This window comes from Flavobacteriales bacterium (genome assembly GCA_016779995.1).
Lineage (GTDB): Bacteria > Bacteroidota > Bacteroidia > Flavobacteriales > UBA7312 > UBA8444.
Genome location: JADHMO010000008.1, coordinates 1 through 57671, shown reverse-complemented (window position 1 = coordinate 57671; position 57671 = coordinate 1). Strand labels below are relative to the sequence as shown.

Annotated in this window: 53 protein-coding genes and 3 tRNA genes (1 of these 56 running past the window's edge); 29 read left to right on the top strand and 27 right to left on the bottom strand. The window is 35.2% G+C overall.

Annotated features, from left to right (window positions below; genetic code table 11):
* The 3 genes in view from ISP71_06420 to ISP71_06410 are tightly spaced (each overlapping or abutting the next) and all read left to right on the top strand, a layout consistent with a single transcriptional unit that may run on beyond the window.
* Positions 1-984 carry the 3' portion of a hypothetical protein gene (locus ISP71_06420; GenBank protein ID MBL6663722.1) on the top strand. It extends 231 nt beyond the left edge of the window, so 984 of the gene's 1215 nt are visible here — the last part of the coding sequence; its start codon lies beyond the left edge, outside the window; the stop codon is at positions 982-984.
* Positions 984-1814 carry a hypothetical protein gene (locus ISP71_06415; protein ID MBL6663721.1) on the top strand — a complete coding sequence of 277 codons (831 nt, stop codon included), beginning with the start codon at positions 984-986 and terminating at the stop codon, positions 1812-1814. The genes ISP71_06420 and ISP71_06415 overlap by 1 nt, the downstream gene beginning before the upstream one ends.
* Positions 1811-3031, top strand: coding sequence for a discoidin domain-containing protein (locus ISP71_06410; GenBank protein ID MBL6663720.1), 1221 nt, complete (start codon positions 1811-1813; stop codon positions 3029-3031). Before ISP71_06415 ends, ISP71_06410 begins: the two co-directional genes overlap by 4 nt.
* A 66-nt stretch (positions 3032-3097) precedes the next feature.
* Here the strand turns inward: ISP71_06410 and purE are convergent, their stop codons facing one another.
* Positions 3098-3610, bottom strand: a complete 513-nt coding sequence (purE, locus tag ISP71_06405) for a 5-(carboxyamino)imidazole ribonucleotide mutase (protein MBL6663719.1) — start codon at positions 3608-3610, stop codon at positions 3098-3100.
* A 133-nt stretch (positions 3611-3743) separates the two neighbouring features.
* Between purE and ISP71_06400 the strand changes: the two genes are divergently transcribed.
* From ISP71_06400 to ISP71_06345, 12 genes are all read left to right on the top strand, one after another.
* A complete protein-coding gene (locus ISP71_06400; GenBank protein ID MBL6663718.1) occupies positions 3744-5348 on the top strand; it encodes a hypothetical protein in 1605 nt (534 codons plus the stop codon).
* 29 nt (positions 5349-5377) lie between these two features.
* Complete coding sequence (locus tag ISP71_06395) at positions 5378-6160, top strand: hypothetical protein (protein MBL6663717.1); 783 nt, start codon at positions 5378-5380, stop codon at positions 6158-6160.
* Positions 6161-6166: 6 nt separating this feature from the next.
* Positions 6167-7405: a discoidin domain-containing protein gene (locus ISP71_06390; protein ID MBL6663716.1), complete on the top strand. Its 1239-nt coding sequence runs from the start codon at positions 6167-6169 to the stop codon at positions 7403-7405.
* Between the two features lie 101 nt (positions 7406-7506).
* On the top strand, positions 7507-8037 hold the full coding sequence (locus tag ISP71_06385) for a hypoxanthine phosphoribosyltransferase (GenBank protein ID MBL6663715.1): 531 nt from the start codon (positions 7507-7509) through the stop codon (positions 8035-8037).
* A 1-nt stretch (position 8038) separates the two neighbouring features.
* Positions 8039-8611, top strand: coding sequence for an adenylate kinase (locus ISP71_06380; protein MBL6663714.1), 573 nt, complete (start codon positions 8039-8041; stop codon positions 8609-8611).
* Complete coding sequence (gene obgE / locus ISP71_06375; protein ID MBL6663713.1) at positions 8611-9609, top strand: GTPase ObgE; 999 nt, start codon at positions 8611-8613, stop codon at positions 9607-9609. The genes ISP71_06380 and obgE overlap by 1 nt, the downstream gene beginning before the upstream one ends.
* Positions 9609-10148: a phosphatase PAP2 family protein gene (locus ISP71_06370; GenBank protein ID MBL6663712.1), complete on the top strand. Its 540-nt coding sequence runs from the start codon at positions 9609-9611 to the stop codon at positions 10146-10148. Before obgE ends, ISP71_06370 begins: the two co-directional genes overlap by 1 nt.
* Positions 10145-10297, top strand: a complete 153-nt coding sequence (locus ISP71_06365) for a hypothetical protein (protein MBL6663711.1) — start codon at positions 10145-10147, stop codon at positions 10295-10297. The genes ISP71_06370 and ISP71_06365 overlap by 4 nt, the downstream gene beginning before the upstream one ends.
* On the top strand, positions 10294-11847 hold the full coding sequence (locus ISP71_06360) for an alkaline phosphatase family protein (GenBank protein MBL6663710.1): 1554 nt from the start codon (positions 10294-10296) through the stop codon (positions 11845-11847). The genes ISP71_06365 and ISP71_06360 overlap by 4 nt, the downstream gene beginning before the upstream one ends.
* Positions 11844-12854 (top strand): 3-dehydroquinate synthase, encoded by a 1011-nt coding sequence (gene aroB / locus ISP71_06355; protein ID MBL6663709.1) that lies wholly within the window; start codon positions 11844-11846, stop codon positions 12852-12854. Before ISP71_06360 ends, aroB begins: the two co-directional genes overlap by 4 nt.
* Positions 12855-12881: 27 nt before the next feature.
* Complete coding sequence (locus tag ISP71_06350; GenBank protein MBL6663708.1) at positions 12882-13646, top strand: hypothetical protein; 765 nt, start codon at positions 12882-12884, stop codon at positions 13644-13646.
* A gap of 5 nt (positions 13647-13651) precedes the next feature.
* A complete protein-coding gene (locus ISP71_06345) occupies positions 13652-14887 on the top strand; it encodes a 3-phosphoshikimate 1-carboxyvinyltransferase (protein MBL6663707.1) in 1236 nt (411 codons plus the stop codon).
* Here the strand turns inward: ISP71_06345 and ISP71_06340 are convergent.
* Entirely contained in the window at positions 14853-15545 is a 693-nt protein-coding gene (locus tag ISP71_06340; protein ID MBL6663706.1) for a noncanonical pyrimidine nucleotidase, YjjG family, read from the bottom strand. The genes ISP71_06345 and ISP71_06340 overlap by 35 nt on opposite strands.
* A 1-nt stretch (position 15546) precedes the next feature.
* Positions 15547-15969, bottom strand: a complete 423-nt coding sequence (locus ISP71_06335; GenBank protein MBL6663705.1) for a hypothetical protein — start codon at positions 15967-15969, stop codon at positions 15547-15549.
* Positions 15970-16122: 153 nt separating this feature from the next.
* Between ISP71_06335 and ISP71_06330 the strand changes: the two genes are divergently transcribed.
* Positions 16123-16575 (top strand): YHS domain-containing protein, encoded by a 453-nt coding sequence (locus ISP71_06330; GenBank protein MBL6663704.1) that lies wholly within the window; start codon positions 16123-16125, stop codon positions 16573-16575.
* On the opposite strand, the gene ISP71_06325 is transcribed toward ISP71_06330, so the two are convergent.
* The 5 genes from ISP71_06325 to mnmD form a co-directional block, all read right to left on the bottom strand.
* Complete coding sequence (locus tag ISP71_06325; GenBank protein MBL6663703.1) at positions 16565-17464, bottom strand: hypothetical protein; 900 nt, start codon at positions 17462-17464, stop codon at positions 16565-16567. The two genes, ISP71_06330 and ISP71_06325, sit on opposite strands and share 11 nt — an antisense overlap.
* Entirely contained in the window at positions 17461-18759 is a 1299-nt protein-coding gene (locus tag ISP71_06320; protein MBL6663702.1) for a polysaccharide deacetylase family protein, read from the bottom strand. Before ISP71_06320 ends, ISP71_06325 begins: the two co-directional genes overlap by 4 nt.
* Positions 18760-19452 (bottom strand): DNA repair protein RadC, encoded by a 693-nt coding sequence (gene radC / locus ISP71_06315; GenBank protein ID MBL6663701.1) that lies wholly within the window; start codon positions 19450-19452, stop codon positions 18760-18762.
* Between the two features lie 65 nt (positions 19453-19517).
* A complete protein-coding gene (locus ISP71_06310) occupies positions 19518-19769 on the bottom strand; it encodes a 30S ribosomal protein S20 (protein MBL6663700.1) in 252 nt (83 codons plus the stop codon).
* A 95-nt stretch (positions 19770-19864) separates the two neighbouring features.
* Complete coding sequence (mnmD, locus tag ISP71_06305) at positions 19865-20530, bottom strand: tRNA (5-methylaminomethyl-2-thiouridine)(34)-methyltransferase MnmD (protein MBL6663699.1); 666 nt, start codon at positions 20528-20530, stop codon at positions 19865-19867.
* 53 nt (positions 20531-20583) lie between these two features.
* Between mnmD and ISP71_06300 the strand changes: the two genes are divergently transcribed.
* Positions 20584-21675, top strand: coding sequence for a M42 family metallopeptidase (locus ISP71_06300; GenBank protein MBL6663698.1), 1092 nt, complete (start codon positions 20584-20586; stop codon positions 21673-21675).
* Between the two features lie 14 nt (positions 21676-21689).
* Positions 21690-22736 carry a branched-chain amino acid aminotransferase gene (locus ISP71_06295; GenBank protein MBL6663697.1) on the top strand — a complete coding sequence of 349 codons (1047 nt, stop codon included), beginning with the start codon at positions 21690-21692 and terminating at the stop codon, positions 22734-22736.
* Here the strand turns inward: ISP71_06295 and ISP71_06290 are convergent.
* Both ISP71_06290 and ISP71_06285 read right to left on the bottom strand, forming a co-directional pair.
* Positions 22726-23151 (bottom strand): GNAT family N-acetyltransferase, encoded by a 426-nt coding sequence (locus ISP71_06290; GenBank protein ID MBL6663696.1) that lies wholly within the window; start codon positions 23149-23151, stop codon positions 22726-22728. The two genes, ISP71_06295 and ISP71_06290, sit on opposite strands and share 11 nt — an antisense overlap.
* Positions 23135-23536, bottom strand: a complete 402-nt coding sequence (locus ISP71_06285) for a nucleoside triphosphate pyrophosphohydrolase family protein (protein ID MBL6663695.1) — start codon at positions 23534-23536, stop codon at positions 23135-23137. Before ISP71_06285 ends, ISP71_06290 begins: the two co-directional genes overlap by 17 nt.
* A gap of 77 nt (positions 23537-23613) precedes the next feature.
* Here ISP71_06285 and ISP71_06280 point away from each other — a divergent pair, with 77 nt between their 5' ends.
* The 3 genes from ISP71_06280 (at position 23614) to ISP71_06270 (ending at position 26755) form a co-directional block, all read left to right on the top strand.
* Positions 23614-24207: a YceI family protein gene (locus tag ISP71_06280; protein ID MBL6663694.1), complete on the top strand. Its 594-nt coding sequence runs from the start codon at positions 23614-23616 to the stop codon at positions 24205-24207.
* A 231-nt stretch (positions 24208-24438) separates the two neighbouring features.
* Positions 24439-25446, top strand: coding sequence for an SRPBCC family protein (locus tag ISP71_06275; protein MBL6663693.1), 1008 nt, complete (start codon positions 24439-24441; stop codon positions 25444-25446).
* Positions 25447-25474: 28 nt separating this feature from the next.
* Positions 25475-26755 carry a hypothetical protein gene (locus ISP71_06270; GenBank protein MBL6663692.1) on the top strand — a complete coding sequence of 427 codons (1281 nt, stop codon included), beginning with the start codon at positions 25475-25477 and terminating at the stop codon, positions 26753-26755.
* Here the strand turns inward: ISP71_06270 and ISP71_06265 are convergent, their stop codons facing one another.
* On the bottom strand, positions 26756-30124 hold the full coding sequence (locus ISP71_06265; protein MBL6663691.1) for a methylmalonyl-CoA mutase family protein: 3369 nt from the start codon (positions 30122-30124) through the stop codon (positions 26756-26758).
* Between the two features lie 55 nt (positions 30125-30179).
* On the opposite strand from ISP71_06265, the gene hemG reads away from it, so the two are divergent.
* On the top strand, positions 30180-31508 hold the full coding sequence (hemG, locus tag ISP71_06260) for a protoporphyrinogen oxidase (protein MBL6663690.1): 1329 nt from the start codon (positions 30180-30182) through the stop codon (positions 31506-31508).
* Positions 31509-31523: 15 nt separating this feature from the next.
* On the top strand, positions 31524-34256 hold the full coding sequence (locus tag ISP71_06255; protein MBL6663689.1) for a T9SS type A sorting domain-containing protein: 2733 nt from the start codon (positions 31524-31526) through the stop codon (positions 34254-34256).
* Here the strand turns inward: ISP71_06255 and ISP71_06250 are convergent.
* Entirely contained in the window at positions 34253-36862 is a 2610-nt protein-coding gene (locus ISP71_06250) for a valine--tRNA ligase (GenBank protein MBL6663688.1), read from the bottom strand. The two genes, ISP71_06255 and ISP71_06250, sit on opposite strands and share 4 nt — an antisense overlap.
* 137 nt (positions 36863-36999) lie before the next feature.
* On the opposite strand from ISP71_06250, the gene ISP71_06245 reads away from it, so the two are divergent.
* The 3 genes from ISP71_06245 (at position 37000) to ISP71_06235 (ending at position 39205) form a co-directional block, all read left to right on the top strand.
* A complete protein-coding gene (locus tag ISP71_06245; GenBank protein ID MBL6663687.1) occupies positions 37000-37458 on the top strand; it encodes a DUF1573 domain-containing protein in 459 nt (152 codons plus the stop codon).
* 68 nt (positions 37459-37526) lie between these two features.
* On the top strand, positions 37527-38726 hold the full coding sequence (locus ISP71_06240) for a pyridoxal phosphate-dependent aminotransferase (GenBank protein MBL6663686.1): 1200 nt from the start codon (positions 37527-37529) through the stop codon (positions 38724-38726).
* A complete protein-coding gene (locus ISP71_06235) occupies positions 38726-39205 on the top strand; it encodes a YkgJ family cysteine cluster protein (protein ID MBL6663685.1) in 480 nt (159 codons plus the stop codon). The genes ISP71_06240 and ISP71_06235 overlap by 1 nt, the downstream gene beginning before the upstream one ends.
* Positions 39206-39208: 3 nt before the next feature.
* On the opposite strand, the gene ISP71_06230 is transcribed toward ISP71_06235, so the two are convergent.
* Together ISP71_06230 and ISP71_06225 are read right to left on the bottom strand one after the other, a co-directional pair.
* Complete coding sequence (locus ISP71_06230) at positions 39209-39865, bottom strand: phosphoadenylyl-sulfate reductase (GenBank protein ID MBL6663684.1); 657 nt, start codon at positions 39863-39865, stop codon at positions 39209-39211.
* 106 nt (positions 39866-39971) lie between these two features.
* A complete protein-coding gene (locus tag ISP71_06225; GenBank protein MBL6663683.1) occupies positions 39972-41120 on the bottom strand; it encodes a DUF1343 domain-containing protein in 1149 nt (382 codons plus the stop codon).
* Positions 41121-41125: 5 nt separating this feature from the next.
* On the opposite strand from ISP71_06225, the gene ISP71_06220 reads away from it, so the two are divergent.
* The 3 genes from ISP71_06220 to ISP71_06210 all read left to right on the top strand — a co-directional run bounded on the left by ISP71_06220 (position 41126) and on the right by ISP71_06210 (position 44519).
* Positions 41126-42343: an ABC transporter permease gene (locus ISP71_06220; protein MBL6663682.1), complete on the top strand. Its 1218-nt coding sequence runs from the start codon at positions 41126-41128 to the stop codon at positions 42341-42343.
* Positions 42344-42373: 30 nt separating this feature from the next.
* Positions 42374-43348: a cysteine synthase family protein gene (locus ISP71_06215; protein MBL6663681.1), complete on the top strand. Its 975-nt coding sequence runs from the start codon at positions 42374-42376 to the stop codon at positions 43346-43348.
* A gap of 91 nt (positions 43349-43439) precedes the next feature.
* Complete coding sequence (locus ISP71_06210; GenBank protein MBL6663680.1) at positions 43440-44519, top strand: acyl-CoA desaturase; 1080 nt, start codon at positions 43440-43442, stop codon at positions 44517-44519.
* A 56-nt stretch (positions 44520-44575) separates the two neighbouring features.
* Here the strand turns inward: ISP71_06210 and ISP71_06205 are convergent, their stop codons facing one another.
* From ISP71_06205 to ISP71_06145, 13 genes are all read right to left on the bottom strand, one after another.
* A complete protein-coding gene (locus ISP71_06205) occupies positions 44576-44884 on the bottom strand; it encodes a DUF3467 domain-containing protein (GenBank protein ID MBL6663679.1) in 309 nt (102 codons plus the stop codon).
* An 11-nt stretch (positions 44885-44895) separates the two neighbouring features.
* Positions 44896-49194, bottom strand: coding sequence for a DNA-directed RNA polymerase subunit beta' (gene rpoC / locus ISP71_06200; protein MBL6663678.1), 4299 nt, complete (start codon positions 49192-49194; stop codon positions 44896-44898).
* Between the two features lie 34 nt (positions 49195-49228).
* Positions 49229-53044: a DNA-directed RNA polymerase subunit beta gene (gene rpoB, locus ISP71_06195; protein ID MBL6663677.1), complete on the bottom strand. Its 3816-nt coding sequence runs from the start codon at positions 53042-53044 to the stop codon at positions 49229-49231.
* A 105-nt stretch (positions 53045-53149) separates the two neighbouring features.
* Positions 53150-53527 (bottom strand): 50S ribosomal protein L7/L12, encoded by a 378-nt coding sequence (rplL, locus tag ISP71_06190; protein MBL6663676.1) that lies wholly within the window; start codon positions 53525-53527, stop codon positions 53150-53152.
* A 79-nt stretch (positions 53528-53606) separates the two neighbouring features.
* Positions 53607-54128, bottom strand: a complete 522-nt coding sequence (locus ISP71_06185) for a 50S ribosomal protein L10 (GenBank protein ID MBL6663675.1) — start codon at positions 54126-54128, stop codon at positions 53607-53609.
* A 14-nt stretch (positions 54129-54142) separates the two neighbouring features.
* A complete protein-coding gene (locus tag ISP71_06180; protein MBL6663674.1) occupies positions 54143-54829 on the bottom strand; it encodes a 50S ribosomal protein L1 in 687 nt (228 codons plus the stop codon).
* A 4-nt stretch (positions 54830-54833) separates the two neighbouring features.
* Positions 54834-55280, bottom strand: a complete 447-nt coding sequence (rplK, locus tag ISP71_06175; protein ID MBL6663673.1) for a 50S ribosomal protein L11 — start codon at positions 55278-55280, stop codon at positions 54834-54836.
* Between the two features lie 82 nt (positions 55281-55362).
* A complete protein-coding gene (gene nusG, locus ISP71_06170) occupies positions 55363-55905 on the bottom strand; it encodes a transcription termination/antitermination factor NusG (protein MBL6663672.1) in 543 nt (180 codons plus the stop codon).
* An 8-nt stretch (positions 55906-55913) separates the two neighbouring features.
* On the bottom strand, positions 55914-56105 hold the full coding sequence (secE, locus tag ISP71_06165) for a preprotein translocase subunit SecE (protein ID MBL6663671.1): 192 nt from the start codon (positions 56103-56105) through the stop codon (positions 55914-55916).
* A 17-nt stretch (positions 56106-56122) separates the two neighbouring features.
* A tRNA-Trp gene (locus tag ISP71_06160) sits at positions 56123-56195 on the bottom strand.
* Positions 56196-56259: 64 nt separating this feature from the next.
* Entirely contained in the window at positions 56260-57447 is a 1188-nt protein-coding gene (gene tuf, locus ISP71_06155) for an elongation factor Tu (GenBank protein ID MBL6663670.1), read from the bottom strand.
* Between the two features lie 70 nt (positions 57448-57517).
* Positions 57518-57589 (bottom strand) — tRNA-Thr (locus ISP71_06150).
* Between the two features lie 10 nt (positions 57590-57599).
* Positions 57600-57671, bottom strand: a tRNA-Gly gene (locus ISP71_06145).

Genomic DNA, 57671 nt, shown 5'->3' with positions numbered 1-57671 from the left:
GTTGGCACCAACCAACCTAGTGGTAAGCTGCAAGTCAAAATGGAAACCTACCTACAAGACATGTCTTCAAACCCCACTAATGGAGTTACGGTGTCATTATTATCCTTAACCCCAGGTTTTTGGACTACCCCAATTAATTCAGAAAGCCGTGCCTTCGACAACAACCCAGAAACCTTTTTTGAGTACGGTTTAGGTGGACTTTCCTCTAATCAATATACATCACATGCTGCCATAATTTTAGACCTTAACACCTTAACTCCTCCAGTAATAGGGCGTTATGGGGTCTTGTGCCACACTAATTCCTTCCAAGGTTGGTATTCGTATCCGACTAGTAATGATTACTGGATGTGTCCTGTTCCAAGGCGTTTTCATTTACAAGGGTCACACGATGCTACCAACTGGGTGGACTTGTCACCAGAAGTGGAACGTTCGCCCTTTGATTATATAAACGAAAACCTACAAACCTTTGATATAGATAATGATGTTGCCTATCGCTACATAAGACTAAGAATAACCCGACATGTAGCTTATTTTGATGTTGGAGGAAGTATCGAGGGAACAAATAGAATTAGTGAGTTAAAGTTATATGCCAAAATTGAAGATAATGGATTTGTGGTCAAAAATTCGGGCAATACAGCCATTGGTACCCAAACTCCAACAGAACGTCTTCACGTAAATGGCAATATCATTGCTAATAGTGCACTAACACCAGACTATGTTTTTGAAAAGCACTATGAGGGAAAAAGCAAGAGCAATCCTGAGTATGAACTGATAAGTTTAGAAGATGTAGAAATATACGTTGAAGAGCATCATCATCTTCCTAATGTACCTTCAGCCCATGATGTAAAAAAGCAAGGAGGCATTATTTTAAATCAAGCTACAGAAAAAAACCTAGAAAAAATCGAGGAGCTATACCTACATTTTTTTGAAATGAAAAAAGAAATCAATCAACTTAAATCAGAAATTGAACAAATAAAAAAATAATGCATATACAATCTAAAAATATACTACTGAGTCTGTGTGTTATATTATTTTCTAGTGGAATAGTATGTTCGCAGACCAATAACCAACTCACACGAGCTAAAAATTTTGATGACAATAATACGCTAAACTCCATCAGTAATCCTAACGAGGGCGAAGTTGTTTTTGTAAGTTCTGAACGTACAATTTTTCACTATGACGGCACAAATTGGCAACCCAATGGCTATGGGTGGAAAATGGGCGGTAATGCCAATACAAACCCATCTGTCCATTTTTTAGGCACTACAGACAATGGAGATTTACAACTGCGTTCAAACAACGATTTAGGGATAATTGTTAAGAATAACGGAAGAATTGGGGTAAATATAGAAAACCCCCTTGGTCTTTTGCATATCAATAGCGACATTAATGATGTACAGGGAACAAATGCCATAGATGATTTCGCTATAATGGGTAGTCTTGTAGGCATAGGCACACACAATCCTAGCGAATTATTGCACGTCAATGGCAATATTATGGTTTCTAGTGCTTTCAACACTCCAGATTATGTCTTTGAAAAGTATTATACAAATAACATGAGTAGTCAACCAGAATACGAATTCATTGATTTAGAAAAGGTCAAAGAATTTACTAAACAAAACCTCCATTTGCCAAATGTTCCCTCAAGAGCAGATTTGCAAAAAAAAGGCGGCATGATATTAAACAAAGCCATAGAAATGAATCTTGAAAAAATAGAAGAATTGTTCCTTCATAGCTTTGAACTGAGCAGAAAAATAAAGGCTCTTAAAAGTGAGATTGAATTACTTAAAAATGAAAAACAACAAAGACCATGAAAATAACAGTTAAAATTTTTATTCTTCTACTAGTTTTACCTGCAGTATTATATGCTCAGTCAGACAGAATGAAGTTGTATAATGTTTCTACTTTTACAGACCTTTTGAACATACAAAATCCCCAAGCTGGTCAGATGACTTATCTAGCAGAAGATGAATTTATATATCAGTACACTGGCACACACTGGAGTAAATTGGGCAAGTCGTGGCAACTTGAAGGCAATCAGAATATTGGCGCACAAGATTTTGCAGGAAGCATAAATCCTATGCGATTTGATTTGGGCACCAACAATAAAAACCGTATCACCATAAATCCTAATGGCAATGTTGGCATTAATACAACACCTGAATATGCATTTCACATAAAAACTAATCAAATTATAGCTAACGAAAACCCCGTTAATGGTACTATAAGCTCTAACTCTAGCCAAGGTTCACAACCTCCCAACTTAGCAATAGACAATAACAATTGTACATTTTGGGCGAGTGCAGTAGAACCTACTGGAAATAACCCTATTTGGCTTAGAATGGATTATGGCTCATCGCCTCGTATTATTGTGGGCTATACTATTCAAGCAGGATTCACATCAAACGGTTTAAGTCATGGTCCTGAAGATTGGGTTTTTCAAGCCTCAAATGACGCCTCCGAATGGGTAACATTACACAACGCACAAAACATTAACGTCTATGGAAATATTGAATTCAATTTTGTCAATACAGATTCTTACAGGTATTATCAAGTTTTAATGTACAACAAAGCAAACCCAGCCTTAAATAATGTACGTATTCAAGAACTAAAACTATATGAGGGTCAGCTTTCCACAGATGAAGATTTTGATGCACTCATATTTACTGACGGAAAGCTAGGGCTAGGTATAGAACCAAGCGAAAAAGTCCACGTTAACGGAAATGTCTTTTGTATATCTGTTCAGACCCCAGACTACGTTTTTGAACAGTATTATGACAAAAACAATGAACAGACCAATAATTATGAATTCATGAGTTTGGAAGAGGTAGAAAGCTTTGTAAAAGAACACAAACACCTACCCAATATACCTTCGGCTCAAGAAGTCAAAGAAAAAGGGGGTATAGTAGTCAATCAATCTGCTGAAAAAAATCTTGAAAAAATAGAAGAACTATTTCTTCATATCATAGAAATGAATGAAGAAGTCAAAAAACTTGAAAGAGAACTAGAAGTATTAAAAAGAGAAAATTAAATTTTCATAAAAAAAAAGGCTCAAGAACTTAGTCTTGAACCCTTATAAAATTGTAAGCTAGTGCTACTACTGCACTCTGTAATCAAATTTTTCACTAGCCAAATCTTGATTGGCTTTAACAATTTTTTGTTTCATATTCATCTTAAACTCTACCATTCTTGCGTGAAGAGCATCATCAGAAGTTGACAAAATTTGTCCTGCTAAAATACCAGCATTGTAGGCTGCATCTAGTCCAACAGTTGCTACTGGAATACCCGGAGGCATTTGTAAGATAGATAATATGCTATCCCAACCGTCAATAGAAATCGATGAACGACAAGGAACACCAATAACTGGAACCGTAGCAAAGGCTGCTACTACGCCTGGCAAATGTGCTGCACCACCAGCACCTGCAATGATAACTTTTATACCACGTGCGTGAGCATTGGAAGCAAACTCCTCAACCTTTTCTGGCACACGGTGTGCTGACAAGGCATTTATCTCAAAAGGAATTTGCATACTATTTAAAAAATCTGCGGCTTTGCGCATTACAGGCATATCCGATGTACTACCCATTATTATACTTACTACTGCTTTCATTATATATTGTTACTAAATTAAAGCTGCGAATTTAAAAAAAAGTAGAGATAATATATGTCAATTAAATTTTTCATTTTAAATAAACTTAAATTTTGTAACTTGCGATTCCTTATAAACAACAACTTAAAGTTAAATGAAAAAACTAGCACCCTACTTTTTTTTAATTCTATCTTTTTCATCTTTTCATATCAGTGCTCAAAGCAGCAATGAATTTGTGCGTGTTACCACTGTTGAAAGTATTGCCGAATTAAATGCTATCACTTCTCCCTATGAGGGCAGTTTAGCCTTTGTCGAAAACCAAAATAACATTTACCAATTTGACGGTTTGAATTGGCAAACTTTAGGAAATAGCTGGTCATTAGATTTAAACAAAAACATTAGTCCTAACAACTTTTTAGGCACTTTAGACTCCAATACTATTGTCTTTAAATCCAATGATAGTACAAGGATGAGTATCAATGGTGAAGGACAAGTAATGATAGACAGTCGTTTTGATATAAGTGAAAATGCTGCCTTTCAAATTGGTTCAGGTGGGTCTTTACCAACAATGGCTTCTGACACTACGCCTTTCCCTTATAGAATAGAGGAAGGCCCTCTTAACAGAGCAATGCATTTCTATTACCCAGCTGAATACCCTAGTGGTGCTTGGTCTACCTATCCTTTATTCAGACAATTCCCTGACCATCCTCCTTTTCATGCATTCGACGATGACCCCAATACCTTTTGGAGATTTATGAGGTTTAGACCTCAACAGAATACGACACATTACAGTTCTTTCTACAGAGCTGGACTAGTTGTCGATTTTGGTGTTCCAACATACATAGCAGGAATAAAAATGACAATGGGTCCGAATCAGAACCGTGCGCCTGTACAAGTGAGGCTTCAGGGAACGAATGAAAATCCAGTGGTTTACGATGAAAAAAAATGGGAGAAAAAGTATAATCCTAGCACCTACGATTGGCATAGTTATGGCTCAAACTTTAAGTGGCAACTGCATTACCCGCCTTTTTATAGTACGTCTAATTATGCTGGTCCAGGTCCAAATCTTCGTTCAAGAAGCCCAGCATTTGTGACAAATTGGAATCATGCAGATTATGCCAATAACAGAGAGCATACCTTTTTGTACGAATCACCTCTTCCCCATAGGTATTGGTTAATAAGTTTTCAAGTTTATATTTTAAATACTTGGAATACTCTTTTAAATGATTATTATGTAGGTAATGAACCTACCTCTATGATATCAGTAATTAATGATACGGTACTTCAACACGAATATCCTCCGTATAACTATAATGTAAATTTACAGCAACGTACATACGAGATTAGTGAAATAGATTTTTTGATGCCCTCGTTTACCATTACTAAAGAAGGTTTAACAGGTATTTCCACCACAGATCCCAGTCATAAATTACACGTTCACGGTGATATTTTAGCTAGTGGGAGCATAACTCCTGACTATGTATTCGAAAAGGAATACGAAGGTAAAAGCGATAGAAAACCCGACTATGTGCTATTGTCATTAGAAGAAATAGAACGTTTTGTGAAAGAGCGAAAACACCTTCCCAATGTGCCTTCCGTCAGTGAAGTAAGCAATCAAGGTGGAGTAATCGTTAATCAGGCTGTTGAGAAAAACCTTGAAAAAATTGAAGAATTGTACTTGCATAGTTTTCGATTGCAAAAACAAATAGGAGAACTAAAAGCCCGTATCCAACGCATTAAAAAAGAACGTTTAGAATAGTCGCTTAAACATTGAAAAAAAATGATTTCATGAAAAAATACCTTTCCAACATCGGCACACTTTGCCTACTCTGTGTTTGCTTATTTGTAGATGCACAAGACCGAGAACAATTGTTAAATCTGCACAGTGTAAATAGCACTGAAATGAATAATGTCAGCGCACCTCAATCTGGTCAATTGATTTTTAATACCATTGATAGCCTAGTTTATCTATACGATGGAATAAGCTGGAAAGCTATAGAATTGGGGTGGTGTATAGACGGCAATTCGGCTATTGATGCCGAAGAAAACTTTTTTGGGAGTACCAACAATCAAGACGTTAAATTTGAAACAAATAACACCCAACGAATGGTTGTTAAAAACAATGGAAACATTGGAGTAAATACAACTAACCCACTAGGCTATTTTCACGTCAAACAAACTAAGGATTTTATAGTGACCAAAAAGGGCTTTGTAGGTATTGGTACATCAAACCCTACTGAAAAAGTACATGTCATTGGAAATGTGTTAGCATCTGGTAGCATAGAGTCTGGCATACCCGACTATGTGTTTGAACACTATTACGAAGGCTACAGCCCACTAAATCCAAACTACACCTTCCTTTCACTAGAGGAAGTCAAAGCCTTTGCTAAAGAACACAAACATTTGCCCAATGTACCAACTGCACAAGAAGTTCGAAAAAAAGGGGGAATTGTAGTCAATCAATGGACCAATCAAAATTTAGAAAAAATAGAAGAGTTATTCATTCACCTTATTGAAATGGACAAAAAGGTCAAAAAGATGACAGAACAAGTTGAACATTTAGAAAACTAATAAAAAATGAAAAAATTAAACATACTTTTTCTCAGCATATTCTTGAGTTTTCAACTTCAAGCTCAAGTACCCACTTCAGCACAATTGATAAAACTGCATAACGTAGCAAACTACACGGCACTAAACGCCATTGTAAACCCTTTGTCAGGTAGTTTAGCCTTTGTAAATGATGAAAGACTACTATATCAATTCAACGGCAATTTTTGGCTTCCTTTTGAATCATGGAACAAAACAGGAAATTCCATAAACAACACCAATAGTGTAGGCACATTCAATGCTATGGACTTTAAAATAAAGACCAATAATGCCGATAGAATAGTCATTAAAAACAATGGCAGAGTGGGAGTCAATACAGTCAATCCTAACTCCATTTTAAATATTAATACCCATGTAATTGAAGCTAGTTCTGATGCCGAACAATCAGGCTCATACTTCGCCAGTCATGTACTAAACAGTTCTACTGGTCCGGACAAAGCATTTGACAACAATACATGTACAAAATGGGCAGGTACAGGTACGCCAACACTAACTTCTCCGCAGTGGATAAAAATTGACTACGGCGCAGGACAAGAAAAAACAATCACTAATTATCGAGTAAAAACAGGCTTTAGTGCTAATGGTGTTAGTTATGGTCCAGGGGTATGGAGCTTACAAGGCAGTAACGACGATAGTGAATGGACCACCATACATGAACAAATCAACAGCAGTTATAACGACTTATCTTTAAGCTGTTCCAACCAAACGGCATTCCGATACTATCGACTCCTGATGCAATCCAAAGCTGACCCTAGCCGACCTCAAGTAGAAATTCAAGAGCTATACCTGTATGAGGGTCAACTTAGTGCTAGTACTTACCACCCAGCCTTTGTAATGGCAGATAATGGCAAAATCGGACTAGGAACGAATACCCCCACAGAAGATTTACACGTCATTGGAAATATATTTGCACACGGAAGTATTGTTCCCGATTATGTTTTTGAAACCTATTTTGATGGCGAAAGCCAACTCAACAAAAACTATAAAATGTTGAGCTTAAAAGAAACAGAAGATTTTGTTAAAAAACATAAACACCTTCCCAGAGTACCTTCTGCTAAAGAAGTTGAAGAACAAGGAGGAATAATTATAAATGAGGCTACTCTTACCAACCTAGAGAAAATAGAAGAGCTCTTTCTGCACATTATAGAAATGAATGAAGAAATAAAATCATTAGAGTCAGAGCTTCTAAGACTAACAACTGAAGAATAGCATCATTTCTAAAAAACTGAAGTAAGTCCTCACAAAATACTTTATCCTAACAGGCATTGCTCTATATCGTGCTATTTGTTGTAAATTCGCAAATATTTAGAATGGTACAACTACACGACAAAACCTTTGAACCTTACCTTTCGGAATTTGAAATTCAAGAAATCGTAAAGGAAATGGCGCATAAAATGGGAGTTTTGAAAGATGAAAAGCCCCTATTTATTATCATTTTGAAAGGTTCTTTTATTTTTGCATCTGATTTAGTGAAAGCCCTCGATTTCGATGTCGAGCTATGTTTTATGCAGCTCAATTCCTATGAAGGCATACAAAGTAGTGGTAAAATCAAAGACATTATGGGAATTCCCCAACAAATAAAAGGACGAACATTAGTAGTCGTAGAAGATATAATAGACACAGGAAATACATTAGAATACCTCAACCAACACTTATTGGCAGAACAACCACAAAAGATATACTATGCTAGTTTGTTACTGAAGCCTAGCGTCTATAAAAAAAACCTAGCTATTGACTTTGTAGGAAAAGAAATACCCAACGAATTTGTAGTTGGCTATGGCTTAGATTATGAAGAATTAGGAAGAACCTTAACACAAATTTATAAACTCAAAATCTCATAATATGCTCAATATCGTATTATTTGGACCCCCAGGTGCAGGAAAAGGCACACAATCGCAATTGCTAATCGACCAATATAGTTTGATACATCTCTCTACTGGCGATATTCTAAGAGGGGAAATTGCTCAAGGCACTGAGCTGGGCTTAAAAGCCAAAAGTATAATGGATAGAGGGGATCTCGTTCCTGACCAAGTAGTAATTGGTATGATACGTTCTATATTGGAAAAAAATCCGAATGCTCAAGGCTTCATCTTCGATGGCTTTCCTAGAACTACTGCTCAAGCCGAATCCTTGGATCAGATGTTAGACGAGCTCAATACCTCGATTTCTACTATGCTATCTTTAGACGTGGACGACGACGAGCTGACAAAAAGACTACTAGAACGTGGCAAAAGTAGTGGACGAGCAGACGATGCTAATGAATCTATTATTAGAAATCGTATTCAAGAATACAACAACAAAACAGCACCGCTAAAAGAGTTTTACTCACAACAAAATAAATTGCAATCCATTGAAGGTGTAGGAAGTATTGATGCTATTAATGCTAAACTTTGTGAAGCTATAGACCAACTCTAATGAAAGTTAAAAATTCCAACTTTGTCGATTATGTCAAAATATTTTGCCGTTCAGGCAAAGGTGGAGCGGGTTCTGCCCACTTTTTAAGAGATAGAAATACTGCTAAGGGTGGTCCTGATGGTGGTGACGGTGGTTGTGGAGGTCACATTATCATTCAAGGCAATGACCAAATGTGGACATTACTTCACCTCAAATACCAAAAACATCTTTTTGCTGAACACGGTGGCTCTGGAAGTGGTAACAAAAAAATTGGTAAAGACGGACAAAGTAAAACCATACAAGTCCCCCTAGGCACTGTGGCTAAAAATGCCGAAACAGGAGAAATCCTTTTCGAAATTACAGAACATCAGGAGGAACAAATTTTGCTAGAAGGTGGTAAAGGTGGAAGAGGAAATGTACACTTTAAATCCCCAACCAACCAAACACCCCGTTATGCTCAACCCGGAATGGATAGTCTTGAAGGTTGGTTTATTCTCGAATTGAAAATACTTGCCGATGTAGGTTTGGTCGGTTTTCCTAATGCTGGAAAATCTACACTTCTTTCCGTAGTATCTGCCGCTAAGCCAGAAATTGCCAACTACGCCTTTACAACACTTGTGCCTAATTTGGGTATTGTCTCCTATCGTGATGAACGTTCTTTTATTATGGCTGATATACCTGGTATCATAGAAGGTGCTGCTGAAGGCAAAGGATTAGGCTTACGTTTTTTAAGACACATAGAAAGAAACTCTACTTTATTATTTCTAGTTCCTGCTGATAGTGATGACATCCTAAAAGAATACCAAATTCTTCTGGGTGAATTAAAGAAGTATAATCCACAACTTTTAGATAAAAACAGAATATTGGCTATCAGTAAATCGGACATGCTAGACCAAGAACTAAAAAATGAAATAGCTCAAGATTTACCTCAAGATATGACATGCCTTTTTATCTCGTCTGTTGCTCAGCAAGGGCTAATGGAATTGAAAGATGCGATTTGGCAAAAATTGAATGAATAATGGAATGGCTCATTGAATTAGATAAAAATTGTTTTCATCTGATAAATCAGTCAGGCTCAACGACTTGGGATAGTCTTATGCTTTTTGCTAGTCATAAATTGTCGTGGATACCTTTGTACATTCTTTTAGTTTACCTCGTCATAAAGGAAAAGGGCAAAGAAAGTATTTGGATTTTAGCAAGTATAGGTTTAGTTATTGCTTGTTGCGATATGGGAAGTGTACATCTTTTTAAAAACACTTTTCAGCGTTTACGACCTTGTCATTTCTTCGATGAAGTACGACTAGTCTCAGAAAGATGTGGTGGACAATATGGCTTTATATCCTCTCACGCTTCTAATGTTTTTGGCTTAGCTGTAGTGGTAGGCAAACTAATGAATAAGAAGTTTTTATTTGCGGCCTTATTTATTTGGGCTGCAGGGGTGGCATACTCTAGAGTATATCTTGGCGTTCACTATCCATTGGATATTCTAGGTGGTATGTTATGGGGAACTTTTGTCGCTTTAATAATCGTTTCTCTTTACAAGAAATATAGAACATGAAACAGTTTAATTGGATATGGTTCGTTTGGCTACTTCTAGTCATCTTATGGAACTACATTTGGGTAGATGTACCTCCTCTAGCCGATGTACTTGTTGCTATTTTTCTTTCTATTTTAGCTTATCAATTTAATTTAAAACTCAAAAAGTGAAAAAAATCATATTAGTATTGTGTGTTATGCTTTGGGGCATTTCTCAAGCTCAAGAAAAACCCAAACTTGTAGTAGGTATAGTAGTCGACCAAATGCGCTATGATTACGTTTACCGTTTTTGGAATCAATTTGGAAATAATGGCTTTAAAAAATTGGTAAATGAAGGTTATTTCTTAAGAAATACTCACTACAATTATACCCCAACCTACACAGGTCCAGGACACGCTAGTATATTTACAGGCACTACTCCTTCTGTACATGGGATTATTGGAAATAATTGGTACAATAAAGCTGACGGTTTATCGGTATATTGTGCTGGAGATGGCAATTCAACTACTGTCTGCGATTGTGATAATCACATCGATGTAGAATCTACAGCGGGTAAAATGTCACCTCATCGTATGCTTACCACCACTTTTTCAGACGAATTAAAATTGTTTTCCCCACTATCCAAAGTATTCGGTATTTCGATAAAAGATAGAGGAGCAATACTACCCGCAGGACATAGTGCTAATGGTGCCTTTTGGATGGGTAAAAGTGGAGAATGGATATCTAGCTCTTACTATTATGAGCAACTTCCCGAATGGCTAATAGAATTTCAACAAAAGAAACCCGCTACTAGCTATTTTAAAGGGGCTTGGAAAGGTCGTGGGTTTGGCTACCCTATGGATAGCCTACTAGCAAGTAATGGTCCAGCATCTGTAAAAAGTACTCCTCAAGGCAATACCTACCTCAAAGACTTAGCTATTGAGTTAATTAAATCAGAAGAATTAGGAAAGGATAATATTACAGATGTATTGACGCTAAGCTTTTCATCGACTGATTACATTGGTCATCAATTTGGACCACATGCTCAAGAATTAGTCGACACATACATTCAACTAGACAAGGATATTGCAGAAATATTAAAACACATAAACTCTACAGTAGGGCAAGAAAATACTTTGATATTTCTAACCGCAGACCATGGCGTAGTTAGTGTACCTAATGAATTGAAAGCTAGAAAAATACCTGCTGGTTATTTTAATGCTTCAAACTTAACCACTGAACTGAATAACCATTTGTCAAAAAGATATGGAAACAATACGTGGGTTTTAAAATATTCTAATCAACAGTTTTTTCTAAATCGTAAGCTAATAGAAGAACAAAAACTTAGTCATCAAGAAGTACAACAACTAGCGGCTGATTATTTGATTGGTGTAGAGGGCGTACAGTACACCTTCACCGCACATCAACTGCATCACAACGAATATCAAAATAGCTTTTATTCACTTATTCAAAAAGGCTTTAACCAAAAGCGTTCTGGCGATGTCGTTATTGCTCTAAATTCAGGATGGATAGAATGGAATTCACCAACAGGAACAACACATGGCTCATGCTTCAGCTACGATACGCATGTTCCTTTGTTATTTTGGGGCAAAGGCATTCAACAGGGTGTTTCTGACGAATACATTTCTATCTGTGACATAGCACCTACTGTCAGTACTTTATTAGGAATTTCTTTCCCTAACGGTTGTACAGGTCAACCCATCAGAAGTATTACCGAATGAAAGTAGTTCATAGCTCAACATATAATATAACAATTGGCAAAGGTAGTCTACAAACTATCGAACACTCAAGGTATTCGGCTATTGCCATTTTAGTGGATGAACATACTAAAGCGCATTGCTTAGATATCTTTCTCGAAGAAAGTCAAATCAATCCTAAGCTAATTATTGAAATATCTTCAGGCGAAGAACACAAAAACATTTCTAGCTGCGAACACATTTGGCAACAACTGACCAAAGCTCAATTTGACAGAAAGTCACTTCTCATCAACTTAGGCGGTGGCGTCATAGGAGATATGGGTGGATTTGCTGCCTCTTGCTACAAAAGGGGTATAGATTTCATTCAGGTACCCACCACCCTACTAGCTATGGTAGATGCTTCAGTCGGTGGAAAGCTAGGTATAGATTTAGAAAATTTTAAAAATCAAATCGGATTATTTAAATCTCCAAAAGGAGTATATATTTTCCCAAAGTTTTTACACACACTAAGCCAAAGGCAAATTGTATCAGGATATGCTGAAATCGTAAAACATGCTCTAATTGCTGACAAAAACTATTGGCAATTGTTAATGAAAACAACAATTGAAAAGATAAATTGGGAGGAAAATATACATCATTCTATCACTTTAAAAAATGATATCGTTGAATCCGACCCATTTGAAGAAAACAAACGTAAAATTTTGAATTTTGGACATACCCTAGGACATGCTATAGAAAGTTATTACCTCAAGATAGAAAAGGATATTCTACATGGTGAGGCTATTGCTTTAGGCATGTATTTAGAAACTGAGCTATCACCACTCCATAGCGAGAGGAAAAAAGAAATTCAAGACTATTTGAAGTCCAACTTCAATTTAGTGGAATGTCCATCCTTAAACCAACTCCTACCCTTTCTCAAAAACGATAAAAAAAATGAACACGATAACATTAATTTCTCGCTGCTCGATGATATAGGTTCTTGTAGCTACAACAATGAATTTAGTATAGAGGAAATACAGGCTATTTTTTAATGTTATATTTGACATTCAATTGACACTATGCAATCTGCAAAAGAATATCTTATACAAGAAGGCTTAAACCAACACATTAACCTTGATGCAAATGCCGATTTTAAAGAAGGCGCATTTGATGCTGTTAGTGGTAAATTAAACATACCGTTTCCAGCCGTTGCTGAAGACCTAGCCCGTTTACACCAACTCATAAGAACAAGAAAAGCATTTACTGTATTGGAATTTGGCTCTGGACTATCTACCATAGTCATGGCTGATGCCTTGAGTAAAAACAAAACAGAATTTTTGGCTCTTGACGAAAAGCCAGAACTTAGAAACCGATTTATGTTTCAAATTTTTTCTGTTGAATCGGATAAACAATGGATAGAACATAGCCAATCAAACTTTCCGAAACACTTATTGGAACACGTTAATTTTCATTATTCAGAAGTTAAAATAGATACTTTCAATGGTAGGATATGTCACTTTTATGACAGTTTACCAGATATCGTACCAGACTTCATTTACCTTGACGGACCTAATCCAAAAGATGTAAAAGGAAACGTTAATGGTATGACATTTCAATGCGACGAGCGTACCGTTATGGCAGCAGACCTTTTACTAATGGAGTCCATATTATTGCCCGGCACATTTATACTTGTCGATGGTAGAACAAATAATGCTAGATTTCTAAAAAACAACTTCCAAAGAAACTTTGAAATGAGCTGGGACAAAGTTGGTGATGTAACCAGCTTTGAGCTACAAGAAGAAAGACTTGGCAAATACAATATTCTAGGCTCTGACTTTTATTGATAATTATGGATTTTTTGATTTCACATACTAGTAAATCGATTAATGCTGACCTTATCCTTCCTCCCTCTAAAAGCATAAGCAATAGAGCCCTCATTATACAGGCTTTATGCCAATCTAAACCCGCACTTTTTAACCTCTCACAATCTAGCGACACACAATCTCTAATTAAAGCATTACAAACGACCTCTAATACTATTGATGTTGGTGACTCAGGTACAAGTATGCGATTTCTCACGGCTTACCTTAGTCAGCAAAAAGGTAGTTATATTTTGACAGGTAGTGAACGAATGAAAGAACGTCCCATCGGCCATTTAGTGGAGGCCTTAAATAGTATTGGCGCTGATATAAATTACTTAGAAAAAGATGGCTTTCCTCCTTTAGCCATTAATGGAAAAACTTTAGAAGGAGGAAAAGTAGATATTTCTACATCTGTTAGCAGTCAGTTTGTTTCTGCTCTTTTATTAATTGCACCCACACTAAAAAAAGGACTTTCATTATCCTTAAAAGGTGAGCTACTGTCCAAGCCATATATTAAAATGACCTTAGACATTATGCGATATTTTGGTATTCAATCGACTTGGACAGATAATATCATTCAGATAAAAGCTCAAGACTATAAAAATAATGATTTGAGTATTGAAGCAGATTGGAGTGCCCTAGCTTTTGTCTTACAAAGCATATCCATTGCCAAATCAGCTCAAGTTAATATTTCTGGTCTCTCAAAAGATAGTTGGCAAGGCGATAGTTATGTTCTGAATTTATTTGAAAAATTTGGACTACAACACGAATTTAAAAACAATACACTTTATGTCAAGAAGTTTAATAAGGGTTTCAATGGCGATTACAATGTTAATCTAATAGATACCCCTGATTTAGCCCAAGCCTATTGTTGTGCTCTATCGGCACTATCAAAATCAGCAAAAATTAAGGGGTTAAACAACCTTAAACTAAAAGAAAGCCATCGCCTAAAAGCACTTCATATTGAATTGAATAAAATAGGTCAACTTAGTCGTTATTCCGAGGATACTATACAACTAGAGTCGTCTGTTTTGCATACTCCAACAGAAAGTTTTGATAGCCATAATGATCATAGAATGGCTATGTGCCTAGCCCCTTTTGCTTTACTTTTTGATATTAAAATAAAGAATATAGAGGTGGTCAATAAATCGTATCCTAGTTATTGGGAAGACCTAAAAAAGATGGGATTTATAATATCTCCTCTAACTCACTCAAACAGTTAATTTCGTAAGTAATCTCAGAATTAGAGTGTTCGATTTTTAAAGGATTAAAAAATACTTGTGCCATACCCATATCTTTAGCACCTAAAATATCGGCATGTAAATCGTCACCTATCATCAAACTATCAGATGGTTTAGCAAAAGCTTTAAGCAAAGAAAACTTGAAAATTTGTTGGCTAGGTTTTTTAAATCCTACTTGTTCTGAGGTAATAATCTGCTCAAAATAATCAATTAAATTGCTGTTTTCTAACTTCTGATATTGGACTTCTTCAAAACCGTTAGTAATAATGTGTAATATATACCTATCCTTAAGGTAGTTTAGAGTAGAGTGTACATAGGGGAATAAATTGGTCTTCTTAGGACAATTAGCAACATAGTCTTCACCTAAATTAGCAGCTAATTCTGGACTATTAACACCAAACTCATCTAAGGTAATTTTAAATCGCTCGTCTCTTAGCTTCTCCTTTTCAATTTTATTTTGTCGATATAAATCCCATAGTTTTTCATTATGGTGCTTATACCTTTCAATAAATACTTTGCTATCGACAATTCCCTTGGTCAGCAAGTCATAATGTTGATATAATTCTAGCAAAACTTCGTTAGAATTCTTTTCAAAATCCCACAGTGTTCTATCTAAATCAAAGAAAAGATGTTTGTACATATTAAACCCAAATAAGTGTCAATAGAAAAGACCACCCTAAAACCGATGCAAACAAAATAGGTAAAGTCTTTTTCTTGTTAGGAAAAAAGTGAAGTGCAATAAATGTACCAATGGGTATTGAAAAAAAGATTGGAGTTAAAAATGCAATGCCGAACAAACCATACTTTCTAGCTGCTTTTACAGCAATTATTTTTTTAAAATTTTTTTCCTTTTTTGCATTATAGTCAAATGGGAAAATACGATAGTAGATTTTTAGAACTACTTTTCTAAATTTTGAGAAAACAATAACTCCCATTACCCCACCTATACAACTGAAGATAAAGGTTTCCCAAAATGAAAAATTATACTGTACAGCCAAAGGTATGGCTAAGAAGAATTTAACACCTCCCAACAATAAAACTGAGATGAATTGAATGAATTGCATTTTGGATTGTCTAGGTTTTTATTTAATTATTAACACAAATTTCGTCAAATTATTGTAAAAAAATGATGACATCAATCATAAATTTATGTATTTGTTAGAGAATAGATATTTATTATTTTACTTTTGTTGGAAATTCATTAATATCATTTTATAATGAAAAAGCTATTCTTTTTTTTCTTCCTTTTTTTTAGTATTAGCACTTATTCTCAAAATGACAATCTCCATCTGAACCTAAATAAGAAAAACATAGCTATTGATGGTTACGATTTAGTTGCTTACTTTAAACTAAACGAATCAAAAACTGGTAAAAAAGAATTCAAATACACTTACCAAGGCGCACACTACTTTTTTTCTTCCGAAAGCCATATGCAAAGCTTTAAAATTAACCCTAAAAAGTACCTTCCAAAATTTGGAGGTTGGTGTGCTTTCAGCATGGCTATAGATGGGGAAAAAGAAAGAGTAGATCCTAAAAGTTTTTTAATTATAGATGGGGAATTATACCTGTTCTACGAATACTATTTCAACGATAAAAAAGAGAAGTGGCTAGAAAGTAATAGTGACTTAAAAAAACAAGCTGAACAGAATTGGAAAAAGATTACGAATTAACTCCTATAAAGTTTAGACATCTGCCCCACAAACTCTGATATATAGTAATATATGTAGTTGGTTTAGCACCGAAGCCTTTATTTCTCTGGGCTACACCATCTAAATTGGAGCCTTCAAAGTCAAAAACAAAACCTCTAAATTTTTCTAGTGAGAAGATATAATCTAAAAGGAAAAAATAAGCTAATTTATTTCTGCCTTCTTCATTAGAATATGAACTCAGCAAATACAATCTTTTGTTATCGTTTATGACAAAGACCGAACAGCAATTGCCTTGATTTCCCTTGACCGAAAAAATTTCTCCTTTAGCAAGTTCTAAAGATGTTTTTATGATTTTTAACTCTAAATCAAATTGCTTTGCATTCATAAAACCAGACGCTAAAAGACGCTTATTCTTTAAAAACTGTTCAGCACTATCTGGCACAGATGCAATAGAAAGATTATGCCTATTGGCACGTCTCAAATTTTTTAAATGACTTTTGGAATAATTAGCTCTTAATTCTTCTATATTTTTATCGAGTGGCAATAAATAGTTTACATTACTTTTTGACACACAAATTGTCGATGAATTATGAGTATTTAAATTGAAATTAAAATATAAAATTTCTTTAGGAATAGCTGATATAAAATCATCCACACAATAACTCTCTTGCTTATGAAATACTCCTAACTGCTGACACATAAATGGCTGATATATATATGTTATACCCCACTTTTTTCTTTTGGGTAAAGGCATCACAGCCTGGTAATCGTTGAGAACTAATGCGTCCCATTGCTCACAAACGATATCCAAATACCAAGACTTAGCATAAAAAGAACCATTGACAGACCCAATGATACAATTATCCCACTTTTCGTAATCAAGATTATTGTTTGCTATATATTGAATCACTTTTTGATGTATTGTAGCATTTGCTCATAAAGGTGAATCCAGCCTTTCCATTCTTTATAATCACTCCATGTCTCATTATGCCATAAGGAAATGAAATGCCCATTTACACTTTTTACTTCATCAATAATTAATTGAATTTTTCTTAGGGCTTCATTAGGTTGAGATTTTAAGTAATATTTAAGAGTAGCGTCCATTACTGAAAAAGGATGAACTTTAAGTTTGGTAGACGACTCCACCTCCAAGTCGTAAAAATAAAAAGGCGTACATATACTGGCTCTAAAACCTAAATGTGCAGCATAGCCCATAGTATAGTCATCACTTATAGACAATTCCAAAAGGTTTCTATATGTTTTGGGTATTTCCAACTTTAAAAAATGTTGTCTTGATAACTTTACTTCCTTTTTAAGAATATTTTCTAAACGCTTTTTTTCTATTGATAGTGTATCAAAACTTTTATTGGAAGCGAATGAGGGGTGTATTCCTACTTCAGCATAATCTGCTAAATGTTTAATTAACAATTGGAATTTTCTACTGTAAACCGAACAGTTTTTATCATTCAAAGCATAATCTGCCAACAAAACAAAATACACAACATCAATACCATACTTTTCATTCAACTTTAGCTGATATTCAAAAGTATCATAAGGGTCAGGCAATTTACCTAATAATACATCTTTGCGTTCCTTAATAGCATCTTTGTCTAGCTGTATTGCCGAACGTATAAAAGAGGCTGTTGTTCTAACAAAGCCTTTTTCTAAAAAACAATAAGCATTATCAACATCTATGGTGGATTGATAAGTAAATTGAGTTTTTGGAAACTCTAATGATGGAAATTTTCTTTCGAGAAGCTTTCTAAATTCCTTGAGCCATAAATTGATAAGAGGGCGGTGTAAAAAATCGTGCTTTAAAGCTAGACTTTCTTTGGCCGTAAAACGCTCATAGTGGTCTTTTATGTGTGGCAAGTATTCTTCGTATCGAGATACTAAATAAAAAGAGGCTGAAAATACGTCAAAAGGTAAAAAAGAATCTTTGACTTGAAAAAAGATCGGTAATTCACTCCATGTATCAAAAATTAACTCCTGATCTAAAATACCTTTTTCAGATAGCAATCCATAGGTTTTTAGAAAACATTCATCTGCAAATTGTTTATTAGAATAATTAAGTTTAGCACCTTGATGAGAAAGAAAAACTTCAGCATCTTCGGTGAGTTGATAATCCATTTTCCAAACCGTATCGAAAATAAGCTGAAAGCTATATTGTATTCTACTTGTTATTTTAGGTGTATAAATCAGCATTTAGAGCTCGTGTTCGTCTGCAAAGCTAAAGTAAGTGTTTTGCCCCACAATTATATGGTCGAGTACGTTAATTTCTAATAATTCTGCCGATTTAACTATCTTTTGAGTCAATTTTTTATCGCTTTCACTAGCTTGTAAATTACCTGACGGGTGATTATGAAACAATATCAATCCACTGGCTTTCCACTCTAACGCAATACTGAATATTAACTTGGGGTCGACTAGAGTTGCACTAAGACCGCCTTGACTAATTTTAGTAAAATGTATAACACTATTGGAACGGCTCAATAACATAATCCAAAATTGTTCGTGATTCAAATCATGTAAATGATATTTCATAAAATTATAAGCGTCTTGACTAGATTTAATCTTTTTTATTTCTGACTGCACTTCTAAACTTTTTCTTTTAGCAAGCTCTGAAGATGCCATAATGCTAATGGCTTTGGCCTGTCCAATACCTTTAAATTGTGTCAAATCATTGATAGTCATCTTTGATAAAACTGAAAGTTTGCCACCACATTGCGACAAAATATGTTTTGATAAATCTACGGCTGATTGTTTGTTATTTCCAGAGCCGATAAGTATGGCTATTAATTCTGCATTACTTAATGATTTAGCTCCTTTGGAAATGAGTTTTTCTCTTGGTCTATCGTCTTCAGACCACGACTTTATAGTTAGTTTTTTATGGCTCATAAAACAAAAATAAAAAAAAAGGCTTCTCAAACGAGAAGCCTTTAGACATAAAGCCTATAAATCAATTATAGACTATTCACATGCTTAGCTAACTTAGATTTTAAATTAGCAGCTTTGTTTTTGTGAATGATATTTCTTTTAGTCAGTTTATCTAACATAGACTCTAAAGCAGGTAATAAAGCTGTAGCTTCTTTCTTATCGGTAGTAGCTCTTAACTTTCTTACAGCATTACGAGCTGTTTTGTGATAATAACTATTAGCAGCATTTCTCTTTGCTGTTTGTCTTATTCTTTTCTTTGCTGACTTGTGATTAGCCATATTGTATAATATTATCTGTTAAAAAGGAGCGCAAATGTATTAATTTATTTGCTAATAATGGTTTTTTCTGTTAAAAAAGAGTTTTTAGCTACTTTTTACAAACGAATCGCTCGTATCATTTCTTTTTTACCGGGTGGTCCTGCTAGAGATTCTACCTCCATTCCTAAAGATTTCAAAATGCGTTTGACTTCCCCTTTTGCACAATATGTTACCAAAACACCACCTCTTTTTAAACTTTTGACCAACTTCTCGAAGATATCTTTTTGCCACAATTCAGGCTGAACACGAAAACCAAAGGCATCGTAAAAAATTAAATCAAAAGTGGTGTCAAATTCATATTTCTGAATGGTATTGTGTATTTTGAATAAATGAAAATGAGTTGAAATATCAGTAAGCATATCCCAAGAACTTGTATGCAATTTGTTAAAGATATGTTCTTCAGAAAATGCATCTAATAAATCGACATAATCCAACTGATTGACTAACTCAAGAGATAAGGGTTCTTTTTCAATAGCATAGTAGTTTATGGTACGCTGATTTTTTAAGCCGTAAAGGTATGTCATAAAAGTATTCAAACCAGTACCAAAGCCCATTTCAAAGATTGATATTTCTTTAGATTTAATACGATCAAGACCATTTTTTATGTAAACATGCTGAGCCTCGCTAATTGCACCATGAGTGGAGTGATAATGTTCATTCCATTTAGTGATTTTTAGGGTTTTACTTCCGTCATTTGTCGCTATGATTTTCAAGTTTAGCATTACACAAATTAAGTATATTTTATTAGCTTTGCTGACCCAATCTCACAAAAAATATGGCAAAGAAAAAAACTGTTACCAATAAAAAATCCATCGCTTTTTTAGAGCAATACCTTAACAATGCATCGCCAACAGGCTTCGAAAGTGAAGGTCAAAAGCTATGGCTAAATTATATTAAACCTTATGTAGATGATTATTTTGTTGATACATATGGCACAGTTGTTGGTGTTATTAACCCAAAAGCCAAATATAAAGTAGTAATAGAGGCACATGCTGACGAAATATCTTGGTTTGTACATTACATTACCAAAGATGGCTTCATTTATTTAAGAAGAAATGGCGGCAGTGACCATCAAATAGCACCGTCTAAAAGAGTCAATATTCATACTGATAAAGGTATTGTTGATGCAGTATTTGGTTGGCCAGCAATACACACTAGACATGGAAGCGAAGAAAAATCTCCAAAATTGGATAACATTTTCTTAGACTGTGGTTGTACTACCAAAGAAGAAGTTGAGAAACTTGGTGTTCATGTAGGTTGTGTTGTTACTTACAAAGACGAGTTCATGATGCTAAACGACACATTCTATGTAGGAAGAGCCTTAGACAATAGAGTTGGTGGCTTTATGATTGCAGAAGTAGCAAGACTTCTCAAAGAGAATAAAAAGAAATTACCTTTTGGATTGTACATAACAAACTCTGTTCAAGAAGAAGTTGGTTTGAGAGGGGCACAAATGATTACGGAAAGAATTAAACCGGATGTGGCTATTGTTACAGATGTATGTCATGATACCCAAACCCCTATGATTAACAAAATTAAACAAGGCGATTTGTTTTGTGGCAAAGGACCTGTTTTAACTTATGGTCCTGCAGTACAGAATAACCTTTTGAATTTAATTATTGACACAGCAGATAAAAATAAAATACCATTCCAAAGAGCAGCAGCATCACGTGCAACTGGTACTGATACAGATGCTTTTGCTTACTCGACAGGTGGTGTTGCCTCAGCTCTTATTTCATTACCATTGAGATATATGCATACTACTGTTGAAAGCGTACATAAAGATGATGTTGATAATGTTATCAAATTGATTTACCATGCGCTACTGAAAATAAAAGATGGACACGATTTTAGATACATCAAATAAATATTAAAACCTTTATGGAAATTACTAAAACAATACAATCTAAAATAGAGCAAACAGACTTCGATAATTTGTCGTTTGGCAAGTGTTTTAGTGACCATATGTTTAGCATATCTTTTAAAAATAATGAATGGCAAAAGCCTGAAATACTTCCTTATGGACCACTAAGTTTAAACCCAGGAACACACGTTTTTCATTATGGTCAAGCTATCTTTGAGGGAATGAAGGCTTATAAAAACGAACAAGGAGAAACCCTTTTATTTAGACCTCTAGAAAACTTAAAAAGACTAAATCATTCTGCCGACAGGTTGTGTATGCCTAGAATTGACGAAGCCATCTTCATGCAAGGCCTAACTACATTATTAGAAATTGATAAAGATTGGATACCTCATTCTGATAGTATGTCTTTATATATTCGCCCATTTATGATTGCCGAAAGCGAATTCATTCGAGCTACTCCAGCAAGTGAGTTTAAATTTATGATTATAACCTCTCCAACATCTACTTATTATGCTGGAAAAACAAATCTGAAAATTGAGCAAAAATACGCCCGTTCTGTTGTCGGTGGAACAGGCTTTGCCAAAGCAGCAGGTAACTATGCCGCTTCCTTTGCCCCTACCAAAAAAGCGCAAAATGAGGGCTTTACACAAATTATATGGACAGATGCCATAAGTCATGAATACATTGAAGAATGTGGAACTATGAATATCATGTTCAGAATAGATGATAAAATCATCACTCCCGAATTGAGTGAAAGCATATTAGGCGGAATTACTCGAGATAGTATCATTACTATTGCCAAACAAAAAGGTATTGAGGTTGAAGAAAGAAGAATTTCAGTTTCTGAAATTATAGAACACTATAACAACGGTCGTTTAAAAGAAGCTTTTGGCGTTGGCACAGCAGTAACCCTAAATCCAATAAACTCCATTACTTTTAACGATACGGTAATACATATTGAAGAAATAAACCAAAACTCTTACGCTACCGTACTAAAAAGTGAATTGCTGGGCATTCAATACGGCAAGATTGAAGATGTTAATGGCTGGACGTTTAAGGTTTAAATGTCATTTTGTAATGCTTAATACCCGCCTCTTCAAATAGATCTCCATCTATTTCAAAGCTTAACTTTTGATAAAAATCTACGGTCTGTATCTGAGCATGTAGGTAAACCTTTTGTTTCATAGGCAAAACATCTTTCAATACTTCTTCAACAAGACGTTTTCCCACGCCACTGCCCCTAAATTTAGCAAGCACTGCAAAACGTTCAAGCTTTATACCTTTATCGGTGTTTCTCCATCGAGCAACCCCACAACTGACATCATTCTTTGTTATTAAGTAATGTCTTGCTGAAGACTCAAAATCATCGTGTTCATCAGACTCGCTAACTCCTTGTTCAACAACAAATACCTCATTTCTGACTTGCCGAACATCAGAAAACTTATCGTCATCAACATTTAGTCTATAAACTTTTAACATGCTTTTCCAAAATACCTTTGATATCGGGCTTGAAGTAATTTGCTCCCTTCAAAACTTTACCATCTTCCCTAAATATTGGCTGATTATTTTCATCAAGTTTTGACATATTACTTCTTTGAATTTCATCAAAAATTTCACCAATAACATCTTGCATGCCATGCTTTAAAACTGTACCACACCATATGTATAGCATATCACCTAAGGCGTCTGCAATTTCTACCATATCGCCATTTTGACAAGCCTCTAAATACTCTTCATTTTCCTCCTGCATTAAACGGTGTCTCAATAAAAAAGTAGATTCATCAACAATAGCTTTAGGTGTGTCTTCGTTACCGATTAAGAAAACTTCATGAAACTTTTTTACCTTGTTAATTTTGTCAATCATATTATTTTTTAATTACGTAAAATCGTTATTCAAAATAAGTTAATTTTGTAAGAACATTTCTAAAATATAGAACAATAATGAAAAAAATAGCTTTAGCTATAAGTACCCTATTAATTTTTAGTGGATTTACTTTCATTCATGTAGATACCTACAAAGCCAATATCAAGACTAGTAATTTAGTTTGGCATGGAGAAAAGTTAAATGCTAAACACTTTGGAAACATTCAACTTCAAAGTGGTGAACTTAGGATAAATTGCGACGGAAGATTAGTAGGTGCAAAATTCGTAATCAACATGAGGTCTATTACTAACCAAGATATTGAATCCAAGCAATACAAAGCAATGCTGGTTGATGATTTGAAAAGCAGTAGATTCTTCGATGTTGAAAAATACCCTGAAGCTATTTTCCAACTCTTAAGGTCAACACCATTAGGAAATAATAAGTTTAATCTTCTAGGTCAACTCAACATCAAAGGTAAGCTAGCCCCTGTTAATATTCCTCTTGAACTGAAATATCAAGACAATGGTAAGGTAATAGCAGTTGGCGAATGTAGTTTTGACCGAACTAAATATGGATTAAAGTACGGCTCCAATTCTTTCTTTGACAACTTAGGAGATGAAGCTATTTCAGACATTATCAGACTCGAATTCGAAATTGAATTAGAAAAATAATGGAAAATATTACTCAAGGCCATTGGATTTTTGCCGCCATTTTTGCTTTTTCATTTGTATGTTATCTTATTTGGTCATACCGTAAAGAACTGAAGCTTAATAAAATACATTATAGAGGAAGCTCATTGTTTATTCTATCTGTAATAGTAATAGCTTTTGTAATCTATGTTTTTAGAGGCTATATGAAATAACTTTTTATACTTAAATTAGCCATCAATAAATTTGCTACAAATGAAGTTTCTCAAAATAATTCTGTACAGCTTATTAGGAATAATGTTTATTTACCTTATTTCAAATCTTTTCTTTAGTGAAAAATTTAAAGTGTCTACAAGTATTGACATCGACAGTAGCCCTTATATCGTTTACGACCAAATTAACAATTTTGAAAATTGGGAAAATTGGGATCCTTGGATAGAAACCGATACAACCATAAAAATGAGTGTCTCTGACATAACTTATGGTGTTGGTGCATACAGAACTTGGGACAGTGAAAATTCTGGCAACGGCAAAATGGAAATTACAAACAATGACTACATTAAACAAATTGATTTCAGAATTACAATAGAAAATAATAGTCCTTTTATGGCTTCATTTTATTTGGAATCCATTGACAATAAGGTAAAGGTAAGTTGGAAAAATAGTGGTGAATTACCCTTTTTAGCACGTATCTTTGGACCCGTCATTAGCAAAATGATGAAAGGTGACCATGAAAAAGGACTTAAAAACCTTAAAAATTATTGTGAAACTATTCTATCAAAAAGTAGCGAGGTAAAGATACAAGAATGGGATTCGCAAAAAATCATTGCAATAATCGATACTTGCTCTAGCTCAAATATTAGTCAATCATTAAGTGAAATATATAGTAAAACCTTTGATTATATATCCACAAATGACATAACCGCTGTTGAACAACCCTTTGCGCAATACCTGTCATTCCCTCAAAAACCAGGTGATAATGACTGGATTATTTTAAGAGCAGGAGCTTTTCTAAAAACTAACATCAAAGACTCCTTGAGAAATGGAATGAGCTTCTATCAAACATTACCTAAACTAACAGCACAGGCTACTCATTTTGGAGACTATCGAACAATTTTTGACACGCATCAAAAAATTAAAGACTTCTGTCAAGAAAATAATTATTCGACTACTGGTAGTCCGTATGAAATCTATGTTACTAACCCTAGCCAAACACCTAATCCTGATGAATGGCAAACACGGGTTATCTACGAAATAGAATGATTTAAACTCTAAACCAAAACCTAAAACCATGAAAAATCGAAACTTACTTACTTTACTACTAATGATTGTATGTTATTCTCTATCGGCTCAAAAGTTTAGCGAGGGAATACAAAGCGATTATACATTTTCTGAAGGTAGTGTACCAGCAATTCAAATTCTGTTTGATAAGGTATCAAAAAATAATGTGGAAACTGCCACTAAGGAAGTTTTTAAAAAATACAATTCTAAACTAAGTGCAGTAAAAGATGTGGAAGATGAATTTCATATTTCAGATTTTATTTTAAAAGAAAATCAAAAACTTTCTAAAGGAAAAGTGAAAATTATTGAAACCAATGGCAATGCCACTATGTATGCTTTTTTCAAAACTAATGAGTCAATTGTATCTGAAGAACTAACACCAAATGATATTTCTCATTATAAAAACCTTGTTAAAACCATCGCAAAAAAAGCCGTTTTTAATGAGTATGAAATACTAATGAAAGAACGAGAAAAAGAACTTAAAGACGAAAAGAAAAAACTTAGTGATTTTGAGAAAGATGAAGCTAATGAACACAATAACATTGTAAAAAGCAATATTACTATCAAAAACTCCGAACAAGAAATAGAGCAACTAACATCTGCCATTAGCAACAAGGAACTAGCGATTTCAAAAAATAATGAACTACTAAAAGCTAAAGAAGGTGAAATAGCTGGTAAAAGTGTAAAATCTATAAACACCAGTATCTCAGATATTAAAAAGGAGAATAAATCATTGTATAAATCCATTGAAAAACACAAAGAAAATATAGCCGAAATAAAAGGCGAAATAGCTATTCTAAATTCCTCACTTAAAGGCAATGAAACTGAAAAAGTCAACTTAAAGTCAGCAGAAAATATAGATAAAAAGGCTAGAAAAAGACTAAAAGCATTAAATAAAGAAGGACTGAAAACCATAGGAGAAATTGAAGAAAATAAAATATTAGTCGCTAATGAAGAAAACAATATTTCCAATTTAGAAGCTGATATCAAAGCGAACAATTCTAACATTGAGCTTTTACAAACCGAAATAGTTGACCATAATGAAGGTGCTTTAGAAGAACAATTAAAATTAATTGAAAAAGAAGCTAAAAAGTTAAGTCAAGAAAAGAAAGACCTTGAAAAAAAGATGAAAAAAGCTAATGAAAAAATAAGCAGTAATAATGAGAAAATAAGAATGAGTGAAGAAAATATAAAATCACTTAAAGATTCTCAAGAAAAACAAAAAATGAATATTAAAGAATCACTTAAAAAATTAAACTCTACTAAGAGTTCAATGAAAGAGTATAAATAACTACATATTCCTTCTATACTGACCACCAACTTCAAATAGAGCATTCGTTATTTGCCCTAGTGAACAAATTTTTGCCGCCTCCATCATTACTTCAAAAATGTTTTGGTTTTGTATGGCTGAATGTTGTAAACTATCTATCTGATTTTTAGAATCTGAGGCGTTATTTGCTATTAATTGCTGAAGCATTTTTATCTGATATTCCTTTTCTTCTTGGGTAGCTCTAATTACTTCCGAAGGAATAATAGTAGGAGAGCCTTTAGAATTCAAAAAGGTATTTACTCCAATGATTGGAAACTCACCTGTATGTTTGAGCATTTCATAATGCATAGACTCTTCTTGAATCTTTGAGCGTTGATACATAGTTTCCATCGCACCAAGCACACCTCCCCTCTCTGTAATCCTTTCAAATTCAAGTAATACGGCTTCTTCAACTAAATCAGTTAGCTCTTCAATAATGAAAGAGCCTTGCAAAGGATTTTCGTTTTTAGCTAAACCTAACTCTTTGTTAATTATTAGCTGTATAGCCATAGCTCGTCTTACAGAGTCTTCTGTTGGTGTTGTGATAGCCTCATCATAAGCGTTAGTATGCAAAGAATTACAATTATCATAAATAGCATACAAAGCTTGAAGGGTTGTTCTGATATCATTAAAATCAATCTCTTGTGCGTGTAAAGAACGACCAGAAGTTTGAATATGATACTTTAACATTTGAGCACGTTCATTAGCTCCATAACGTTGCTTCATGGCCTTAGCCCAAATACGTCTAGCTACACGCCCAATAACAGCATATTCAGGGTCAATACCGTTTGAGAAAAAGAAGGATAAGTTTGGACCAAACTTATTAATATCCATACCACGACTCAAATAGTATTCCACATAGGTAAAGCCATTTGCTAGTGTAAAGGCTAATTGGGAAATTGGATTTGCACCAGCCTCTGCAATATGATAACCAGAAATCGACACAGAGTAGAAGTTTCTAATTTCTTTGTCAATGAAATACTGTTGAACATCGCCCATCATTCTAAGTGCAAATTCGGTAGAGAATATACACGTGTTTTGTGCTTGATCTTCTTTTAAGATATCAGCTTGAACAGTACCTCTTACTACTTTTAATGTATCATACTTAATTTTGTTATAGACATCTATGGGTAAAACTTGATCGCCAGTAACTCCTAACAACATCAAACCAAGTCCATCATTACCTTCTGGTAATTCTCCTTGATAAGATGGACGTTCCTTACCTTTATAAATAGCATCTATTTTTTTCTGAACTTCTTTTTCTAGCTGGTTTTCTTTAATGTACAGTTCGCATTGTTGATCTATAGCAGCATTCATAAAGTAAGCTAATAACATAGGCGCAGGGCCATTGATAGTCATAGATACAGATGTAGATGAAGAGCATAGATTAAAACCTGAATAAAGTTTTTTAGCATCGTCTAAACAACAGATAGAAACTCCTGCATTACCTATTTTTCCATAAATGTCAGGTCTATAATCAGGGTCATTTCCATAAAGCGTAACCGAATCAAAAGCTGTGGACAAACGTTTGGCAGGCATACCTAAACTGACATAATGAAAACGCTTATTAGTACGTTCAGGCCCACCCTCACCAGCAAACATTCTAGTAGGATCTTCCCCTTCTCTTTTAAAAGGAAAAATACCTGAAGTGAAAGGGAATTTACCAGGCAAATTCTCTTGCAATTGCCAATGCAATAAATCACCCCAAGACGAATATTTTGGAACAGATATTTTAGGAATTTGTGAACCAGACAAAGATTCTGTATGAGTTTGAATAGATATTTCTTTGTTACGGACTTTATAAATAAATTTCTCCTTTTTATAAGCTTGTTTTATATCATTCCAACCCTCTATGAGCAACATATTCTTAGGGTCTAATTCTAGAATTCGTTCATCATAAATCGCTTTCAATTGTTTTTTTAATTGCTCTTTATCCTTGGATTTTGATTGTTCTACAGATTGTATAGAAGCGTTAAGTGCATACAACTCTTGAGCAACTATTTTTTGTTGTTCAGCCCAGCTATCATAAGCTCTATTAGTATCAGCAATTTCAGCTAAATACCTATTTCTCTTAGGTGGTATTACAAATATCTTTTCAGACATTTCTTTACTTATTTCAAAAGATGAATCTAAAGAAGCACCCGTCTTTTCCACCACTTTATTAATCAGAGCTTTATAAAGAGAATTAGCACCAGGATCATTAAATTGAGATGCTATAGTTCCAAAAACTGGCATTTGATTAACATCAGTTTCAAATAACTTATGATTACGCTGATATTGTTTTTTTACATCTCTCAATGCATCTAAAGAACCTCTTTTATCAAATTTGTTAATCGCTATAATGTCAGCAAAATCTAACATATCAATCTTTTCCAACTGAGTGGCTGCTCCGTACTCTGGCGTCATAACATACAAAGAAGTATCAGAATGTTCTAATATTTCGGTATCAGACTGTCCTATTCCTGAAGTTTCTAAAATTATCAAGTCATAATTTGCAGCTTTGAGAATATCCAAAGCCTTATTGACATGTGCAGACAAGGCTAAATTAGCTTGTCTAGTTGCCAATGAACGCATATAAACTCTATTGTTTTTGATAGCATTCATACGAATTCTATCGCCCAAAAGTGCCCCGCCTGTTTTACGTTTTGAAGGGTCAACAGAAATGATAGCTAGTCGTTTGTCACTAAAGTCAATTAAAAAACGACGAACTAACTCATCTACTAAAGAGGACTTACCAGCACCACCTGTTCCAGTAATTCCTAATACCGGTGTTTTTGATTGGTCTGCTAACTTTTTGATGGCGTTTAATTCTTTTTCAGACTCTTTTGGAAAATTCTCAGCAGCAGAAATTAATCGAGCTATATTTTGAACATTTGATAAATCTTTGATACAATCTTGAACATCTTTGCCAGTTGGAAAATCTGATTTTTGAACTAAATCGTTTATCATGCCTTGTAGACCCATAGCTCTACCATCATCTGGATGGTAAATACGGCATATACCATAGTCTTGTAATTCTTTAATTTCTTCGGGCAAAATAGTTCCACCACCACCAGCAAAAATACGTATGTGTCCTGACCCTTTTTCCTGAAGTAAATCGTACATATACTTTAGGTACTCGGTATGTCCTCCTTGGTATGAGGTCATAGCAATGGCATTGGCATCTTCTTCAATAGCACAATTGACCACTTCTTCTACTGAGCGGTCATGCCCTAAATGTATAACTTCACATCCAGTAGCTTGAATGATACGACGCATAATATTTATAGCCGCATCATGTCCGTCAAAAAGACTAGCAGCCGTAACTATTCGGATTTTATTTTTAGGTTGGTATGGGTTCGGTTCTTGCATTTTTAAATAACTTGGGTATGCAAATATATATTTTCGGTGCTTATTTTGGCTAAATTTGCACATCGCTTCTATAAAAAAAAATACCGTTATTCTAGGCGCTGGCATTACTGGACTCAGCACAGCTCATTATTTATCACTAAAAAATGAAGATTTTTTAGTACTGGAAAAAAACAATAGAGTAGGTGGAAATATATCCTCAGAAATAAAAGAGGGTTTTATTGTAGAAAATGGTCCTAATACCGTTTTGCTAAACAACGATTCCATTATCAATCTCATCAAAGTTTATGACTTATGGGACACTATCAGCGTTCCAAAAGAATCAGCAGAGAGCAATAGGTATGTGTTATTGAATGATAAATTGCACCTTCTACCAAGAAATCCTTCAGAATTTTTTAAAAGTCCACTGTTGTCTTTGAAAGAAAAGTTAAGACTCTTTAAAGAACCATTCATTCAAAAGCATAAACAAAATACTTCTGTTGCCGATTTTGTAAAAACACGCTTTGGAGAAGGTATCTTACACCAATTCGTTGAACCTTTCGTGACAGGTATTTATTCTGGAAACACCCATAATATGAGTGCCAAACATACCCTTAAATTACTATGGGAAGCAGAACAAGAATATGGTAGCGTAATTAAAGGTATGGCTAAAAAAAAGAAAAAGTCCAAAGCCAAAATGTTTAACTTGCCTAATGGATTATCTCAATTAACAAATGCCATAGCTAAACAATTGAACGCTCACATTCAATTGGATTGTCAGATTAAAAAAATTGAAAAAAAGGATAACGGCTACATTATTGAGACAGCCAAGGATACCATAAGTTGTCAAAATATTATATCAACACTACCCGCCTATGCACTAGCCCATTATGTAAATAATGAAAGGCTAAAAAATTGCCTTGAAGATGTTGAATATGTTCCAGTTGATGTTTTTCATTTCGGTTTCAATAAAAGTGATATAAATAACCACTCTCAAGGTTTTGGTGTTTTGAGTAAGGCAAGTGACAAGAAACATTTTTTAGGAATTCTATTCAACAGTCGTATTTTCTCTCATGTTTCTCCAACAGAAAAAGAGCTATTCACCGTTATAGTTGGCGGTAGCAGACAAAAGGAGTTGTGTCAATTAGAACCCTCAAAATTAAAATCATTAGTACTTGAAGAATTTATGGAGTTAATGGAAGTAAACAATGAACCTATTTTCTCTAATCATTATAGGTATTCGAAGGGTATTCCTCAGTACAATTTAAATCATCAATCTCTTCTTGATGCTATTCAGAATTTTGAAAATAATAATCCTAATTTTTATATATTAGGGAACTATTTTGACGGTATTTCTGTTAGCGATAGTGTTTCAAAAGCTGATAATTTTATACAAACTAATTTCTAAACTTCCATTTCTATTATGAAGTCTTTTAAAGTTATTCTAAGTGTCACTGCAGTTATTTTGGCAATCTTTTTATTTATTCCAGAAAATAACACCCCTATTGATTTCAACAGTGTGTACAAAGCACCATCTGAATCTCCTAGAGCTAGAAAATCATGGGACGCTAAACGATTAACAAACAGTCAGGGTGTTGTACCCAAAAATATCAGAACCAAAGAATTGCGTTTTGCTCAAAGCTTGCCCAATGACCTCAATAATTCTAATCTTACTTGGACAGCAGAAGGCCCTTATAATGTAGGTGGAAGAACTAGAGCTTTGGCCTATGATGTTACAGATGAAAACACCCTAATTGCTGGCGGGGCATCTGGAGGAATTTGGCGCTCTACGGACTTAGGACAAAGTTGGAACAAAATGACGAGACATTTCCAACTGCATAATGTAACCTGTATTGCACAAGATACTAGACCAGGCAAAGAAAACATCTGGTACTATGGTACTGGAGAATTAGCAGGAAACTCAGCCTCTGGCGATGGAGCCTATTTTGATGGTAATGGTATTTACAAGTCTATTGACAACGGCTTGACATGGGATTCTATAAGCTCTACCGCGGACAATAACCCTGCAGGAGGGTTTAATGTTTTTGATTTTGCTTGGAATATTGCTTTAGACCCTTCAAATCTTGATGAAGATGAAATGTACATGGCAACCTACGGTAGTATTTTACGCTCCGTAGATGGCGGAGAAAGTTGGCTGGAAGAGGTGGGCGGTGGAAATGCCTATTACACTAATGTGGATATTACTTCTGAAGGAGTAGTGTATGCCACACTTAGCTCTGATGGAACAGGTAAAGGAATATGGCGTTCTGCAGATGGTATGGAATGGACGAATATTATTCCTGATGGATTTGGAAATGTATATGGAAGAACAGCAATAGGAATAAATCCTTCTAATGAGAACGAGGTGTATTTCTTAACCGCAGAAACTGAAAATTCTGGACAATACACCAATACCTTTTTTGGAGGAGAAACCTGGACATCCTTTTGGAAATATACCTACCTGTGTGGTGATGGTAATGACACTTGTGGAAACTGGGTAAATCTTTCAGCTAATATACCAGCTAATCGCCCCACTACCTTTGATAATTTTAATGCTCAAGGTGGATACGATTTATTAGTGAAAGTAAAACCTGATGAGCCAAATGTAGTGTTTATTGGAGGCACGAACTTGTGGCGTTCAACAGACGGTTTTACTTCTGACAGTAATACTGTTCAGATAGGTGGCTACTTTGAAGGCTCTGACCATGGCTACGGAAACTGGGATATTTATAGCAAACATCATCCAGACCAACACGACCTTTTATTTTTACCTTCTGACAACAATATTATTTTGAGTGCAAATGATGGCGGTGTTTATAAATCTACAAACTGCATGGCTAGTCCACACTTATGGCAAAGTCTTAACAACGGCTACCAAACTACTCAATTGTATGCGGTAAACTTTGGAAAAGGAACAAGTGACTTAATAGTTGGAGGATTTCAAGATAATGGAAATTTTATCACTATCAGTGATGATGAAACAGACAGTTGGGTGATGCCTTTTAATGGCGATGGATGTTATAGCGTGGTCGCTGATAATGAAGAAGATTTCTACCTTCAAATTCAAAGAGGCGTATTATTCAAAATGAAATTAAATGCTCAAGGTCAAGTAATGGCTTATAACAGAATGGACCCACTAGATGCCGATACTTCGGATTATGATTTTATCAATTATTTGGTTATGGACCCCAATGATGATGACATCATTTATTTCAATAACAATACAACGCTTTGGAGAAATAATGATGCTGGTAATTATCCATATAACAATTCAAAAGAAAGAACAAATATTGGTTGGGAAGCCTTTACAGATACATCTTTAAATCCCATCAGTTGTATGGACGTGTCTACTTCTCCTGCTAATACGGTTTACTTGGGAACACAGAGAAGTTTAGTTTACAGAATAGATAATGCAAATGTTGGAGACCCTGAGTTAGTACAATTATCTAGCCTTGGAATTGGAAATAATAAATACATCTCTGCAGTAGAAGTTGACCCTACTAATTCTGACCGTGTATTGGTGTTAGCCTCCAATTATTCTACTTACAGTATTGTTTTTACAGACAATGGTGGACAAAGCTGGAAAAGAGTTGCTGGAAACTTAGAGGATAATATTGCAGGTGGTGGTAATGGCCCATCTATGCGTACTGCTGAAATTGCTGTCCTAGGAAGTGATACCTTGTACATTGTAGGAGGAAGTACTGGACTATACGCTACGGATAAACTCGAAGGTTATGATACCGAATGGACGCAAATAGGAACTGAAATAATAGGAAATGTAGTTGTAGAAAATATACGCTACAGAGAAAGTGATGGTAAACTTATTGTTGGAACTCATGGTACTGGCGTTTATTCAACTATTATAACATCCATTTATGATGTCTTTCCAGATTTAGTTGGCGTTCAAGAGGTAGATGATAAGACAAAGGTTAGTGTTTTTCCTAACCCAGCAAAAGACAAAGCTATTGTTGAATGGTCAAACGATATTGTTGTCAATAGAATAATAGTATCAGATGCTAGTGGAAAGATTGTTCTTAGTCAAAAAACAACTACTAATTCGTTTCAATTGCAAACATCTAATTGGGAGAAAGGAATTTACTTTATTACTCTTAAGGGAGAACAAGTAGAACAGACTCAAAAACTAGTTATCAACTAAGAGATAGCTTTAATCTGCTCTTGTAAAACAGCAATCTTTGCTTCGGCATCCGATTGCTTTTTTCTTTCCATTGCAACAACTTGTTCAGGAGCATTGTTCACAAAACGTTCATTAGAAAGCTTGCCCATTACTGACTTTAAAAAGCCTTGAGTATAATCCAACTCTGAGCGTAATTTTTCTAGCTCTGCTCCAACATCTATATTATCCGATAATGGCACAAAAAATTCGTTGGACTTCACCCTAAAAGAAAATGCTCCTTCAATAGTATCTGAGGTGTATGACAGTTCAGATAAATTGGCAAGTCGTGAAACCAAAGCGTCCGTTGACTTGGAAGTAGCTTCATTAGTCTTAATGAATAATTTTAGACTGTCTTTATTCGGTATTTGTTTATCTTTTCTTATTGTACGAATTGCAGAAACTATTTCAGTAGCGTAGTCAAAGTTAGAAAGAACATCATTTTTAATAGAAGAAGTCTTTGGCCATTCAGAAACAATAATATCTTCTGACCTGTTGGCTAAAAGATGCCATATTTCTTCGGTTAGGAAAGGCATAAAAGGATGCAATAGCTTCAATAAATTTTCCATTAAGCTAATGGTATTGTCTAAAGTTTTACTATCGATAGGCTTTTGATAATCTGGCTTAATAGACTCCAAATACCATGAACAGAAGTCGTCCCATACCAATCGATATGTTAGCATTAAAGCCTCTGAAATTCTATATTTGGAATAGGCATCATTAATTAATTCTAATGTATGCTGAAATTTATTTTCGAACCATTCAACTGCTATTTTAGAGGATTCTGGTTGTTCTATATCAGCAACTTCCCATCCTTTAATGAGGCGAGTAGCATTCCATATTTTATTGGAGAAGTTTCTACCCTGCTCGCATAAAGATTCATCAAATGGCAAGTCATTACCTGCTGGAGAAGATAAAAGCATACCTACTCTAACGCCATCCGCTCCATATTTCTCAATAAGTTCAATAGGGTCAGGTGAATTTCCAAGTGATTTAGACATCTTTCTACCTTGCTTATCACGTACAATTCCTGTCAGATAAACATTTTTAAAAGGCAAATCTCCTTTGTACTCGTAACCAGACATTATCATTCGAGCTACCCAAAAGAATAAAATCTCAGGAGCTGTTACCAAATCATTAGTAGGATAATAGTAGTTTATTTCTTCATTATCAGGATTTCTTATTCCATCAAAAACAGAGATAGGCCATAACCATGATGAAAACCAAGTATCCAATACATCTTCATCTTGTCTTAAATCAGAAATAGTAATGTCGGGCTTAATCTTTTGAGCCTCTGCTAGTGCTTCTCCAATTGATTCGGCTACTACATAATTATTACCATCATAATAATAAGCTGGAATTTGTTGCCCCCACCACAATTGTCTAGAAACACACCAATCTTTGATGTTTTCCATCCAGTGTCGGTAGGTATTTTTAAATTTTTCAGGATGGAATTTTATAGTGTCATTCATGACATTTTCTAAAGCTGGTTTAGAAAAGTTTTCCATTTTGAAAAACCACTGCATAGATAACTTAGGTTCTATGACAACATCCGTTCTTTCAGAAAAACCAACTTTATTAACTAAACTTTCCACCTCAACCAAATGCTTAGTTTTTTCTAACTCTTGAGCTATTTCTTTTCTTACAACAAATCGGTCCTTTCCTACAAATAATTGAGCAGATTCATTAAGTGTACCGTCATCGTTGAGTATATCTATGACTTCTAAATTATGTTTATCACCAAGCTGATAATCATTGATATCATGAGCAGGAGTAACTTTCAATGCTCCTGTACCAAACTCCATATCAACATAGTCATCAAAAATAATGGGTACAGAACGGTTAATAAGTGGCACAATGGCATTTTTGCCCTTGAGGTGGGCGTAACGTTCATCATTAGGATTGACACAAATGGCACTATCACCCAATATTGTTTCTGGACGAGTTGTGGCAACCGTTAAATATTCTTCAGTACCCTCAATTTTATAGCGTATGTGGTATAAATTAGATTGCACTTCCTTGTGAATCACCTCCTCGTCAGAAAGAGCAGTTTGTGCGCTTGGGTCCCAATTGACCATTCTTACGCCTCTATATATCAACCCTTTTCGGTGTAAATCAACAAATACCTTGATGACAGATTCACTCATATCATCGTCCATAGTAAACTTTGTTCTATTCCAATCACAAGAAGCCCCTAACTTTTTAAGTTGTTCGAGGATAATTCCACCGTGCTTTTCTTTCCACTCCCAAGCGTGAGTCATAAACTCCTCTCTGCTTAAGTCGGATTTGTCGATACCTTCGTTCGCTAACTTCTGTACAACCTTAGCTTCTGTTGCAATTGAAGCGTGATCCGTACCAGGCACCCAACACGCATTAAAACCTTGCATACGAGCTTTGCGAATTAATACATCTTGCAAGGTGTTATTTAACATATGCCCCATGTGAAGAACTCCCGTTACATTGGGTGGTGGAATGACTATGGTGTAAGCCTCTCTACTGTCTGGAATAGAATTAAAATAACCTTTTGCCAACCAATGGTCGTACCACTTTGCTTCAGCACTATTCGAATCGTATGTTTTTGGAATACTCATTTATATATATGTAATCGGATTGCCAAAAATAATATTTTAGACCTAAAATTGCTTAGATAAATAAGATAATTAGAATACAATAATTTGTTACATTTGTTGTTCTTATTTGTATAATGAATCAAAACATATATTTAAAGATGAAAAAGATATTTCTAGCAATAGCATTAATCAGTGGTTTTATGGTAGCACAAGCACAAACTAAAGCGCCTAATGAACAACAAGCTGTAAATGGTCCAAAGATGGAATTTGAAACCTCAGTTATGGATTATGGTCTTATCGAGCATAATGCAGATGGTAAAAGAGAATTTGTTTTGACTAATACAGGAAATGCACCTCTTATAATTTCTAATGCTAAAGGTAGTTGTGGATGTACTGTCCCTACTTGGCCAAAAGCACCAATTGCACCTGGCGAGTCTGCAACTATTGGAGTTAAATATGCTACTAACAGAATTGGAAAATTTACAAAAACAATTACGTTAACAACAAACGCTCCAGAAAAAACAAAGATTTTGACTATTAAAGGTGAAGTGAAAAAGCCTGTTGAAGCTCCAGCTGCACCGACAAAACCAAAAACTTCGGTTTTAGAAGTTAAATAATATAGAATTTCTGTTTTAAACTAATACCAACGCCCCCTTAATTGGGGGTGTTTTTTTATTCGATAGTTATGCCAAACATCTCTAATAAAGGCACAAAAATGCCTGAATCACCAATACGAAAGTTAGTTCCTTTTGCTGAAGGTGCTAAAAAAAAGGGTAAAACGGTATTTCACCTCAACATAGGCCAACCCGATATAGAATCACCCAAATTGGCACTTGACGCCATACATAATTTCAATCATAAGGTGGTAGAGTATAGCCATTCGGCAGGCTTTGAAAGCTATAGAAAAGGCTTAGCAACTTATTACCAAAAATTAGGAATTGACATAGACTACCATGACGTTATGGTAACGACTGGTGGCTCTGAAGCCTTGCTGTTTGGACTAAATTCCTGTTTAGACAATGGCGATGAAATCATAATTCCAGAACCTTTCTACGCCAATTACAACGGTTTCTCAATTTCTGCAGGGGTAAAGGTTAAGCCCATTACAACAAGCATTAATGATGGCTTTGCCCTACCTGCTATAGAAGAATTTGAAAAACTGATTACGCCTCAAACCAAAGCTATTATGATATGCAACCCAGGTAATCCTACTGGCTATTTGTATTCAAAAGAAGAATTAGAAACATTAAGAGATATCGTTATAAAACACGACTTATTTTTGTTTGCTGACGAAGTTTACAGAGAGTTTTGCTACGATGGTAACACACACCATTCTGTATTGAACATTGAAGGCTTGGAACAACACGCCGTAGTTATAGATTCTACTTCTAAACGATACAGCATGTGTGGTATTCGTGTGGGCTGTTTGATTTCTAAGAATAAAGAGCTTATGGCGACGGCCTTAAAATTTGCTCAAGCCCGTTTGTCACCACCAACCTTTGGTCAAGTAGCTGGTGAAGCGGCACTTAGTACACCTCAATCTTATTTTGATGAAGTCAGTACGGAGTATGTTCAACGTAGAGATTTACTGATAGAAGGGCTGAATAAAATAGAAGGCGTGATATGTCCAAAACCTAAAGGAGCCTTTTATTGCATCGCTCAATTGCCGGTTGATAATGCCGATAAATTCGCTCAATGGCTATTGGAAGAATTTGACCATGAAGGCAAAACGCTTATGGTAGCACCAGCAGCAGGTTTTTATTCTACACCTAATACGGGAACAAATCAAGTGCGTATTGCTTATGTACTGAACCAAGAAGCCCTTACTCAAGCTATTGTTTGTTTAGAAAAAGCTCTTGAAGTTTATCCGGGAAGAATAAGCTAATGGACTTAGAGAAACACCGAGCTCTAGTCCGACAAAAAGCGAAAGAAAACAAAAAGTTCTTTCAAAAACTCAAAGGCGTAAAACCCAAAGTCTTAGACCAAAAAATGCACCAATTGCATGAAGAAGTCTTTGCTTGTACCGATTGTTTGGAGTGTGCCAACTGCTGTAGCACTACAGGGCCATTATTTACCGATAAAGACATTGGCCGAATAGCCAAACACCTCCGAATAAAACCTTCAGAATTTACCGAGAAGTACTTAAGAATAGACGAAGACAAAGACTACGTTTTACAGCAAGTTCCCTGTGCTTTTCTTGGGAAAGATAATAGATGCAGTATTTATGACGTACGCCCAAAGGCTTGTCGTGAGTTCCCACACACCGACCGAATAAAACAACACCAAATACTCAACTTAACTCAAAAAAATGTGGCGGTTTGCCCAGCGGTTTACGAAATTGTGGAGAAACTTAAATCCATTTAGACTTTACAAATGCAATCCACATTCTGTTTTGTCTAAGCCTTCCCACCTGCCAGAACGGTTTTTTCCAGCCTTAGTACAATGTGTACAGCCAATAGATTCGTAACCTTTTGCGAACAAAGGATGAGCTGGTAAGCTTTTAGACTGAATAAATTCATCTCTAGTATCAACATCCATATCGAGTAAAGGGTGAAATTTGATGATATTGGGCTTTTGTTCAAACAAAGACATACGGCTTCTGTTGGTTGTTTGCCACATCATGACACCACTGACCCAAACTTTATGCTCCTGCTTGATTTTTTCTAATGGTTGAACCCTATTAAAATAACAACATTCGTTTGGTTTATGTAGCCACAGCTCTTGTTCACTGCACTTAAGTTGAACTTCGACCTTTGCCGAAATACTCACTACATTTAAATTAAAAAGATTGGTGAGATAGTCTTTATACTCTATCGTTTCATCAAAATGATGACCTGTATCAATAAAATAGATAGGTTGGGAATTATTAACTTCAGAAATTACTTTAAGTAAAATAGCTGAATAAGCCGAAAATGCAGAAGTCAGCATGATGTCATTGGCATCAAAATCTTTGTACAATTCCTCTACTCTTTTGTAAATGGAATATGAACTATAACGTTCATTGTAAGCTTTTAAATTGGGCATTAATTCAGTTTTAAACAATGAAAAATAAATTTTCAAATCATAAAAAAACTAAATAAAGGTTGAGCTAAAATAGCAATGAATATTGCTCTACAAATATAAAAAAACCTTATTGGTAAATAAGATAGGTATTTCTCATCTGTTCAAATTCTAGCAATTCTTCAGACCAACTTTGTCTAATTTCTTCTTCAGATTTTCCTTCAATAACGGATAACCTTAAAGTATTTCCACCAGCTAGTTTATCAAAGAAAGCATTGAAAAAGTCTTCTTTTTTTGGACATGCTTTATAGGCATCTATTAGAAAAGACAAATCTAATTGGCTGAGTGTAGCAAATTGGCTCAAATCTTGACCATAACATCTTTCTCCCTCATGTTTAGGATACTTGGCTCCTGCCCCGCTTTCTGGCACGAATGAATAATCGCTATCTAGATAAGGTGCGCCATAGTGCTGAAAAGGTAAATCTGTCCCTCTACCTACGCTTATAGTGGTTCCTTCAAACAAACATAAAGAGGGGTATAAATTGACAGCTTGAGCATTGGGCAAATTGGGTGATGGCTTTATCGGTAAATCGTATGGCATTTGCTTGTTATATCCCAACATAGGAATAACTGTTAATTCACATGCTACACTATCCGTTAGCCACTTCTCGCCATTTATCATTTGAGCATACTCGCCAATAGTCATACCGTGAACGATAGGTATGGGGTGCATCCCTACAAAAGAACGATAAGCAGTATCTAAAATAGGGCCATCAATATAGTGTCCATTGGGGTTAGGTCTATCCAAAACAATTAATGGAATATTGTTTTCTGCTGCCGCCTCCATCACATAATGCAAGGTCGAGATATAGGTATAAAAACGAGCACCTACATCTTGTATGTCAAACACTAATATTTCAATTCCTTCTAATTGTGAAGGACTCGGTTTTTTATTGCTCCCATACAAGGATATGATAGGAAGTCCTGTTTGTTCGTCAATTCCACTTTCTATGTGAGCACCTGCATCGGCAGTTCCTCTAAAACCGTGTTCTGGACTAAAGACTTTAAGCACTTGAAGCTTTGCGCTCAACAAAGAATCTACCAAATGTGTGGTTCCAATAAGAGAGCTTTGATTGCCTACTACACCAATAGCCTTATCCTTTAGTAATGGAAAATACTTAGCAGTTCTCTCTGCACCAACTTGCAAACTTTCATTTGCACTTGAACAATGTAAAAAGACCAAAAGGCAAAGGAATAAATGTTTAATTTTATAGCGCATAATTTATGAATGTATCATTTTTCATAGCCCAACGACTTATTGGCAAAAACGAACACCGTTTTTCTCGACCTGTTATTCGCATAGCTATTACAGCTATTGCTTTAAGTCTAACGGTTATGTTGATGTCGCTTGCTATCATAAAAGGTTTTCAAAACGAAATTACGGACAAAGTTATTGGTTTCAGTTCTCATATTCAAGTGAGTAATTTCAGTAACGGAAACTCCTACGAATCTACGCTTTTAAAACATACAGACTCCTTAAAACTATCTCTTTCAAAGATAAAAGGCATAAAACATATTCAATCCTATGCTACCAAAGCTGGTATTATTAAAACCGATAATGAAATTCAGGGAGTAGTACTGAAAGGTCTAAGTAGTGATTTTGATACCACATTTATAAAAAACATCTTAACACAAGGCAAGATACCATCTTTTGGAAGGCATAAAAAGTCTAATACAGTATTGATTTCTCAAACTATAGCCAATCAATTGAATCTAAACATTGGGGATGACTTTCAAATGTACTTTATCCAACAACCCGTTAGAGTTCGTCAATTTAAGATTGCAGGTATTTATGATAGTGGCGTTGCTGAATTTGACGAAATGCTAGTCTTAGGAGATATTGGACACATTCAGAAACTCAATAAATGGTCAGCAAATGATGTAGGAGGGTTAGAAATACAACTTCATGATTTTGAAGATTTAGAAAAGATAAATCAAGAAGTTTATTCCAATATAGGTTTTGATTTAAACGCTAGAACTGTTATTGATAATAACCCTCAGCTTTTTGATTGGCTTGATTTACAAAATATGAATGTTAGGGTTATACTAATCCTTATGCTAATTGTTGGGGCAATAAACATGATAACGGCCTTATTTATTCTTATTTTGGAGCAGTCTCAACTCATTGGTACACTAAAAGCTTTAGGAAGCCAAAACTGGCACATTAGAAAAGTGTTTATATATCATTCATTATACTTAATTCTAAGAGGCATGTTTTGGGGCAACTTAATAGGACTGAGCCTTTGTTGGATTCAGAAACAATTTCAAATTTTGGAATTAGATAAGAGCACTTATTATATGTCTTATGTACCCATTGACCTCAATATTGCTCATATTCTTGCATTAAATATAGGCACCTTCATTGTATGTTGGCTAATGCTTATTATTCCATCTTATTTAATCAGTAAAATAAATCCCATTAAAGCGATTCGATTTGAATAATAAAAGAAACATTAATGGTAAATTTGTACTATGAATTTTTATAATCACATTATAGAAACTATTGGTAATACCCCAATGGTAAAATTGAACAAAGTAGTTGATACAGAAGCTCTTGTTTTGGCTAAGGTAGAAAGTTTTAATCCTGGACATTCTACTAAGGACAGAATGGCTTTAAAAATGATTGAAGATGCAGAGAAAGCTGGACTTCTTAAAGAAGGTGGCACAGTAATTGAAGGCACTTCTGGCAATACTGGTATGGGCTTAGCTTTGGCTTGTATTCAGAAAGGATACAAACTCATTTGCACCATTTCAGATAAGCAGTCCAAAGAAAAAATGGATATTCTAAAAGCTATGGGTGCAGAGGTTTACGTTTGCCCAACTAATGTAGCTCCAGAACACCCCGAATCATACTACTCTGTTGCTAAACGTCTAAATGAAGAAATTCCAAACTCATTTTATCCCAATCAATACGATAATCTATCCAATAGATTAGCGCATTACGAATCCACTGGCCCTGAGATATGGGAACAAACAGATGGCAAAATCACCCATTTTATTGTTGGTGTTGGAACTGGCGGAACTATTTCAGGTATTGCAAAATTTCTCAAAGAAAAAAATTCAAAAATTAAAATTTGGGGTGTCGATTCTTACGGTTCTGTTTACAAAAAATATCATGAGACAGGAGAGTTTGATGAAAATGAGATTTATTCTTATATCACTGAAGGAATTGGAGAAGATATTTTGCCTAAAAATGTAGACTTTGACCTCATTGACCATTTTGAAAAAGTAACTGATAAAGATGGCGCTATCTATGCCCGTCGTTTAGCTAAAGAAGAAGGTATTTTTGCCGGATACTCATGTGGCAGTGCTATTGCTGGACTAAATCAGCTAAAAAGTCAACTGAAAAAAGATGATGTTGTCGTCGTACTATTACATGACCATGGAAGCAGATATGTTGGCAAGATATTTAACGATGATTGGATGAGAGAACAAAAGTTCATATAATAGTTAATAAACTATTTTAAATCATAAATAAGTCCATCTTTTAATGTGTATATTTACACTTTCTTAATTGAAGACGAACGAAAATATAATAATGAAGACTGCAAAATTCGATAAAAACCATTCTAAAGAATTCATTACTGAACTTAGAAAATCGGTTGATGAATATTTCAAAAAAAACAATAAAACAAGATTTGGTAATACTAACATGGTATTCAAAAGCATATTTATGCTTTCATTATACTATATTCCTTATGGTGTAGCTATTTCTGGTGTAGTAACAAATAATTGGATTTATTGGTTGCTTTGGGTATGTATGGGCGTAGGTATGTCAGGAATTGGACTTTCCATAATGCACGATGCTAATCACGGTTCATATTCAAAAAATAAAGTTGTGAATAGACTTTTTGGCATTACATTAAATCTAATGGGAGGAAGTGCTAAAAACTGGCGCATTCAACACAATAGATTGCATCATACTTTTACCAATGTTCACGAAATGGATCCCGATGTAAGCCCAATGGGATTACTTCGTTTTTCTCCTGATGCTCCCTTAAAAAGGATTCACAAACTACAACATATTTATGCTTGGTTCTTTTATGGTCTAATGACAATTTCGTGGGCTACAAATAAGGAGTTTAAACAACTAAATGATTTTAAAAAGGACGGTTTCATAAGTAAAAAAGAATACACACCATTAATGCTTGAAATGGTTGCTTGGAAAATTATTTATTACGCCTATATGTTTGTTATCCCTTACTTCATTGTTGGAGGTATTTCATTTGGGTTTTGGTTATTATGTTTTTTCAGTCTTCACTTTGTAGCGGGCTTTATTTTAGCTACCATTTTTCAAACGGCTCATATTATGCCAGAGTGCGATTATCCAGTAGCCAATGAAGAAGGAACAATTGAAAACAATTGGGCAATACACCAATTACAAACTACTTCTAATTACGCTCCTACAAGTCGATTTTTCTCTTGGTTTGTTGGAGGATTAAATTTTCAAGTTGAGCACCATTTATTTCCCAATATTTGTCACGTTCACTACAAGAACATTTCTCATATCGTAAAAGAAAAAGCTGAAAAGCATGGGTTACCATATTATAGTCAGAAAAGCTATATTCAGGCAATTATAGAACACACTAAAATGCTTAAATCTTTAGGACAAGCTTAAATTTTATAAAAGAATAGGACATAAAAAAACCACTCTATGAGTGGTTTTTTTATTGTTTATGCTTCAGCTGTTGGCCCACTAAAACTTAGTGGAATGTTGCTTTGAGTATCAACATTCTTGATTGAACCGTGTTGAGCTTCAAATTTAGATACGTTATCATTAAGAGCTTTTAAAAGACGCTTGGCGTGTTGTGGTGTCAAAACAATTCTTGATTTAACTTTTGCCTTAGGCACACCAGGCATAACCTTAATAAAATCGACAACAAATTCCGAGGGTGAATGGTTTATTATAGCCAAATTGCTATATATACCTTCAGCTACCTCTTCGGTCAGCTCAATATTAAGTCCCTTTTTATCTTCAGCCATATTGAAACTATTTATACTTCCTCAGAAGACACTTCTTCTTTGGCAGCCATTAACTGGTCAAACTCTTCTTGAGAACCAACTACAATATCGTCCCAAACACGAAGACCTGTACCTGCTGGAATTTTATGTCCAACAATAACATTCTCTTTCAAACCTTCTAAGCCATCTCGCTTACCGTTAATAGCAGCGGCGTTAAGAACTTTAGTAGTTTCTTGGAAGGAAGCAGCAGAAACCCAACTGTTAGTTTGTAGTGCAGCTCTAGTTATACCTTGAATACGTTGCTCACTCGTAGCAGGAACTGCATCACGAGCTTCAACAGTTTTCAAATCTTTTCTTCTCAATCTAGAATTTTCTTCTCTTAACTTTCTAGCAGAAACAATTTGACCTGCTTTAAGCACTTGAGAATCACCAGTTTCTTCAACCACTTTCATGCCAAAGATTCTGTCATTTTCTTCCATAAATTCTAACTTAGTAATGACTTGACCATCTAAGAATCTAGTGTCACCAGCATCAACAACATTCATCTTACGCATCATTTGTCTAACGATAACTTCGAAGTGCTTGTCATTAATCTTCATTCCCTGAAGTCTATATACTTCTTGAATTTCATTTACGATGTATTCTTGGACAGCAGTAGGACCTTTAATTCTCAAAATATCAGATGGTGTAATAGCACCATCACATAAAGGCATACCCGACTTTACAAAGTCGTTTTCCTGAACTAAAATATGTTTAGATAAAGGAATTAAGTATTTAGAAACTTCACCAGTTTTAGAAGTAATGATTACTTCTTTGTTACCACGCTTAATTTTTGAACCAAAAGTAACGATACCATCAATTTCAGTCACAACAGCCGGATTAGATGGATTACGCGCTTCGAATAACTCAGTCACACGAGGCAGACCGCCTGTAATATCACCTAAAGAAGATGCCAATCTTGGAATCTTTGCAATGATTTGTCCAGATTTAATGGTTTGTCCATCATTAACAGATAAGTGAGCTTTTACAGGGATACTATATGACCTTGTTTGCTCATCTTTCTTATTAATAACATTAATAGTAGGATTGAGTGTTTTATCCTTACGTTCAATCATTACTTTTTCTTCAAAACCAGTTTGTTCATCAGATTCTACTCGGTACGATAATCCTTCCTGAATATCTTGGAAGGCAATCTTTCCATCAAATTCTGAAATAATTACAGCATTGTACGGATCCCAATTACAAATCTTAGTTCCTTTCTTCACTTTCTTACCAGCTTCTATGTATAAGGTAGAACCGTAAGGAATGTTATTTGTTGAAAGAACTATACCTAGTTTTTCATCGATTATTCTAATCTCAGAAGTACGGCTAATTACCATTTTGATTTTTTCGCCATCTTCATTGACTGAATCGATAAGTTTCAAGTCGTCGATTTCAACCTTACCATCGAATTTAGCTACTACGCTAGATTCAGATGCAATTTTAGATGCTGTACCACCAAAGTGGAAGGTTCTTAATGTTAACTGTGTACCTGGTTCACCAATAGACTGAGCAGCAACTACACCAACTGTATCACCTGGTACAGCCATACTTGCTGTGGATAGGTTTCTTCCATAACATTTCGCACATACTCCTCTTTTGGCCTCACATGTAAGTACTGAACGTACTTCAACAGACTCGATTTTAGCCTCTTCAATACCTTTAGCCATGTTATCAGTAATCATCTCACCATTAGCAACGATGATATCGCCTTCTGTATCATAGATATCGTGTAATGAAACACGACCTGAAATTCTATCTTTCAATGGTTCGACGATTTCATCATTTTTCTTGTAAGCAGAAATTTCAAGACCTCTTAGAGTACCACAATCTTCTATCTTGACAACAACATCTTGTGATGAATCAACAAGTCTTCTTGTTAAATAACCCGCATCGGCTGTTTTAAGAGCTGTATCGGCAAGACCTTTACGAGCACCGTGAGTAGAAATAAAGTACTCAAGAATAGATAAACCTTCTTTAAAGTTGGCAATAATTGGATTTTCTATAATCGCAGCACCACTCTTATCACCTGATTTTTGTGGTTTTGCCATAAGACCTCTCATACCACCTAATTGCTTAATTTGTTCTTTAGAACCCCTTGCACCTGAGTCAAGCATCATATATACTGAATTGAATCCATCTTTATCAGAACTCAATTGCTTCATCACTTTTTCAGTAAGGTGGGCATTAGTATTAGACCAAATATCAATAACTTGGTTGTACCTTTCGTTATTGGTAATGAATCCCATATTGTAGTTGGCAGTTACTTCGTCAACCTGATTATACGCATCAGATACCATAGTATCTTTTTCTTCAGGAATTATAACGTCTCCAAGGTTAAAAGACAATCCACCTTTGAATGCAAAATTATAACCTATACCCTTGATATTATCTAGGAATTCTGCTGTTTTAGCAATACCAGAAACATTAAGGACTTCACCAATAATATCTCTTAAAGCTTTCTTTGTAAGTAGTGTGTCAATGAAACCTACTTCCTCAGGAACAAACTCATTAAATAAAACTCTACCAACTGAAGTTTCAATCAATTTAGTTTCTAATTCGCCTTTGTCATTCTTAATCTGAGCTCTTACTTTGATGTAAGCATGTAAGTCAACTCTACCTTCATTAAAGGCAATTTTAACTTCTTCATCAGAATAAAATGCTAAACCTTCTCCTTTAGCTCCTTTTAATGGCTTTGTCATATAGTATAAACCTAATACCATATCCTGAGATGGTACAGTAACTGGCGCACCATTAGCTGGATTCAGAATATTGTGAGAAGCTAACATTAAAAGCTGTGCTTCTAAAATTGCTGCTTCACCTAATGGTAAATGAACAGCCATTTGGTCACCATCAAAATCGGCATTAAATGCTGTACAAACAAGAGGGTGAAGACGAATAGCTTTTCCTTCTATCATTACTGGTTGGAAGGCCTGAATACCTAAACGGTGAAGAGTTGGGGCACGGTTTAGTAGAACAGGATGTCCTTTCATCACGTTCTCTAAAATATCCCAAACTACAGGCTCTCTTTTGTCAATAATCTTTTTAGCAGATTTTACTGTTTTAACAATACCTCTATCAATCATTTTACGAATAATGAAAGGCTTGAACAATTCAGCTGCCATATTTTTTGGCAAACCACATTCGTGCATTTTCAATTCAGGACCTACAACAATAACTGAACGTGCTGAATAATCCACACGCTTACCGAGTAGGTTTTGACGGAAACGTCCTTGCTTTCCTTTCAAACTATCAGATAATGATTTTAACGCTCTGTTAGATTCTGTTTTAACAGCACTTGATTTTCTAGAGTTATCAAATAATGAATCGACAGATTCTTGAAGCATTCTTTTTTCATTTCTTAGAATTACTTCAGGAGCTTTAATTTCTATTAATCTTTTCAGACGGTTATTTCTAATAATAACTCTTCTGTATAAGTCATTCAAGTCAGATGTCGCAAAACGACCACCATCTAATGGCACTAATGGTCTTAACTCAGGTGGAATAACAGGGATAACCTTAACAATCATCCACTCTGGTTTATTTTCTATTCTTGAATTTGCATCTCTAAATGATTCTATAACTTGTAATCTCTTTAGAGCCTCAGCTTTTCTTTGTTGTGAAGTTTCAGTATTAGCCTTGTGACGTAAGTCAAAAGATAATTGATCTAAATCAAGCTTTCTTAAAAGCTCTATCAATGCTTCAGCACCCATTTTAGCGATGAATTTCTTAGGGTCTTCATCGTCTAAGTAACGGTTTTCTGCTGGAATCTTTTCTAAAGCATCTAAGTACTCGTCTTCAGTTAAGAAATCTAAAAATTGTAGAGGTTCTCCTTCTTCATTGGTTGCTGAACCTGGCTGAATTACTACATACCTTTCGTAGTAAATAATCATATCCAACTTCTTACTTGGTAAACCTAGTAAATATCCTATTTTGTTAGGGTTAGATTTAGAATACCAAATGTGTGCAACCGGAACAACTAACTGAATATGACCTGTTCGTTCTCTACGTACTTTCTTTTCAGTTACTTCAACACCACAACGATCACATACTATACCTCTGTATCGAATACGCTTGTATTTACCACAATGACATTCAAAATCTTTGGTAGGACCAAAAATACGTTCACAGAATAAACCATCTCTTTCAGGTTTGTAAGTTCTGTAGTTAATAGTTTCTGGTTTTGTTACCTCTCCACTAGATTTAGAAAGTATATCTTCTGGTGAAGCTAGACTTATCGTAATATTATTGAAACTAGTGTTTACTTCGTTTTTACCTTTTCTTATTGCCATATCTATTTAATTATAGAGTATTAAGATTAAAATATTAGTCTAAAGTCACTTTAAGTCCAAGACCTAACAACTCGTGCATCAATACATTGAATGATTCAGGAATACCCGGTGTTGGCATCGGACTACCTTTTACAATAGCTTCATAAGCTTTAGCACGTCCTACTACATCATCAGATTTTACTGTTAACATTTCTTGAAGAATGTTTGCAGCACCATAACCTTCGAGTGCCCAAACCTCCATCTCACCAAGTCTTTGACCACCAAACTGAGCTTTACCACCGAGTGGCTGCTGAGTGATTAATGAGTAAGGACCTATTGAACGAGCATGCATCTTATCGTCAACCATGTGACCAAGTTTCAGCATGTAGATTATACCTACTGTTGCAGGTTGATCAAAACGCTCACCAGTACCACCGTCATAAAGATAGGTTTGTCCAAATCTTGGTAAACCAGCAGCATCAGTTTCTTTGTTGATGTCATCTATAGAAGCACCATCAAAAACAGGTGTAAAGTATTTTCTATCCAATTTTTGACCAGCCCAACCTAAAACAGTTTCATAAATCTGTCCGAGGTTCATACGAGATGGTACACCTAATGGATTTAATACAATATCTACTGTAGAACCATCTTCTAAGAACGGCATATCTTCATCACGAACAATTTTTGCAACGATACCTTTGTTACCGTGACGACCAGCTAACTTGTCACCTACTTGAACCTTACGTTTTTTAGCAACATAAACTTTAGCTAATTTAAGTACGCCTGCAGGAAGTTCATCTCCAACAGTTACTGCAAATTTCTTTCTACGGAAATCACTCAACAACTCGCTATTCTTTAATAAGAAGTTGTTCATTAAAGTTTGAATCTTCAGATTCAATTCTTTATCAACTACCCACTTTGTATTGTGTGTGTTTATTGTATTAAAATCAATTGCTTGAAGAGCTTTAAGCGTATATTTAACTCCTTTAGAAATTAAATCATCACCAAGATTGCTTACAATACCTTGTGAAGTCTTACCGCTTAAAATGGTAAATAATTTGTTAACTAGTATTGATTTGAGTTCAGCAGCTTTTTGATTGTACTCTTTTTCAATAATAGCAACAGTTTCTTTGTCCATTGCTCGTGTTCTCTTATCCTTAACAGATTTTGAGAATAACTTTTTGTCAATGACTACACCTTTAAATGAAGGTCTTGCTTTTAAAGAAGCATCTTTTACATCTCCAGCTTTATCACCAAAAATAGCTTTAAGAAGCTTTTCTTCAGGTGTTGGGTCAGATTCTCCTTTAGGCGTAATCTTACCGATGATGATATCACCAGCTTTGATGTCTGCTCCAATACGAATCATTCCGTTTTCATCTAAATCCTTAGTTGCTTCTTCAGAAACGTTAGGAATGTCTGCCGTCAATTCTTCTGGACCTCTCTTAGTATCTCTTACATTTACTAACATCTCTTCAATATGAATCGATGTAAATAAATCTTCTCTAACTACACGTTCAGAAAGTACAATTGCATCCTCAAAGTTATAACCTTTCCAAGGCATGAATGCCACTTTAAGGTTTCTACCAATGGCTAATTCACCATTTTGAGTTGCATATCCTTCACATAATACTTGCCCTTTAACAACTTTATCGCCTTTGACAACAATTGGTTTAAGGTTTATACATGTGTTTTGATTGGTTTTCTTGAATTTAGTAAGGCTATATACTTTTACTTCATCATCAAAAGATATTAACTTTTCTTCATCTGACATTTCATATCGAATATGAATTTCATTAGCATCAACATATTCAACTACACCATTGCCTTCAGCATTGACAAGTACTCTTGAGTCACGAGCTACTTGAGGTTCAAGTCCCGTACCAACAATTGGTGCATCTGCTTGTAACAAAGGAACAGCTTGACGCATCATGTTAGAACCCATCAGTGCACGGTTTGCATCATCGTGCTCTAAGAAAGGAATTAAAGAAGCAGCGATAGAGGCAATTTGATTTGGAGCAACATCCATCAAAGTAATGTTTTGTGGCTCTGTCACTGGATAGTCCCCTTCAAATCTTGCTTTTACACGATCTACTTCAAAATTACCTTTTTCAGTAATTGGAGCATTGGCTTGTGCAATAGTCATGTTATTTTCTTCCTCAGCAGTAAGATAAATTGGTTGTTCATCAACTTTCACAACACCTTCTTCTACCTTACGATAAGGTGTCTCAATAAATCCAAGATTATTTACTTTAGCATATACACAAAGTGAAGATATTAGACCAATATTTGGTCCCTCAGGAGTTTCAATTGGACATAATCTACCATAGTGAGTATAATGAACGTCACGCACCTCAAAACCAGCTCTTTCTCTTGAAAGACCACCAGGTCCTAGTGCAGACATTCTTCTTTTGTGTGTGACCTCAGCCAAAGGATTGGTTTGATCCATAAACTGAGACAACTGATTTGTTCCAAAGAATGAATTTATTACAGAGGATAGAGTTTTAGCGTTAATTAAATCAACTGGTGTAAACACCTCGTTGTCTCTAACATTCATTCTTTCTCTGATGGTTCTAGCCATTCTTGAAAGACCTAAACTAAATTGATTAGAAAGCTGTTCTCCAACTGTTCTTACCCTTCTGTTACTTAAGTGATCAATATCATCCACATTAGTTTTTGAGTTTGCTAACTCTACTAAGTTTTTAATGATTGAAATGATATCTTCTTTAGTTAAAATTTGGGTGTTAAAATCAACATCTAATCCCAATTTCTTATTAATTCTAAAACGTCCAACCTCACCTAGGCTATAACGTTGTTCAGAGAAAAATAATTTATCGATAATACCTCTTGCTGTTTCCTCATCTGGTGGCTCAGCATTACGAAGTTGTCTATAGATGTAAATAACAGCTTCTTTTTCAGAGTTAGTAGGGTCTTTTTGAAGCGTGTTGTAGATGATAGCATATTCAGAAGTAGAAACGTCTTCTTTGTGAAGAAGAACTGTTTTCGAACCTGAATCTATAATATCATCAATATGTTCTTTTTCAATGACAGTTTCTCTGTCAATAATGACTTCGTTTCTTTCGATAGAAACAACCTCCCCAGTATCTTCATCTACGAAGTCTTCTATCCAAGTTTTAAGTATTCTAGCCGCTAACTTTCTACCAACTACTCTTTTCAAAGCAGCTTTGCTAACTCTTACCTCGTCAGCTAAGTTGAAAATCTCTAGAATATCTTTATCGTTTTCAAAACCAATGGAACGTAACAATGTAGTTACAGGTAACTTTTTCTTTCTGTCAATATATGCGTACATGACATTGTGTATGTCTGTAGCAAATTCTATCCACGAACCTTTGAAAGGTATTACTCTAGCCGAATATAATTTTGCTCCATTGGCATGGAAGCTGTGACCAAAGAATACCCCTGGCGAACGGTGTAACTGAGAAACTACCACTCTTTCAGCACCGTTTATTACAAATGAACCCTTAGGAGTCACATAAGGAACCGAACCTAAAAAAACTTCTTGTTCGATGGTTTCAAAATCCTCGTGATCAGGGTCTGTACAGTATAATTTAAGTTTTGCTTTCAAAGGCACTTTGTAAGTTAATCCTCTTTCAATACACTCTTCGATGGAGTATCTTGGCGGGTCGATGTTATAATCAATAAACTCTAATACAAAGTTATTTCTTGAATCAGAAATTGGAAAATGATCATTGAACACTTGCCATAAACCTTCTTCTTTTCTAGTATCAGCTGAAACACCGATTTGGAAAAAGTCTTTGAAAGCACCTATTTGAATATCCAGAAAATCAGGATATGTAAGCTGATTTTTGATAGATGCAAAATTGATTCTATTGGTAGTTTTATTTGAAGCCAACTTGGTAAATTTTTTTGTTAAAAAATAAATCGTTTGTAAACACAAAAGGGTTTAAGCTTTAAACGCATGTTTAAAGCCTAAACCATTAAGGATAGTAGTGTAAACTTATTTAAGTTCCACTTCAGCACCTGCACCCTCAAGTTGGGTTTTTAATGCTTCAGCTTCATCTTTAGATACACCTTCTTTTATTGGAGCTGGTGCACCGTCTACAATATCTTTAGCTTCTTTAAGACCAAGACCTGTTAACTCTTTTACAAGTTTTACAACAGCTAACTTAGATCCTCCAGCGGCTTTTAAGATAACATCGAATTCTGATTTCTCTTCAGCAGCGTCTCCGCCACCTCCAGCAGCAGGACCAGCAACAGCTACAGCAGCAGCTGCAGGCTCTATTCCGTACTCATCTTTTAAGATATCAGCTAATTCACTTACTTCTTTTACAGTCAAGTTTACTAACTGTTCTGCGAAAGCTTTTAAATCTGCCATTTTTAATTTAGTTTAATTGTTATACATTTTATTTAATGTGGAAGCATTAAAAATTAGTGGTGCGTAATCACTAAGATTTTTATTCTGATCGCTCAGATAATGTTTTTAAAATTCCAGAAAGTTGACCTCCTGCTGATTGCAGCGAAGAAATAACTGTCTTCGGTGGTGACTGAAGTAGTGTAATAATATCCCCAATCAACTCGTCTTTTGACTTGAGTGAGCATAACACCTCAACCTGATCATCACCAAAATAGAAACTCTCTTCAATAAACGCCGACTTCAAAAGTGGCTTATCTCCTTTCTTTCTAAATTCTTTAATAATTTTTGCTGGAGCATTTGTAGCCTCTGCAAACATAATTGCTGTATTTCCTTTTAAAGAATCATACATTTGAGCAAAGTCAACATCATTTTTCTCCATTGCTTTTCTAAGTAATGTATTTTTAATCACTTGGATTTGAACATTACTTTTGTAGCATAAACGTCTTAAGTCACTGTTCTTTGCAGCATTTAAACCAGCAATATCAGTAAGATAAAAGTTTTTATTTTCGACTAGTTGAGCACTTAGCTCATCAATTGCTTTATTTTTTTCTTCTCTTGTCATAACTAATAACTGATTTAGATAGATTTTTCATCAATTCGAACACTTGGACTCATCGTCGAAGACATATAAACACTTTGCATATATGTACCTTTTGCCGCAGATGGCTTAAGCTTCAATATTGTTTGTATAAGTTCATTGGCGTTATCGACTAATTTTGAAGGATCAAAAGAGGCTTTACCAATTGCACAATGGATAATTCCAAATTTGTCTACTTTAAAATCGATTTTACCTTTCTTAACGTCAGAAACTGCTTTACCAACTTCCATAGTTACTGTACCAGTCTTAGGGTTAGGCATTAAACCTCTTGGTCCTAAAACACGACCTAAAGCACCTAATTTGCCCATAACAGAAGGCATTGTAATGATGACGTCAACATCCGTCCAGCCTTCTTTTAGTTTTTCGATGTAATCCTCAAGACCAACATAATCAGCACCTGCTTCTTTAGCTTCAGCTTCTTTGTCAGCTGTTACTAATGCTAGTACTTTAACATCTTTACCTGTACCATGAGGAAGTGTTACAACACCTCTAACCATCTGGTTGGCTTGTCTTGGATCAACACCTAATTTAACGGCGATGTCCACTGATGCATCAAACTTAGCTTTAGAAATTGACTTCATTAAACCTGCTGCATCAGATAAAGAATAAGCTGTAGTCTTATCAATAAGAGCAGAAGCTTCTTTCATATTTTTACTAACTCCCATATCCTTATTTTTTTTGTGGTGCAGTACCACCTTTAACTGTTAAACCCATACTTCTTGCTGTTCCAGCAATCATCATCATAGCTGAATCTAATGTGAAAGCATTTAAATCTGCCATTTTATCTTCAGCAATAGTTTTGATTTGATCCCAGCTAACAGAACCTACTTTAGTTCTATTAGGTTCTCCGGAACCTTTTTTCTTTTTTGATGCTTCCAACAACTGAACTGCTGCTGGTGCAGTTTTGATAACAAACTCAAAAGATTTGTCAGCAAAAACAGTGATAACAACAGGAACAATTTTTCCTTGTTTTTCTTGAGTTCTAGCGTTAAACTGCTTACAAAACTCCATGATGTTTACCCCAGCCGCACCTAGTGCAGGACCAACTGGCGGTGAAGGATTAGCTGCGCCTCCTCTAACCTGTAATTTTACTATTTTACTTACTTCTTTAGCCATTACTTAAATTTGTTTTAGAAATTACTTGGTTGAAATTGGAAGCATTAATGTTTCAACAAAGTAAAATCGGTTGTTTACATATTTATTCTTTTTCGACTTGCATAAAACTCAATTCAACAGGAGTCTTACGTCCAAATATTTTTACTGTAACTTTTAATTTTTTCTTTTGTTCATCAATTTCTTCAATGAAACCACTGAAAGAGTTAAATGGTCCATCAATTACCTTAACTGACTCACCTACTACATAAGGAATTACTATTTCTTCATCGGTAATAGCTAATTCATCAACCTTTCCGAGTATTCTATTGACCTCTGACATTCTCATTGGTACAGGTTCACCACCTTTAGTAGCACCTAAAAAACCGATTACACCAGGAACTGATTTAATAATATGAGGCACTTCACCGACAAGATTTGCTTCAACTAAAATGTATCCAGGAAAAAAATTTCTTTCTTTACTGACTTTCTTACCATTTCTAATTTGAAAAACTTTCTCAGTGGGCACAAGAATCTGAGAAACAAAATCTGAGAGGTTTAATCTTGAAATTTCATTCTCAATATATGTGCAAACTTTCTTTTCTTGTCCGCCAATTGCTCTTACTACGTACCAGTGTTTATCTGCCATATCCTTTTTTAAAATAAGCCATATAACACCTCTAGAACATTACGAAAACTTAAATCCATAACATATACTATAAGTGCAATGATTAATGAAGCAATTGCTACTACGATTGAGCTACTTTGTAACTCTTTCCATGTAGGCCAAGAGACTTTATTCATTAAGTCGTCGGCTGATTCTTTTATGTATTCGACAAATTTTGCCATTTCATTTAATGTTTAAGCACGGGTGGAGAGACTCGAACTCCCAACCAATGGTTTTGGAGACCACTACTCTACCAATTGAGCTACACCCGTAAATACAGCAATAGGAAAGGCCTAAATTAGACCTTTCCTGTGTTGCTGTTAGTAAAAATTATTACTAGCCGATAATCTCAGTAATCTGACCAGCACCTACAGTTCTACCACCCTCACGGATTGCAAAACGAAGACCTTGGCTCATCGCTACTTTGTTGATTAACTCAACCGTAATTGTTAGGTTGTCACCTGGCATTACCATTTCAGTACCTTCTGGCAACTGGATTTCACCAGTTACGTCAGTAGTTCTTAAATAGAACTGTGGACGGTATTTGTTGTGGAATGGCGTATGACGACCACCTTCTTCTTTTTTCAAAATATAAACCTCAGCTTTGAATTTAGTGTGAGGTGTTACAGAACCTGGTTTACAGATTACCATACCTCTTTTGATATCTGATTTCTCAATACCACGAAGTAAGATACCTACGTTGTCACCCGCTTCACCTCTATCTAAGATTTTACGGAACATCTCAACACCAGTAACTGTTGAACCTAATTTCTCAGCACCCATACCGATGATATCAACCGCATCACCTGTGTTTGCAACACCTGTTTCGATACGACCTGTAGCAACAGTACCACGTCCTGTAATAGTAAATACATCCTCGATTGGCATCAAGAAGTCTTTAGCGTTATCACGAACTGGCTCTGGAATATATGCATCAACACTATCCATTAATTTCATTACTGTATCTACCCACTGAGCTTCACCGTTAAGTGCACCCAAAGCAGAACCTGCAACAACTGGAGCATTATCTCCATCATAGTCATAGAAAGAAAGTAATTCTCTCACTTCCATCTCTACTAATTCTAGTAACTCCTCGTCGTCTACCATATCCACTTTGTTAAGGAATACAACAACAGCAGGAACACCTACCTGACGAGCTAAAAGGATGTGCTCTCTTGTCTGAGGCATAGGACCATCAGTTGCAGCACATACTAAAATTGCACCGTCCATTTGAGCAGCACCAGTAACCATGTTCTTTACGTAATCGGCGTGACCTGGACAGTCAACGTGAGCGTAGTGACGGTTAGTTGTTTCATACTCTACGTGAGCAGTGTTAATTGTAATACCTCTCTCTTTTTCTTCTGGAGCGTTATCGATAGAGTCAAACGCTTGAGCCTCAGCCAATCCAGCGTCCGCCAATACCTTAGTAATAGCGGCAGTCAAGGTAGTTTTACCGTGGTCAACGTGACCAATTGTACCAATGTTTAAGTGTGGTTTGGTACGATTAAAATTCTCTTTTGCCATAGCTAGCTATTTAAAATTAATTAATAATTAAACCTCCTACTAAAGAAAGGCTGTTTTTTTATTTCAATTGAGCCAATGACGGGAATTGAACCCGTGACCTCTTCCTTACCAAGGAAACGCTCTACCCCTGAGCTACATCGGCTTAGATTAAGAGCGGGAGACGGGATTCGAACCCGCGACCCTCAGCTTGGAAGGCTGATGCTCTGGCCAGCTGAGCTACTCCC

Coding starts and splice junctions, on each gene's coding strand:
- ISP71_06275 (MBL6663693.1), top strand. CDS start 24,439: ATGAAGTTTCTCAAAATAATTCTGTACAGCTTATTAGGAATAATGTTT.
- ISP71_06265 (MBL6663691.1), bottom strand. CDS start 30,124: ATGCAAGAACCGAACCCATACCAACCTAAAAATAAAATCCGAATAGTT.
- ISP71_06385 (MBL6663715.1), top strand. CDS start 7,507: ATGGTACAACTACACGACAAAACCTTTGAACCTTACCTTTCGGAATTT.
- rplL (MBL6663676.1), bottom strand. CDS start 53,527: ATGGCAGATTTAAAAGCTTTCGCAGAACAGTTAGTAAACTTGACTGTA.
- ISP71_06340 (MBL6663706.1), bottom strand. CDS start 15,545: ATGTACAAACATCTTTTCTTTGATTTAGATAGAACACTGTGGGATTTT.
- aroB (MBL6663709.1), top strand. CDS start 11,844: ATGAAAGTAGTTCATAGCTCAACATATAATATAACAATTGGCAAAGGT.
- nusG (MBL6663672.1), bottom strand. CDS start 55,905: ATGGCAGATAAACACTGGTACGTAGTAAGAGCAATTGGCGGACAAGAA.
- ISP71_06335 (MBL6663705.1), bottom strand. CDS start 15,969: ATGCAATTCATTCAATTCATCTCAGTTTTATTGTTGGGAGGTGTTAAA.
- ISP71_06250 (MBL6663688.1), bottom strand. CDS start 36,862: ATGAGTATTCCAAAAACATACGATTCGAATAGTGCTGAAGCAAAGTGG.
- ISP71_06235 (MBL6663685.1), top strand. CDS start 38,726: ATGGACTTAGAGAAACACCGAGCTCTAGTCCGACAAAAAGCGAAAGAA.
- ISP71_06300 (MBL6663698.1), top strand. CDS start 20,584: ATGGCAAAGAAAAAAACTGTTACCAATAAAAAATCCATCGCTTTTTTA.
- ISP71_06285 (MBL6663695.1), bottom strand. CDS start 23,536: ATGATTGACAAAATTAACAAGGTAAAAAAGTTTCATGAAGTTTTCTTA.
- ISP71_06395 (MBL6663717.1), top strand. CDS start 5,378: ATGAAAAAATACCTTTCCAACATCGGCACACTTTGCCTACTCTGTGTT.
- ISP71_06390 (MBL6663716.1), top strand. CDS start 6,167: ATGAAAAAATTAAACATACTTTTTCTCAGCATATTCTTGAGTTTTCAA.
- ISP71_06185 (MBL6663675.1), bottom strand. CDS start 54,128: ATGACAAGAGAAGAAAAAAATAAAGCAATTGATGAGCTAAGTGCTCAA.
- obgE (MBL6663713.1), top strand. CDS start 8,611: ATGAAAGTTAAAAATTCCAACTTTGTCGATTATGTCAAAATATTTTGC.
- ISP71_06270 (MBL6663692.1), top strand. CDS start 25,475: ATGAAAAATCGAAACTTACTTACTTTACTACTAATGATTGTATGTTAT.
- ISP71_06290 (MBL6663696.1), bottom strand. CDS start 23,151: ATGTTAAAAGTTTATAGACTAAATGTTGATGACGATAAGTTTTCTGAT.
- ISP71_06345 (MBL6663707.1), top strand. CDS start 13,652: ATGGATTTTTTGATTTCACATACTAGTAAATCGATTAATGCTGACCTT.
- ISP71_06295 (MBL6663697.1), top strand. CDS start 21,690: ATGGAAATTACTAAAACAATACAATCTAAAATAGAGCAAACAGACTTC.
- ISP71_06350 (MBL6663708.1), top strand. CDS start 12,882: ATGCAATCTGCAAAAGAATATCTTATACAAGAAGGCTTAAACCAACAC.
- tuf (MBL6663670.1), bottom strand. CDS start 57,447: ATGGCAAAAGAGAATTTTAATCGTACCAAACCACACTTAAACATTGGT.
- ISP71_06320 (MBL6663702.1), bottom strand. CDS start 18,759: ATGCTGATTTATACACCTAAAATAACAAGTAGAATACAATATAGCTTT.
- ISP71_06230 (MBL6663684.1), bottom strand. CDS start 39,865: ATGCCCAATTTAAAAGCTTACAATGAACGTTATAGTTCATATTCCATT.
- ISP71_06180 (MBL6663674.1), bottom strand. CDS start 54,829: ATGGGAGTTAGTAAAAATATGAAAGAAGCTTCTGCTCTTATTGATAAG.
- mnmD (MBL6663699.1), bottom strand. CDS start 20,530: ATGCTAAACTTGAAAATCATAGCGACAAATGACGGAAGTAAAACCCTA.
- ISP71_06205 (MBL6663679.1), bottom strand. CDS start 44,884: ATGGCTGAAGATAAAAAGGGACTTAATATTGAGCTGACCGAAGAGGTA.
- ISP71_06365 (MBL6663711.1), top strand. CDS start 10,145: ATGAAACAGTTTAATTGGATATGGTTCGTTTGGCTACTTCTAGTCATC.
- ISP71_06245 (MBL6663687.1), top strand. CDS start 37,000: ATGAAAAAGATATTTCTAGCAATAGCATTAATCAGTGGTTTTATGGTA.
- ISP71_06410 (MBL6663720.1), top strand. CDS start 1,811: ATGAAAATAACAGTTAAAATTTTTATTCTTCTACTAGTTTTACCTGCA.
- rpoC (MBL6663678.1), bottom strand. CDS start 49,194: ATGGCAATAAGAAAAGGTAAAAACGAAGTAAACACTAGTTTCAATAAT.
- ISP71_06380 (MBL6663714.1), top strand. CDS start 8,039: ATGCTCAATATCGTATTATTTGGACCCCCAGGTGCAGGAAAAGGCACA.
- ISP71_06330 (MBL6663704.1), top strand. CDS start 16,123: ATGAAAAAGCTATTCTTTTTTTTCTTCCTTTTTTTTAGTATTAGCACT.
- purE (MBL6663719.1), bottom strand. CDS start 3,610: ATGAAAGCAGTAGTAAGTATAATAATGGGTAGTACATCGGATATGCCT.
- ISP71_06210 (MBL6663680.1), top strand. CDS start 43,440: ATGAAGACTGCAAAATTCGATAAAAACCATTCTAAAGAATTCATTACT.
- ISP71_06255 (MBL6663689.1), top strand. CDS start 31,524: ATGAAGTCTTTTAAAGTTATTCTAAGTGTCACTGCAGTTATTTTGGCA.
- rplK (MBL6663673.1), bottom strand. CDS start 55,280: ATGGCTAAAGAAGTAAGTAAAATAGTAAAATTACAGGTTAGAGGAGGC.
- ISP71_06400 (MBL6663718.1), top strand. CDS start 3,744: ATGAAAAAACTAGCACCCTACTTTTTTTTAATTCTATCTTTTTCATCT.
- ISP71_06415 (MBL6663721.1), top strand. CDS start 984: ATGCATATACAATCTAAAAATATACTACTGAGTCTGTGTGTTATATTA.
- ISP71_06225 (MBL6663683.1), bottom strand. CDS start 41,120: ATGCGCTATAAAATTAAACATTTATTCCTTTGCCTTTTGGTCTTTTTA.
- ISP71_06240 (MBL6663686.1), top strand. CDS start 37,527: ATGCCAAACATCTCTAATAAAGGCACAAAAATGCCTGAATCACCAATA.
- ISP71_06220 (MBL6663682.1), top strand. CDS start 41,126: ATGAATGTATCATTTTTCATAGCCCAACGACTTATTGGCAAAAACGAA.
- ISP71_06280 (MBL6663694.1), top strand. CDS start 23,614: ATGAAAAAAATAGCTTTAGCTATAAGTACCCTATTAATTTTTAGTGGA.
- radC (MBL6663701.1), bottom strand. CDS start 19,452: ATGAGCCATAAAAAACTAACTATAAAGTCGTGGTCTGAAGACGATAGA.
- secE (MBL6663671.1), bottom strand. CDS start 56,105: ATGGCAAAATTTGTCGAATACATAAAAGAATCAGCCGACGACTTAATG.
- ISP71_06310 (MBL6663700.1), bottom strand. CDS start 19,769: ATGGCTAATCACAAGTCAGCAAAGAAAAGAATAAGACAAACAGCAAAG.
- ISP71_06215 (MBL6663681.1), top strand. CDS start 42,374: ATGAATTTTTATAATCACATTATAGAAACTATTGGTAATACCCCAATG.
- ISP71_06370 (MBL6663712.1), top strand. CDS start 9,609: ATGGAATGGCTCATTGAATTAGATAAAAATTGTTTTCATCTGATAAAT.